General features: G+C 69.2%; 31 protein-coding genes and 2 pseudogenes (1 of these 33 running past the window's edge). 14 read left to right on the forward strand and 19 right to left on the reverse strand.

Translation table 11 applies throughout. The features are described 5' to 3' along the window. A partial coding sequence (locus tag ACIBL4_RS39050) for a transposase (RefSeq protein WP_399416622.1) occupies positions 1–831 on the reverse strand: 831 nt, incomplete at its 3' end. Between the two features lie 386 nt (positions 832–1217). Between ACIBL4_RS39050 and ACIBL4_RS39055 the strand changes: the two genes are divergently transcribed. From ACIBL4_RS39055 to ACIBL4_RS39065, 3 genes are all read left to right on the forward strand, one after another. Then, positions 1218–2084, forward strand: a complete 867-nt coding sequence (locus ACIBL4_RS39055) for a phosphotransferase family protein (protein ID WP_399416582.1) — start codon at positions 1218–1220, stop codon at positions 2082–2084. A gap of 126 nt (positions 2085–2210) precedes the next feature. Continuing rightward, positions 2211–2474 (forward strand): hypothetical protein, encoded by a 264-nt coding sequence (locus ACIBL4_RS39060; RefSeq protein WP_399416583.1) that lies wholly within the window; start codon positions 2211–2213, stop codon positions 2472–2474. Positions 2475–3065: 591 nt separating this feature from the next. After that, positions 3066–3434, forward strand: coding sequence for a hypothetical protein (locus ACIBL4_RS39065; protein ID WP_399416624.1), 369 nt, complete (start codon positions 3066–3068; stop codon positions 3432–3434). Positions 3435–4106: 672 nt separating this feature from the next. On the opposite strand, the gene ACIBL4_RS39070 is transcribed toward ACIBL4_RS39065, so the two are convergent. The 5 genes from ACIBL4_RS39070 to ACIBL4_RS39090 form a co-directional block, all read right to left on the reverse strand. Continuing rightward, the gene (locus ACIBL4_RS39070) at positions 4107–6323 is read right to left on the reverse strand and encodes a glycoside hydrolase family 3 N-terminal domain-containing protein (protein ID WP_399416585.1); all 2217 of its coding nucleotides are present in this window, start codon (positions 6321–6323) and stop codon (positions 4107–4109) included. A 356-nt stretch (positions 6324–6679) separates the two neighbouring features. Beyond that, complete coding sequence (locus ACIBL4_RS39075; protein WP_399416587.1) at positions 6680–8992, reverse strand: glycosyl hydrolase family 65 protein; 2313 nt, start codon at positions 8990–8992, stop codon at positions 6680–6682. A 104-nt stretch (positions 8993–9096) separates the two neighbouring features. Next, positions 9097–9984: a carbohydrate ABC transporter permease gene (locus tag ACIBL4_RS39080; protein ID WP_399416588.1), complete on the reverse strand. Its 888-nt coding sequence runs from the start codon at positions 9982–9984 to the stop codon at positions 9097–9099. After that, on the reverse strand, positions 9981–10940 hold the full coding sequence (locus tag ACIBL4_RS39085; RefSeq protein ID WP_399416590.1) for a carbohydrate ABC transporter permease: 960 nt from the start codon (positions 10938–10940) through the stop codon (positions 9981–9983). The genes ACIBL4_RS39080 and ACIBL4_RS39085 overlap by 4 nt, the downstream gene beginning before the upstream one ends. Continuing rightward, positions 10940–12259 carry an ABC transporter substrate-binding protein gene (locus ACIBL4_RS39090; RefSeq protein WP_399416591.1) on the reverse strand — a complete coding sequence of 440 codons (1320 nt, stop codon included), beginning with the start codon at positions 12257–12259 and terminating at the stop codon, positions 10940–10942. Before ACIBL4_RS39090 ends, ACIBL4_RS39085 begins: the two co-directional genes overlap by 1 nt. 540 nt (positions 12260–12799) lie before the next feature. Between ACIBL4_RS39090 and ACIBL4_RS39095 the strand changes: the two genes are divergently transcribed. The 3 genes and pseudogenes from ACIBL4_RS39095 to ACIBL4_RS39105 form a co-directional block, all read left to right on the forward strand. Further along, positions 12800–13804: a LacI family DNA-binding transcriptional regulator gene (locus ACIBL4_RS39095; RefSeq protein WP_399416593.1), complete on the forward strand. Its 1005-nt coding sequence runs from the start codon at positions 12800–12802 to the stop codon at positions 13802–13804. Between the two features lie 333 nt (positions 13805–14137). After that, positions 14138–15058, forward strand: coding sequence for an aminoglycoside phosphotransferase family protein (locus tag ACIBL4_RS39100; protein ID WP_399416595.1), 921 nt, complete (start codon positions 14138–14140; stop codon positions 15056–15058). A 422-nt stretch (positions 15059–15480) separates the two neighbouring features. After that, a pseudogene (locus ACIBL4_RS39105) lies at positions 15481–15974 on the forward strand (transposase); the annotation flags it as partial. Between the two features lie 5 nt (positions 15975–15979). Here ACIBL4_RS39105 and ACIBL4_RS39110 read toward each other — a convergent pair. The 9 genes from ACIBL4_RS39110 to ACIBL4_RS39150 form a co-directional block, all read right to left on the reverse strand. Further along, positions 15980–16762 carry a PIG-L deacetylase family protein gene (locus ACIBL4_RS39110; RefSeq protein WP_399416597.1) on the reverse strand — a complete coding sequence of 261 codons (783 nt, stop codon included), beginning with the start codon at positions 16760–16762 and terminating at the stop codon, positions 15980–15982. Positions 16763–17085: 323 nt separating this feature from the next. Further along, positions 17086–17304 (reverse strand): hypothetical protein, encoded by a 219-nt coding sequence (locus ACIBL4_RS39115; RefSeq protein WP_399416599.1) that lies wholly within the window; start codon positions 17302–17304, stop codon positions 17086–17088. A gap of 239 nt (positions 17305–17543) precedes the next feature. Beyond that, the gene (locus ACIBL4_RS39120; RefSeq protein WP_399416600.1) at positions 17544–18833 is read right to left on the reverse strand and encodes an extracellular solute-binding protein; all 1290 of its coding nucleotides are present in this window, start codon (positions 18831–18833) and stop codon (positions 17544–17546) included. Between the two features lie 630 nt (positions 18834–19463). Continuing rightward, positions 19464–22226 carry a glycosyl hydrolase family 65 protein gene (locus tag ACIBL4_RS39125; protein WP_399416601.1) on the reverse strand — a complete coding sequence of 921 codons (2763 nt, stop codon included), beginning with the start codon at positions 22224–22226 and terminating at the stop codon, positions 19464–19466. A gap of 314 nt (positions 22227–22540) precedes the next feature. Further along, positions 22541–24802, reverse strand: a complete 2262-nt coding sequence (locus ACIBL4_RS39130) for a discoidin domain-containing protein (RefSeq protein WP_399416602.1) — start codon at positions 24800–24802, stop codon at positions 22541–22543. A gap of 107 nt (positions 24803–24909) precedes the next feature. After that, positions 24910–25797: a carbohydrate ABC transporter permease gene (locus ACIBL4_RS39135; RefSeq protein ID WP_399416604.1), complete on the reverse strand. Its 888-nt coding sequence runs from the start codon at positions 25795–25797 to the stop codon at positions 24910–24912. Positions 25798–25802: 5 nt separating this feature from the next. After that, on the reverse strand, positions 25803–26792 hold the full coding sequence (locus ACIBL4_RS39140; RefSeq protein ID WP_399416605.1) for a carbohydrate ABC transporter permease: 990 nt from the start codon (positions 26790–26792) through the stop codon (positions 25803–25805). 28 nt (positions 26793–26820) lie between these two features. Next, the gene (locus ACIBL4_RS39145) at positions 26821–28113 is read right to left on the reverse strand and encodes an extracellular solute-binding protein (protein WP_399416606.1); all 1293 of its coding nucleotides are present in this window, start codon (positions 28111–28113) and stop codon (positions 26821–26823) included. A gap of 78 nt (positions 28114–28191) precedes the next feature. Then, positions 28192–30765 carry a beta-glucosidase gene (locus ACIBL4_RS39150; protein WP_399416607.1) on the reverse strand — a complete coding sequence of 858 codons (2574 nt, stop codon included), beginning with the start codon at positions 30763–30765 and terminating at the stop codon, positions 28192–28194. Positions 30766–30921: 156 nt separating this feature from the next. On the opposite strand from ACIBL4_RS39150, the gene ACIBL4_RS39155 reads away from it, so the two are divergent. From ACIBL4_RS39155 to ACIBL4_RS39170, 4 genes and pseudogenes are all read left to right on the forward strand, one after another. Continuing rightward, the gene (locus ACIBL4_RS39155; protein ID WP_399416608.1) at positions 30922–31557 is read left to right on the forward strand and encodes a TetR family transcriptional regulator; all 636 of its coding nucleotides are present in this window, start codon (positions 30922–30924) and stop codon (positions 31555–31557) included. A gap of 161 nt (positions 31558–31718) precedes the next feature. Then, positions 31719–32515, forward strand: a protein-coding gene (locus ACIBL4_RS39160) for an IS5 family transposase (protein ID WP_399416610.1) whose coding sequence is annotated in 2 segments (ribosomal slippage) — positions 31719–32054 and positions 32057–32515 — 795 coding nt in all. Because the reading frame shifts where the segments join, the coding sequence is not laid out codon by codon here. A gap of 50 nt (positions 32516–32565) precedes the next feature. Then, positions 32566–33383, forward strand: a protein-coding gene (locus ACIBL4_RS39165; protein WP_399416611.1) for an IS5 family transposase whose coding sequence is annotated in 2 segments (ribosomal slippage) — positions 32566–32908 and positions 32908–33383 — 819 coding nt in all. Because the reading frame shifts where the segments join, the coding sequence is not laid out codon by codon here. Between the two features lie 38 nt (positions 33384–33421). Further along, positions 33422–34196: pseudogene (locus ACIBL4_RS39170) on the forward strand (DUF5996 family protein). A 531-nt stretch (positions 34197–34727) separates the two neighbouring features. On the opposite strand, the gene ACIBL4_RS39175 reads toward ACIBL4_RS39170, so the two are convergent. After that, a complete protein-coding gene (locus tag ACIBL4_RS39175) occupies positions 34728–35273 on the reverse strand; it encodes a hypothetical protein (RefSeq protein ID WP_399416612.1) in 546 nt (181 codons plus the stop codon). Between the two features lie 242 nt (positions 35274–35515). Here ACIBL4_RS39175 and ACIBL4_RS39180 point away from each other — a divergent pair, with 242 nt between their 5' ends. Genes ACIBL4_RS39180 through ACIBL4_RS39195 form a run of 4 tightly spaced genes read left to right on the forward strand, consistent with a single transcriptional unit; the run spans position 35516 to position 41323 of the window. Next, complete coding sequence (locus tag ACIBL4_RS39180) at positions 35516–36847, forward strand: integrase (RefSeq protein ID WP_399416613.1); 1332 nt, start codon at positions 35516–35518, stop codon at positions 36845–36847. Next, positions 36844–38643: a hypothetical protein gene (locus ACIBL4_RS39185; protein WP_399416614.1), complete on the forward strand. Its 1800-nt coding sequence runs from the start codon at positions 36844–36846 to the stop codon at positions 38641–38643. The genes ACIBL4_RS39180 and ACIBL4_RS39185 overlap by 4 nt, the downstream gene beginning before the upstream one ends. Continuing rightward, the gene (locus tag ACIBL4_RS39190) at positions 38640–40796 is read left to right on the forward strand and encodes a hypothetical protein (RefSeq protein ID WP_399416615.1); all 2157 of its coding nucleotides are present in this window, start codon (positions 38640–38642) and stop codon (positions 40794–40796) included. Before ACIBL4_RS39185 ends, ACIBL4_RS39190 begins: the two co-directional genes overlap by 4 nt. Continuing rightward, positions 40793–41323: a hypothetical protein gene (locus tag ACIBL4_RS39195; RefSeq protein WP_399416617.1), complete on the forward strand. Its 531-nt coding sequence runs from the start codon at positions 40793–40795 to the stop codon at positions 41321–41323. Before ACIBL4_RS39190 ends, ACIBL4_RS39195 begins: the two co-directional genes overlap by 4 nt. 590 nt (positions 41324–41913) lie before the next feature. Here ACIBL4_RS39195 and ACIBL4_RS39200 read toward each other — a convergent pair. The 3 genes in view from ACIBL4_RS39200 to ACIBL4_RS39210 are tightly spaced (at most 22 nt apart) and all read right to left on the reverse strand, a layout consistent with a single transcriptional unit that may run on beyond the window. Continuing rightward, positions 41914–42270, reverse strand: coding sequence for a nucleotidyltransferase domain-containing protein (locus ACIBL4_RS39200; protein WP_399416618.1), 357 nt, complete (start codon positions 42268–42270; stop codon positions 41914–41916). Between the two features lie 22 nt (positions 42271–42292). After that, on the reverse strand, positions 42293–51895 hold the full coding sequence (locus ACIBL4_RS39205; protein WP_399416619.1) for a neuraminidase-like domain-containing protein: 9603 nt from the start codon (positions 51893–51895) through the stop codon (positions 42293–42295). Next, a protein-coding gene (locus ACIBL4_RS39210; RefSeq protein ID WP_399416620.1) for a SpvB/TcaC N-terminal domain-containing protein crosses the window boundary here: on the reverse strand, positions 51892–57671 show its 3' portion. 1843 nt of this gene lie beyond the right edge of the window; only the last 5780 of its 7623 coding nucleotides appear in the window; its start codon lies off the right edge, out of view; the stop codon is at positions 51892–51894. Before ACIBL4_RS39210 ends, ACIBL4_RS39205 begins: the two co-directional genes overlap by 4 nt.

Raw genomic sequence — 57671 nt, forward strand, 5'->3', positions numbered from 1 at the left:
GGCCTTGCCGTAGTTGGTAGTTGCGGTGACCGTGGTGATCGCGGGCTCGGGCCAGGTCTCCGGCTTGGCGAAGCGGAATTCCGGGCCGTGCTTAGGCGGCCGGCCGCCCTTCGGGTCGTAGACACGAGGCGGCTTCGGCAGTCGCATGACGCGGTCGGAGCGGACCCGGCCGACCAGCTCGACCGGCAGATCGCGCAGGACCCAGGCCAGGCGGGTGACGTCGTAGCCAGCATCGCTGACGATCACGATGTCCGGGTCCCCGGCCCGCCACTGCCCCCCGGCGATGAGCCGTTCAACGACTCCCCGCAGCTGGGCGGCGGTGACCGCGGTGGCGTCATCCACCGGTCCGAGCCGGACCGCGTCCAGGATCGCGGTCCAAGAGGTGGCACCCGGCTCCAGGACGGCGACGAAGGAGTAGGGCCAGCCCGGGGTGAACTGCGACGCCGTCTTCGCCCGGCCATAGACATGGCAGAACAGCCGCTCGGCCGAGCATGGCGCGTCCGAACGAAGCCAGGGCGACACATCGACGGCCAGGACCAGACGCCCGCCGTCGAACCGCGGCAGCGACAGCCCGGCCAGCACCGTCCGCACCTGCTCGACATCGATCCGGCCGTGGTTCAGGCCTCCGTACATCGCTCCGTGCCCACGCCGATGCTCGGGAAGCAGCGTCAGGTCCACCGGGGACTTCACCGCACCGTCCGCACACAGCACCGCATCCGTCAGCTCGAACAACTCGTCGCGCCGAGCGGTCAGACACTCGTAGAACTCGCCCCGGAAGCGTGACGCTTCCGCGAACGCATCCCTCCGCACAACATCAGGCAGCAGACTCACCCTCACGGCCTTCGTCTCGGTCACGTGCACCTTGGTCGGAGCACAGGATCAGACGAAGGCCGCCCCCACGTCCGGCAAACCCCCAGGTGAGCGACTCAGTACGAGACACCGTTCGAGGCCGGAAGAAAAAGAACAAGGTAAGTAGGTGTTTTTGAAGGTAGGTCGACGGCTGTGGCTCCGGATCAAATCGTTCGGCATTGAGCGGCGGCTCGCGTAGGGTGCCCCGGTTGTCGGACTGGAAAGGGCGGGTTGTGGACGTGGCACCCCGGAAAGTAACGCGAGACCAGTTGGCTGTAGCGGCGCGGGCCGCACTGGGGAGCGGGCGACGGCTGGAGTCGGTCGAGCGGCTCGCGGGCGGCAGCAGGAAGGGCGTGTACCGCCTGACGATGGACGACGCTGTGACGGCGATCGCCTATCTGTGGGAGGAGTCGGAGAACTACTGGCCGATGGCCGAGGGTGACGGCGACCTCACGGACCCGTTCTCTCCAGGTGTCGGGCTCGACCTGTTCGAGGCCGCCCACGCGCGGCTGGACGCGCTGGGTCTGCGGGTGCCCGAGGTCTATCTGGTCGACCGCGAGCGCGTCCACTACCCGGCTGACCTCGCGATTTTGGAGGACTTCCCCGGCGAGGACCTGATGGACTTGTTCAACCGCGACCCCCGCGCGGCGGAGCCGACGATGGCGCGTCTTTCCGATGCCCTGGCGGCGATGCGAAGTCATCGGGCGCCGTCTTTCGGCAAAGTAGCCCTGATCGACGCAGGCGGAACGTCGCGAGCGGTCTCGTGCGAGAAAGCCGCGTTCGACTTCGCGATGGGCTGCCTTGCTGAGGCGGCTTCGCGCGACAGGAGGATCGCGGACGCCCGCGGTCGGCTGGAGGAACGGCTGCGAGAGCTGGCCGCAGCGGTTCGGCCGCGTGCCGAGTACTCGGTCGTCCATGGCGAGCTGGGGCTGGACCACGTGCTGGTGGACAGGGCCGGCAACCCCGTTCTGATCGACATCGAGGATCTGATGTACTTCGACGTCGAGTGGGAGCACGTGTTCCTTCAGCTCCGCCATCCCGAGGGCCACTATCGGAGGTTGGCGGTGGAGGGCCTCGACGAGGACAGGCTCGCGCTCTATACGCTCACTCAACGACTGTCGCTGACGGCGGGTCCACTCCGGTTGCTGGAGGGAGACTTTCCCGACCGAGAATTCATGCGGGGGATCGCCGAGCACCACTTGAACGAGGCGCTGGCGCTGGTCGCAGTGGTTTAGGACGTGGAGCCGAAGTTCGCACTAGGCACGGACGCAGAAGGCCGCAAGACGGAGACCGTCGAAGTCGAGCCGTCCGTTCCGCCCGCGCACTGACCCGACGGACACGCCGGAGAAGAAGGGCACCGTATGAGCAGGCTGCTGGAAGCGGTGTGTGCGCTGACCGTGGGCGTCCTCGTCGCGCTCCTTGTATGGGGTGCTAACCCTGGCGCCGTGCGGGTGGCGTGGCGGGAGGGCGAGCTGAGCGGTGTGACGGTCGTGGTCGTGGCGGCGTGTGCGCTGTGGCTGGTGCTGTGGCGCAGGCGTACCAGGCGCGGTCGGCTGGCGTGGCCGCTTGTGGTGCTGCTGTGCGGTGCGGCTCTTGCGCTGGTCGTGGCGGCCATGGCCGGTTGACTGGCGCAGGCAGGCAGGTGGGGCTTCCCGTTTTGTGGGCGGGGAACCCCGCTGGCGTTTTCGGGCTCGGGCTGCTGTTAAGGATCTTGGCAGGAGAGGCAAGGTATCCCGTGCGTCATGGCTGCTGTGTCGTACCCGGGGGCACCAGACGCCGGGCGAACAGAGCTGACAGCTCCGTCTGACTCAATCCAGCGACCCGGCCGACCTTCCAGAACTACCTTCCGCTGGTCGGTGAAAAACAGCTGCACACGACCTCACAGGCATGCGTCACCACTCCGGCAACGTGCAGTCTTCCGGTGCTGGTCGGAGGTGTGCTGGAAGATGCCGCGATGTCACTCGGATGAGACAACTTCAAGTGTCTGGAAAACCGTCCCACGTCGGCTCTGCGGCCCACCCGGGCCGCAGACCGGGATCAGGCACAGGCAAGGTCAGCATCGGCTCGGGCCGCGTCCACGTCACGCACCATGTCTTCCACGCCGGTCGGCCGCTGTTCGAATGCTATGACGCGGCACCGCTTCAGGCGGGCGAGGCGATCTTCCCGTGTGACACTGCTTGCGGGTCCCTTTCGAGCGGAACGGTCGTTGTGTGGTCATGGAGTTGTCGTCGCAGGCCGGGCCCGGGGTGGAGAAGGCAGCCGAGCAGACGGTCGAGAGCGCGTGCCATCTCGCGAACCTCGCAGGCCCGAATGGCTGGAGCACGGTGGCCGCTGAGGACGTCCTCGACGCGATCGACACCCTCACCGAGAGCCTTGGCGGCGCCGACGAGGAACTCGCGCAGGCCCTCGCCGCGGTGACGGCCGCTACCGCCGAGGCGCGCCGGCGCCTGGGCATCGCTGTGAACGGCCAGCCGGCCGGGCGAGACGGCGCGGCGTCGGTGCCCGTGGCGGGTGGCCCGGAGCGTAGGCCGCCCAGGCGTCGTGGGCTCGGTCCGGGCTTCCGGGGCATTCGCACGGACTGCTGAAGGTGCTCGTCAGGAGCGCGTGTTGATGTACCGCACGCCCGGGCCCCACTTCTCCATGGCCGGCGCCATGCACCACTGGCAAAGAGGGTTCTCTGGGGGAAAACTGTGGTGCCACGCGATCCGACGCGGATCAGTGCAGCTCAGCGGCTGTGCAGGAGACGATAGCGCGTGCAACACATGTGGTGCTATCGCTGGATCGGTCGAACTAGAGACGGCATCACCTCGTACGTGGCGCCGCATGACATCAGCTCCGATCCGCAAACGTCCGCGGCGTAAATGGCCGTGGGGAGATCAGAGCGCCGACCGGACGTCCGACTTCTTCCGCCACCAAGCGGTGGAGCTGCGGGCGGAAGTACCCGGGCAGTCGCGCAGGACATGCCGGACGAACGGCCACGGCCCGTCCGAACATATGGGTGGGGACCAAGGCCTGTCCGGTCGGCGGGGAGGAACACCGGACAGGCCTTGGTGGATTCGGGGGTCAGGGCGCATCAGTCCCTGTGCAGCAGGACACAGGCGTCGGGAAGTGGGCTGGTCTGAGTGGTTGACCTCGCGCAGGAGGTTGTTGCCGCGTTTGAAGACGTGCTGGCTGGACGATGTGCGGCGCCACGCCCTGGTCCCCGATCACGGCGACGAGGCACCGCAGCTCGTTGAATCGTGGCAGCGTGGCGGATGTCATGGCTGGCTGAGGGTGAAACGGGCGCGAAGCAGGTCGGCGGCGCGTGAGCTGGGCCCGACGAGCAGGTCGAATGCTCCGGGCTCGACGATCCGGCGCCCTTCGGCGTCGACCAGGGAGCATGCCGCGGCGGGGATCTCCAGCCGGACCCGCACGCTGTCACCGGGTGGGATCGTGACCTGCTGCCAGGCTTTCAGTTCCTGCTGTGCCCACGTGACGCTCGTGATCAGGTCGCTGATGTAGGCCTGCACGGTCTCCAGTACCGGCCGGGTGCCGGTGTTGGAGACGGTTACCTCGGCGCGAACCACGCCGTCCCATGGCACGACTTCATTGAGGACAGCCAGGTCGGTGTACTCGATCGTGCTGTAGGACAGGCCCTCCCCGAAGACGAAGAGTGGTTCCTGGGTCAGGTCGGCGTAACGGTCACCATGCTGGCCGCGCACCTGGTTGTAGTAGACGGGCTGCTGCCCGACATGGCGTGGCACTGACAGGGGCAGGCGTCCCGACGGCTCGATGAGACCGAGGACGAGTTCGGCCACCGCCTGACCGCCTCGCATGCCTGGGTTGAACGCCTCGATCAGCGCTGCCACCGCCAGCGCGGCGTCGGGGAGTACCGAGGGCTTGCTGTGGAGCAGCACCACGACGACTGGTGTGCCGGTGGCGACGAGCGCCTCGAGGAGGGCGACCTGTCCGCCCTGCAGTTCCAGGGTCGCGGTCGAGCAGGTTTCACCCGTCAACGCGACGGTGTCTCCGACGACGGCGATGACGTAATCAGCCGCGCGCGCGAGGCTCACCGCCTCCGCGATCTGAGCATCGTCGACGGGGGCGGGCGCAAGCAGGGGCGGACGTGGCTGTCCGTCGGGGTACACCGGTCCTTGCGGGTCCGGCACGAGGCGTTCGATGTCGGCGCCGCGGGCGTAGGTGACCGTCCATCCATCGGGAACGGCTGCGCGGAACCCATCGAGCACCGTCGTGATGGTCTCTCGTGGGTGGCCGTCCGGCATCCAGTCCACCTGGCCGGATGCGCCGGCCCAGTCGCCGAGCATGGCTTGGGGGTCGTCGCCGTTAGGGCCGATCACGGCGATCGTGCGAGGGCCCCCGGCGGTTACGGTGTGACCCTGACCGTCTACGGTCAGTCCGCCATCGAGCGGCAAGGTGCCGTCGTTGCGCAGCAGTACCAGGGACCTTCTGGCGAGTTCGAGGTTGAGGGCGGTGTGCTCGGCGCACCCGATCACGTCGGCCTGGCGTGCCCGGTCCGGCGCGCGGGGGTTCTCGAACAGGCCCAGTTCTAGTTTCAGTTTCAGGATCCGCCGGACCGCCTCGTCGATCTCCTCCTCACTCAGCCGCCCCTGCGCGACTGCTTCCTGGGCGGCCTCGAAGAAGTCCGGTGTGGTCATCACCAGGTCGTTTCCGGCCTGCACCGCGACCACTGCGGCCTCCACGGCGTCAGCGTAGACCTTCTGCTCCCACACCATCCGGCCCACGTTGTCCCAGTCGGTCACGAGCGTGCCGGTGAACTCCCATTCGCCCTTGAGGACGTCGTTCAGGAGCCACTTGTTCGCCGTGATCGGGACGCCGTCGATGGCCTGGTAGCCGAGCATGAACGTGCGGCAGCCTTCGCGAGCGACCCTCTCGAACGGCGGCAGGAACCATGAGCGCAGCTTGCGCCGGCTCAGGTCCGCCTCGCTCGCGTCGCGTCCGCCCTGCGTTTCGGAGTAGCCCGCGAAGTGCTTGGCGCAGGCCAGAATCGCGGTCGGGTCGTCCAGTCCCGCTCCCTGATATCCGCGGACCATCGCGGCGCCCAGCTCCCCGATGAGCAGTGGGTCCTCCCCGAAGGTCTCGTTCACACGGCCCCATCGCAGGTCGCGGGTGATGCACAGCACCGGCGAGAAGGTCCAGTGGATGCCCGTCGCGGCGACTTCCACCGCGGTGGCCCGGGCCATGCGCTCGACGAGCGCCGTGTCCCAGGTGCAGGCCATCCCCAACTGCGTGGGGAAGATCGTGGCACCAGGCCAGAACGAGTGGCCGTGGATGCAGTCGTCAGCGACGAGCAGCGGGATGCCCAGCCTGGTGGCTGCCGCCAGCTTGACGGCAGCGTGCATGCGCTCGGGCGAGGCATGCAGGATCGACCCGGCCAGCTTCGTGGCCACGACGTCCTCCAAGTCGCCCCGGGCGTCCAGCTGCAGCATCTGTCCGACCTTTTCCGGCAGCGTCATGCGGGCGAGCAGGTCCTCGAGGCGTTCCTCGAGCGGTCTCGAAGGGTCGCGATAGGCCGGCGAGGTCGTGGTGGCTGAGCCCTCGGGGTGGTCTGGGCGAGAGGAAGACTCCGCTCTTGCCCCCTGGCACGCGGTTGCCGGGTTCCGGTGTGCTTCTGAACTCATGAGTTCGATCTCCTGGGAAGCTGTCGAGACGGCGCATCCGGGTGTCGTCGTCCTCGGCCTGATGCGCCGCCACTACGACTTCGGTGATGACCGGGCATGCGGCGAGCAGCAACCGCGACGTGGCTGGTCAGGTGGTGGCCGGATTGCCTGTCGCGGCACCGGTGGACGGGGAGAAGGACCCGAGCTTGCGGTCACGCTCTCCTGGATGCGCCGGCGAGGTCACTGGTGGGCAGCAGGTCGGGCCGGCGGGTTGGCAGGATCAGCGGTGCGCCCTGTCGCAGTGGGTGTGTCGTGCCCGCGACCTCGACTGTCGTCGGGGGACCTTCGGTCAGCGTGATCGTGGTGTGCTCTGGGCCGATCGCGACGTCGAACTCGCGTCCCTGCCACAGGATCCGGCGCAGGGTGAGGCCGTCCAACTGAGGTGGCAAGGTCGGGTCGAGCTTGAGTCGGTCTTCACGCCAGCGCATCCCGGTGAAGCCGTAGAGGAAGACCTGCAGGAAACCGCCCTGTCCGGTGGTGAACGTGAACGCGCCTCCGTGACGTTGCTCGGCGAACTGGTTGAACGGTCCGCGTATGAACGGGTCCACGCTGCGCCGCATGAAGTCGTAGGCCGCGGACCCGGGCGTCCCCAGTGCGGCGTGGGCGATGGCGTGGATGGAGTCGGTCATGGACGGGCCGTCGGGGTCGGTGCGCGGCACGTAGTAGTCGAGATCGTTCCGCGCGACCTCGGCGGGCATGGGGTGCTCCCAGGGGTACTGCAACATCACCACGTCGGCCTGCTTGATGGTTTCGCCGTCGTAGCCGTCGTACTGCGGATGGATGCCCTGATCCTCGTCGTACGGGACCCTCAGGCCGTCGGCGACCCGGTCCCACTCGGGGTCTGCGGTCACGCCCACGAGCTTCGCCGCCCGGGTGGCGATCCGCAGGGTCTTGGCGGCCGCGACGTTGGTGTACACGCTGTTGTCGACCGGGAAGTGGTATTCGTCCGGGCCCATCACCTGGTTGATGTCGTAGCCGCCGTCGTCGTGGGGAACGGCGGAGCTCGCCCAGAACTCGGCGGCACCCTTCAGCACCGGCCAGGCGTTCTCGGCGAGCCAGCCGCGATCGCCGGTGGCGAGGTAGTACTGCCAGTGGGCGAGGGCGATGTCGGCGGTGATGTGGTGCTCGAGGTCACCCATTTCCCAGCCGGGTGGGGTCTGTTCGTCTCCGTGCAGCGCGCTCTCCCAGGGGAACCTCGTACCCTCGAACCCTGTTCGGGTCGCGTACTCCTGGGCCGCGGCCAGACGCTGCTGTCGATAGGTGTTCATACCCGCTGCGATGTCCGGGTGCTGGGCCAGCAGCGCTGGATACATCCAGGTCTCGGTGTCCCAGAAGACGTGCCCGTTGTATCCGTCGCCGGACAGGCCGCACGGGGACAGGCTCCAGTTCACCCCGGCGCGGGTGCTTGCCAGCAGGTAGAACATGCTCGCGCGGACCTGCAGCTGCAGCACCGGATCCCCCAGGACCTCGATGTCGGCGCGCCACAGGTCGTCCCACGCCGCCTTGTGCTCGGCCAGCAGGTCACTGTACCCGGTGTCCGCCGCGGCCGCCGCGACGGCGCGAGCAGCCGGCAGCGGGTTTTCGCAGTCCTGGGAGCTTGCCACGCCGACGTACTTGGTGACCGTGTACGTGCTGCCGGCTTTCACGTCGAAGGTTGCCTGCACACCAGCCGACTGGACCTGGTCAGTCTCGACCTCGGCGACGTGTGCCGCCACCCCGGTGGGCAGTTCCAGTCGCGACGCGAGCGCTGCGGTGATGTCCGTGCCGAGCGTGGTCACCGTCTCGTACGACTCGGCCGCCGTACCGTCGTAGCCCTTGCTCGACTGTTCGGTCAGCCTTGCGCTGGTCCCGTCGAAGACCCCGGACACGCGCGCGCTGCCACTCCAGTGCGGGGTGAAGGTGAGCTGGACCGCGGCCACCCGATGCCGGGCCCGGTGGACCAGTACCTGGTAGGTGAGATCGGTACGGCGGCCCGCCGGTGAGGTCCACGTCGCTTGTGTGGTCAGCAGCCCGGCCCGCAGGTCCAGTGTCTGCCGGTAGTCGCTGACCGTTCCCTGCTCCGGGTCGTCCTCTTCACGTGCCCGTGCCGCCTGGGGCAGCCGGCCGTAGGTGCCCGACTCGTCGGAGAACGCGAGCGTGGACCAGGTCGGGATGTTGGCGTACTTCTCGATCGGGCCGTCCTGGGCGAAGAACCCGGCCAGGTGCGCCTGGGTTTCGATCGGCGTCGTCGCGTATCCCGTCCCCGCCGCGGGGATCCGGCCACCGAAATAGCCGTTGCCGAGGAAGGTCGGCGCGTAGTCGTCGTCGCTTTCGGTGGTGCTGAGCGTCCACCCGGTGTCGGGCCGGGATTCAGCTGTGGCGGTGGTGGTGTGGTCGTCGTGACCGGGAGGGGCGTGCTCGGACCGCGCGGGTGCCGGGTCGTGGGTGGGGTTGTCCTGGTCGGAGAGGTCTCCGTGGGGGGTCATGCGTGCCCTTCTCTGATGGGTTTTGTTGTGGGGTGCGTGGGCTGGGTGCGCTGGGTGGCTGGCGTAGCCCGGGGTTCGATAGCCGGCCTTCTGAATGTGCTTGCTCAGGACTTGGAGCCGGACAGGGCGATGCCTTCGACGATCTGGCGTTGCGCGAACGCGAACACGAGCAGCATCGGTGCAGCCAGCAACGTCGTGGCGGCCATCAGCGCGGGCCAGTCCGAGACGTACTGGCCCTTGAACTGGTTGACCAGCAGCGGCAGCGTGAACTTGTCGGAGCTGTTGAGGAAGATCAGCGGGAAGAAGAAGTTGTTCCACTGGCCGAGGAAGGTGAAGATCCCCAACGCCGTGAGAGGGGTGCGCAGCAGCGGCAGGATGATCGTCACGAACCTGCGGACCCGGCCGGCGCCGTCGAGCTGGGCGGCTTCCTCCAACTCCACGGGGATGCCTTTGATGTACTGACGTAGCAGGAAGACGCCGAAGGCGTTGAACAGTGCGGGTGGCACGATGATCGCGGCATGGGTGTCCACCCAGCCCAGCCAGCCCATGATGATGTACAGCGGGATGATCGTGAGCTGGCCGGGGACCATCATGGTCGCGAGGAAGACCATGAACAGCGGGCGGCGGCCCCAGAAATCGATCCGCGCGAACGCGTAGGCGGCCATCGCCGAGGTGAGCAGGGAGACCGCGGTGACCGTCAGGGCGATGTAGGTGCTGTTCCAGAACCCGCGGACAAAGTCGGCCCCGCCCAGAGCGGTGCGGTAGCCCTGCTCGTTCCAGTCCTGGGGCAAGAGCTTGGGCGGCTGCATGAAGATCTCGCCCAAGGGTTTGAACGAGGAGAACAGCATCCAGGCGAACGGCAGCGCCATGCCGATGGCGCAGACGAGGAGGACGGCGTGCAGCAGCAGTTTGCGACGGACGGGCCGGCCGGAGCCGGAAGCGCCCTTGGCGGTCGTGATCGCGCGGCTGTGGGTGTCCGAGAAAGTACTCATTCTGTGTAGTGCACCCATTTCTTCTGGGCTGCGAGCTGGCAGCCGGTGACTACGAGCAGGGCCAGGAACAGGAGGAGGGCGAGAGCCGATGCCTCTCCGAAGTTGAACTCACCGAAGGCGATCCGGACCACCTCGTAGACGATGGTGCGGGCGGAGTCCGGAGCCCTGTCGTCGAAGAAGACGTAGATGTAGTCGAACACCTGGAACGAGCCGATGATCGAGGTGATGGAGAGGAACAGGATGGTCGGGGACAGCAGCGGAATGGTGACGTGCCGCAGCTTCTGCCACTCCGAACAGCCGTCCAGCACGGCGGCCTCCAGGTACGAGCGGTCGATGCTCTGCAGCCCGGCCATGAACATGACCAGCTGGTAGCCCAGGCCCTGCCAGATCCCGACGATCGCGAAGGCCGGGATGACGAACCGGGCGTCCTGCAGCCAGTTCGGCGCGGGCAGCCCGATCCCGCGCAGTGCGTTGTTGACCGGGCTGATGTCGGGGTTGAAGAGCCACAGCCAGATCGCCGCGACCGCAACCGAAGAGGTGATCACGGGGGCGAAGAACGCCAGCCGGTACACCGGGGTCAGCTTGCCGGCACGCTGCATCAGCACGGCGAAGAACAATCCCGTGAGCATCAGTCCCGGCACCTGCAACACCGTGAACCAGACGGTGTTGACCGCCGAGCGCTGGATGCGCGGGGAGGACATGACCTCCGCGAAGTTGGACAGGCCGGCGAAGGATCGAGTGCCGAACCCGTCCCAGTGGTAGAACGCCAGCACCAGGGCGAACAGCAGCGGGCCGACCATGAACACCAACAGCCCCAGCAACTGGGGCGCCAGGAACAGGTATCCCGCGGCCGTGTCCCCGCCTCGCCGACGCCGGCTCCGGCGGTCCGGGTGGACGTCCGGGTCCGCGGACGTCAGCCGCGCCCGGGCCCGGGAACCGGCGCTGCTGACGGCCATCAGGCGCCCCCGTTGATCAGCTTGACCACCTTGCCGCTGAACGAACGCGGCGTCTCGTTGCCCGCCTTGAGCATCTTGTCCACCAGCACCGGGAGCTCTTGGGCGACCTTCGCGTTGCCCGCGATGGCGCTGGGGACGGCGTAGCCCTTGGCCGCGACGTCGTTGAACAGGCTGCCGTGCGCGGGCACGTGGCCCTCGGTGACGACGTCATCCAGGCCCTTGATCGACGGCACCGCGTTGCCGCCGCCAGCCAGACGGAACCTCTGCCCCTCGGCGTTCAGGAAGTTACCGAGGAACTCCAGCGCCTTGGCCTGGTTCTTGGACTTGGCGTTGACCGACAGCGCCGCCGTGTTGACCGGTACCGGCATGACGTCCTTACCGGACAGGGAGGGCAAGGGGGCGATGTCGAAGCCGAACTTGGCCTTCTTCATGTTCGGCAGGATGACGCGGGGGTAGGTGAGGCAGGCCAGCTGGCCGGCGTAGAACAGCACGTCAGCGCCCTGTCCCTGCGGGAGCGCGCCGGAGTAGGTGATGTTTCCCGACTTCAACTGCTCGAACAGCCACGCCAGCGCCTCCTGGGACTTGGGGTCGGCGTCGAACACCGCCTTACCGGACTCGTCGAAGAGCGTCCCGCCGAAGGTGGACATCCAGCCGAACCAGTCGAACCAGCCGCTGCCATTGAGCACCAGACCCCTCTTCTTGGTGGCGCGGATCTTGTCGAGCAGGTCGGTCAGCGCGTCCTGGGTCCAGGTGCCCGCCTCGAACTGGGCAGCCGGGTCGGTGCTGACGCCCGCCTCGGCTAGGAGGTCCTTGTTGAACCAGAACACCAGCGGACTGCAGTCCACCGGCAGCCCGTACAGCCCGGGGCTGCCGTCCGCGGGCCTGCACCACCGGTACAGCCCCTCGTGGAAGTCATCGAGCTTGACCGCGGCGTGGCCACTGTCCAGGTAGTCGGTGAGGTCGAGCACCTGCTTGGTCTCGATCAGCTTGGCCATGTAGATGTCACCGACGTAGAAGGCGTCGGGAGCGGCGCCGGCCGACAGTTGCGGCAGCAGCTTGGAGAGGTAGTCACCCACGACCTGTTGGTAAGTGACCTTCACGCCCAGTTTCTCGGTCATCTTCTCGGAGAACCGACGGAACACTTCTGACTGGGGCGGCCCGTCCCAACCCGCCCACTTCAGTCCAGGCCCACTCCCCGCGGAGCCACCGCCGCATGCCGCAAGCGCGGGCGCGGCGGCCAGACCGAGACCGGCGAACATGCCCGCCTTGAGGATGTTGCGGCGGTCAACAGTAGAGGCGGCAGCCGCCTCCTTGATCACATTCCTGCTTCTGAACACAGTCGTCCCTTCCGCTGACGGTACGTCGCCGTAGAGCAGCTCTTGATCGTTTCGCCGCGTCACGGCGCCTGGTCGAGCTTGTGGGCGCAGGTTCGCGGACCCTCGGTGTCATCGATATAACTTCTGTGTTACCGATAAAACGGGGACCGTAGGGGCGTTTGCCGCAGCAAGTCAAGAGGTCTGCATGCACGTGATGGCGACCGTCGGAGTGCCGCCCGCGCTGGGGCGTCATCGGGAGGGGTCCGGCATGCCCGCTGACCCATTACTGGTTTTGCACCAGGTCACGGGGTTCTTTGCGGCGCGAGGCATACCCGTTACCCGCCCGGAGGACGCTCGACGACAGCTCGCCACGACCCTGTGGCCTGATCGGCTCGGCGATACGGGCGGGCGGATCGAACATCCTTGACCGTGGCGCTTCCAGCCCACCAGAATGGGCGGATGGGTTTTACCGATCAACCATCGGCTCCGAGGCGCGGCCGGAGACCGGCCACTGAGGGAACGTCCGGGTCGCCAAGGCCGACCATGGCCATGGTGGCGGCGCGGGTGGGAGTCTCCAAGCAGACCGTTCACTACGCCTTGAACTCCCCGGACCGTCTCAGCCCAACAACCTTGCGGCGGGTCCTCAAAGCGGTCGACGAGTTGGGTTACCGACCCAACCAGGCCGCGCGTTCACTGCGCACGCAGTCTCCGCGAGCAGTGGGCTTTCGGCTGTTGCCGACCACCGAAGGTCAGTCGGGCGGGGTATGGGCGAGCTATCTCTACGAACTCTCGGTAGCGGCACACCGAGCCGACCACGCGGTCTACTGCCACCCCGCCGCCACCGACGAGGAAGAGATCCAGGTCATCCAGGAGATCTTCAGCACGAACACCGTCGACTGCTTCGTGATCACTTCCACCCAGGACCACGACCCTCGTATCACCTTCCTGCGCGAACGCGGCATTCCCTTCGTCTCCTTCGGGCGCCCCTGGGGTCATCCCATGTCGGACACGTGGTGGGTCGACGTCGACGGCGCCGCCGGTATGGAGCAGGCCGTGGACCATCTCGCCGAACGCGGTCACCGGCGCATTGCCTACTTGGGCTGGGACGGGCCCAGCGGGTTCGGGGACGACCGGGAGTCGGGCTGGCGCCGCGCCATGCGTTCACACGGCTTCTCGACCCGTGATCTCGCGGCCCGCGGGCCCGACGAAATCAGCACGGGCCGGGAACTCGCCGGCCGACTCCTCGACAGGAAGACGCCGCCGACAGGATTCGTGTGCGTCAGCGACACGATCGCGATCGGTGCGCTCCGAGCGTGCCGCGAGCGGGGACTGGCCGCCGGCCGTGACGTCGGCGTCGTGGGATTCGACGACAGCGTCGGCGCACACTTTGTCGACCCGGGATTGACCAGCCTCGCCCAGCCACTGGAACTGGTCGCACGACACACCATGCGCCTCCTCCTCGACCGGCTCAAGGACCCAGGCGCCAAGGCCGAACAGGTCCTGCTCCGGCCAACCCTCGTGGTCCGGGAAAGCACCGTGCCCCTCTGAGTCCCCAGCCAGGTTCGTGGCTGTAGTGCGCTGCCGTCTCGATGCGCACGGAGCCCTGGAGGCGCTCAGACCGGCCCGAGGGCTAATGCCACCGCGTCATGCTCGACGCCGTGTTCTACGTGGTCGACAACGGCGTTAAGTGGCGGGCGTTGCCGGTGGACCTTCCCGTCTGGGCCCCCATGACACCTGCTGTCCTGTGCGACCGAACCTTGGTCTTTGCCATCGACGGTTGATGATCGATGAGGTCATGCCATCGAGCGTAGGGAAGTTTGAGCGGCACGGAGTGTTGGGCGTCACAAACGGCGGATCACCGTCCGACTACCGTTGCTCCGCATGACACACACCGAGATCGAGATCACTGCTGAGTTGGTCCGGGACCTGCTGCGTGACCAGCACTCTGACCTGGCCGAGCACCCCCTGAAGCTCGGCGCGCGTGGTTGGGCCAACCAGCTGTGGCGGCTCGGCGACGACCTCGCCGTCCGGTTGCCCTGGGCGACACAGTCCGCGGACGCGCTACTGCGCAAGGAGCACGCCTGGCTGCCCACTCTCGCCCCGCACCTTCCGCTGCCGATCCCCGTCCCGCAGCGCCTCGGTGAGCCATCCGAACGGTTTCCGCGGCCCTGGATCGTCACCACCTGGGTACCGGGCGAACCCTCCGACCGCGCCCCCGCCACCCACGCTGCGGAGGCGGCCGACACCTTGGCCACATTCTTGACAGCTCTGCACCAACCCGCCCCCGAGCGGGCACCCGCCGACGACGAGTACGGCCGCGGAGGACCACTGGCCGACCGCGCCGAGCAGTTCGAGAGGCAGCTCGCCTCGGCCACCGAGCTGGGGCTGATCCCCGACCCGGACGCCGTCCGCGCAGTCTGGGAAGACGCCATCGCCGCGCCCGCCTGGGAGGGCCCCGCGCTGTGGCTCCACGGCGACCTGCATCCGGCCAATGTCCTCACCGAAGGCGGCACCTTCTGCGGCGTGATCGATTTCGGAGACCTCTGCACGGGCGATCCGGCCATCGACCTCGCTGCTCCTTGGATACTGCTGCCGGACGGCGCCGCCGACCGCTTTCACGAGGCCTACCGGCCAGCCGCGGACGCCGCAACCCTGCGCCGCGCCCGCGGCTGGGCGGTGCTGCGCGCCCTCAGCGGCATCTGCATCGGAGAGGCCGGCGTCCACGGCCGCCCTGGGGGCAAGGCCACCTGGGGCCCACCTGCTCACACCTCACTGCGACGCCTGATCGCAGCGTCCCGCTGAAGGACCGGGCCGAGCAGGCTCCCGAAGCAAAGCGGCGCGCAGGTCGTCGTCACCTTCCCAGCTTCGTGCTTCCCGGCCAAATCGCGGGATGTCGCACAGCTCAGCTCAACATGCGGAACCCTCCAGCAGCCGGCCATTCGACGGTGCGCTGGACGTGTTGACGGATGCTGACGGAGCCCGCGAGCGACAGCATGATGACCGACTGCGTGGCCTACGCCGAACCTCCCGCGACCGTCCCCAGCACGGTCTCCCATCGGAGGGAAAGGGACCAGCGTCTCATGTCGTTGTTGCAGCCCGACCGCCTCGGGCGAGGTTACTGGGGAGCCGTCGCTCAAGGCGTGGAAGGCCGCGATGACAGCCCGTAGGAACTTCAAGCGCCAGGTGCGTGCCCGCGCCACCAAGACCGGCGAGTCCTACACGTCCGCCCAGCGGTGAAGTACTCCTTCTACCTCTGGCGCGACGAGGGCACCGACCAGGACATTCACGACCAGCTGCGCTGGCATCTACGGGAGAAGCGGAAGCGATTAGCCGACCCGAGCCTGGTGGTCCTGGACACGCAGAGCATCCACGTGGCCGTCGGAGTCCCGGCCACGACGACGGGCCGGGATGCCGCGAAAAGGTGCCGAGCAGGAAGAGATGCCTGGCCGTGGACGTATTGGGGCTCGTCATCGCGGTCGTCGTGCTCGCGGCCTCCGCGCACGAGAACACCGCCGGCATCGCCCTGCTGGACCAGGTCGCCGGGCAGAGCGGCAGCGTGAAGAAGGCCCTGGTCGACCAGGGCTTCAAGAAGAAGGTCGTCGAGCACGGCACGAACGTGGGCATCGACGTCGAGATCGTCGAGCGCAACCCGGACGACAAGGGCTTCGTTCCGCAGGCCAAGCGGTGGATCGTGGAGCAGACGAACGGGAGCCTGATGAGTGGTCAGGGCGTCAGCTGATGCGGATCGCCTGGGACCGGCGTGGGCTCGAGGCGCGTGAAGTGCTCGGTGGAGATGATCTTGAGGCGGGTGTCTTCGGGTATGCGAGCCAGGAGGCCGGGCAGGGGGCGTTCGCGGGCGACTTCGCCACGGTGTGCGGTGATCGCGCGCCATTTCTGATCTACCCAGGGCGTCACGTCGACCGTTGCGGTCACGTACTCGTCCGGGACGGACAGGATGGATTTGCCGACGCCGGTCAGCAGCGGTCCCAGGTCGCCGACTCCGGAGTGTGGGTGGGTGGCGGCGTAGAGGGCGCGGGTCTGCCAGGGCTCACCGGCCTCTGGGTAGAGGTGCGCGAGCCCGGCGGCCTCCACCGCGAGCAGGGTCACCCGGTGGGTGTGGCGGTGGTCGGGGTGGCCGGTCAGCTGGCCGACGGCGTCATGGGTGAGCACGATGTCGGGACGGAACTCCCGCACCTGCGCGACCAGCTGGGCGATACTCTCATCGAAGGGCACGTCGCAGAACCGGGGGCGTCCAGGTGCCGACGAGTCGTTGCGGGCGTCGCCGTAGCCGAGCATCCGAGGTGGGCCAGCGCCGAGGACTTCCAGGGCTTCAGCGAGCTCCGCCGCCCGGTGACTGTCCGGAGCCCAGGTAGCGGTGACGACCGCGGTGCGCGCGCCGTGGGCGGCATGTTGGGCGAGGACTCCGCCCGCGAGAAGACTTTCGTCGTCTGGGTGTGCGAAGACGCCGAGCAGGGATGGCACGGACGGGAGAGTGGATGTCGTCACGGGGTGATGGACCTTTCTCAGGACGGGGTGGGCGCGCAGCTGGCCAATGCCGGTCTGGGTGTCCTGTCGGGGTCAGAAGCCGTAGTTCTATCGATCTTGGTGCGGCTGGATCGAAAGTGGCCGGGGGGCGGGTGATTTCACGGTGGGCATGGATACAGGGCCTCTGTTGCAGTTCGGAGTTGCTGAGACCACGAACGCGCCCGGAGGCCCTGTGGTCCTTGTTGTATGCGGTCGAGAGTGACGACTTCAACTCGGCCGGCACGGTGAGCGATTGTCTCCCTCACCGGTTCGGGAACGCGGCCGACCCCCGACCGGGCCCGGGTCTACAACCCGGCCAGCCCTTCGACGGCCTGGTCGGGGCCGACGGCGAGAACGCCACCGGGCTCGGGGAGCCGAGCGGAAACTGTGGTCGCCACAGTGATCGAGGGTCCGATGCCGACGCGGACGTCGGCTCCGCCCCGGGAGAGGGTGCGCACCAGCAGGATCTCGCCCACGTGGCCGGCGTCGGTGTCGTGGTAGCGCAAGGCGCCCTTGAGCTCCACCAGGGCCGCTAGACGGGAGGGCCTGCACGACCGGGGAGAGCTCCGCCAGCATCTTCAAGATGTGCCGGAAGGTCTCCTCCGGCAGACGGTCCGGGCAGCGCACGTGCATCGCCGTCGACCTCTGGTGTGCCGGTGCCTCTGTAGTCATGACAGCCACCTCCCGTGCCCCACGTTGGGGGGTGCGCCGGTCGACCTCGCGCAGAGGCTGCGCCTGCAGTCTGCCGCCTGGTACCGGCGGTTCAGCGGCCGGTGCCGATGCTGGTGGCCTTGGTCTGAAGGGTCTGCTGCACCTGGGCGACGGTGGCCTTGCCGTAGGCGAGCTTTTCCAGCTGGCTGTCGATGGTGTCGGCGATCTGCTGCCAGGTGGTGATGGCCGGCGGGGCGTGGGTGGCCTGCAGCTGGGTTTGGAAGGCGGTCATCTTGGGGTTCTTGCCCAGCTTGCCCTCGTACCAGGCGGGGGCAACGGCGGGCAGGTTGCCGGTGGCGTCTGCGTACGCGGCGATGTTGTCGACATCGATGAGGAACTTGACGAACTTCCACGCCGTGTCCGGGTTCTTGGCGTCCTTGAAGACTGCCAGGTCGTTGCCACTGGCCAGGCCGGCGGACTGCTTGGCGTGCGGCAGGGGCATGGTCTGCCACTTGTCGTCCAGTTCGGGAGCGTTGAGGTGGAGGTTGCCACCCATGCTGGCGCCCTGCTGCACGGTGGCGATCAGCCCGTTCTGGAAGTCCTGCCCGGAGTCGGGTTTGTCGTTCGGTGACAGGCCGTTCTTGCAGATGCTGCTGTAGTGCTCCAGGGCCTTGGCGACCGCGGGTGAGTCGAAGGTGAACGTCTTGGCGGGGGCGTCGTAGATGTCGCCGCCCTGCTGCCACACCATCGGCAGCCAGAACCGCCAGGAGTTGAGGCCGGTCTGCAGCTGGGTGGCGTGGCGCAGCGTGGGGTTCTTCTTGCCCGCGGTGGCTTGGATGGCCTTCAGTTCCTTCAGGTACCCGGTCCAGTCGTTGGCCGGGGCGCCTTTGATGCCGGCCTTCGCGGTGATGTCGGTGCGGTAGTAGATCACGGAGGTGTCGGCGGTGAACGGAACGCCGTAAGAAGTGCCCTTGTACGTCGTGGTGTCCCACGACCCCGGGAAGAACCGCCACGGTCTGATCGAGGCCGGGGTGGCCTGCAAGCCGTTCATGGCGGCCATCTCCGTCATCCAGCTGGAGTCGACCAGTGACAGGTCGGGGGTGTTGCCCCTGGCGGTCGCGGCGGTCAGCTTCTCGTGGGCGGCGTCCCGCGGGACTGCGGTGATCTGCACTGTCACGCCGGGGTTCTGCTGCTCGAACTTCTTCGCCAGGCTCTCAAGGTTCTTGTCGGCCTTGTCGCCCATGGACCACATGACCAGCTGGCCGTTACCGCTGCCGCTCTTCGCCGGGGCGTCGGCCTTCGTGGAGTCGTCTGTCAGGCCGCAGCTGGCGGCCAGCAGAGCCACGGCGACGGTGGCGCAGGCTATCGGCAGGGTTCTGGTTGTGGGACGGGTGGTGCGCACGGACGGGGCTCCTTGCTGAACGGGCGGTGCGGAACGAGAGAGTGGCGGAAACCAGTGGGGTGGGATCGATGGTGCTGCCGGGTGGGCTCGCTGGGCGGCGGTCCTCGGTGGTCCTTCGGCTGCGGGGAGTTCGGTCGAGCCGCGGGCGGGGTCATGTGCAAGTCCACCAGCCACCCGACCGAGCAGACCGCGATGTCGCGGGGAGGTCGAACGCGGTCTGGCCGTCATCGCGTTCGACGTGGGTCAGGCGGTGGGCAGGTGCGGAGCGGACGCGGCGAGCCGGTTGCCGACGGCTCTCATCGGAGCACGGGTGATCACCTGTCGATCGCCGTACGAAGCTGTCCTCGGTGGTGACCGGTTCGCGGATCAACCGGAGATGCGGCTCCGAGCAGGGCGGTGGCCTGGTGCAGAGACTCGCTCGCGGTCAGGGTCACCGCCGCGTCGGTGAGGGACTGAAAATGGGCGGACACTGCGCTGCGCCTTGGTCAGGCACTGAGTCCTCGGCATCCCCTCGGCCGGAGAGCCCGGATGCCACCGGCCGAGGGGGCGGGCCGGACCGGTCTGCCTGACTTACAGACCGGGCCGGCGGTTACGGCGATTGCGGGTCGGTTGGATCCGCGCTCGCCACGTTTACGAGTCGCATTGCGCCGCGTCGCCTGCCGGGTGCCTGGTGGGCACCTTCAGCGCTGTGCCGGGGTTGACCTTGCGCACGTCGTCGCTGCCGATGCCGACGCGCACGGGAAGCGGCTTGCCGGAGCGCAGGGTCAGCTTCGTCGTCTGCTGGCCGACTGACAGGTCGAAGGTGCGCCCCTGCCATTTCACCCCGGTGATGTCGACGCCCGGCAGTTGCGGCGGCAGGAAGGGGTCGATGGTGACGGCGTCGGTTCCCCAGCGCATCCCGGTGAACCCGTAGAGGAACTCCTGCAGGTAGCCGCCCTGGCCGGTGGTGAAGTTGAACGCTCCGCCGTTGCGGGTCTCGTACCACTGGTTGAACGGTGCGGCCTGGTATGGCTCCACGCTGTTGCGCAGGTAGTCGTAGACCTGGCAGCCCGGCGATCCGAGTGCCGCGCCGTTGATGGCGGCGATCGCGTCCGTCATGGACGGGCCGTTCGGGTCGGTGTGCTCCTTGTAGTAGTCGAGGTCGTTCTGGGCCAGGCTGGGCGACATCGGCACAGCCCACGGATACTGCAGCAGGGTGACGTCGGCCTGCTTGACGATCTGGCCGTTGTAGCCGTCGAACTCGGGGTGGATGTTGAGCTTCGTGTCCACCGGGATCTTCAGGCCGTCGGCGACCTTCTTCCACATCGGGTCGGCGGTCCGGCCCACGAGCCCCGCGGCGCGGATGGCGATGCGCAGTGACGCCTGCGCGCCTGCGTTGGTGGTCACGCTGTTGTCGACGGGATAGTGGTACTCGTCCGGGCCCATGACGTCGTTGATGTCGTAGCCGCCCGAGTCGTTGGGTACGGCGCGGGTGGCCCAGTAGTCGGCGATGCCCTTCAGAACCGGCCAGGCCTTGTCCCGCAACCACGCCTTGTTGCCGCTCGCTTCGTAGTATTGCCACTGCGCCAGGGCGATGTCGGAGTTGATGTGGACCTCGTACGTGCCCCAGGGGTCCGGGGCTGTCTCCTTGCCGGTCAGCGCGCTCTCCCAGGCGAACTTGGCGCCCTTGATCGGCTGCTCCGGTGTGGACAGCTTGGCGGCGTTCGCCTCGGCCGCGGACAGCAGCTTCTGCCGGTAGCTGTTCGCCTCGTTGGCGATGTCGGGGTACTGGGCGAGCAGCGCCGGGTACATCCAGGTCTCCATGTCCCAGAACACGTGACCGCTGTAGCCGTCCGAGGACAGTCCACCCGGGCTGGTGCTCCAGGTGACACCGGGTCGCATGCTGGCGAGCAGGTAGAACATGGACGCGCGGATGCGCGCGGTCATGGCGATGTCACCGGGGATCGAGATGCTCGACTGCCATAGGCGTGACCATGCCTTGTTGTTGCGGGCGATCGCCGTCCGGTAACCGGCTTCGGCGGCGCGGGCCGCGGTGTCCGCGGCGGCCTGCTGCGGGGTCGCGTCCTTCAACGGCCGGTCGGTGTCGACGCTGGAGGCCACGCCCACGTACTTGGTGATCCGGTATGTCTGACCGGCGCGGACCGGGAACTCGGCGCGCTGTGCGGCGCTGCCGTCGGGTACGTCCATCGCCTTGGTCGGTACGGCCTTGTCGTTGACGCGCAGCACGGAGTTGAGCCCGGCGGTGGCGAGTTTTCCGTCGGTGACGACGGTCTGTGAGAGGGTCGCGTTCTTGCTGTCGACCTGCGGGTTGGTGGTGGAGGCGCGGTGCAGGCCCCGGCCGTCGAATTCGTCCACGACGGTGGCTGTTCCGCTCCAGTGTGGTACGGCGCGTACGCTCACCGTGCCCAGGTGGCCCTCGGCGCGGTTGGCGTTGACCTCGTAGGCGAAGCTGGTCGTGTCGCCCTCGGGTGAGGTCCAGTCGAACGACGTGCTCAGCACGCCGGTGCGCAGGTCCAGCGACTGCCGGTACTTGCTGGTGGTGCCGACTGTGATGGGGGCGATGTCGGTGGGAGGCTGTGCGCCGTCCGGGTACGCCGCGAGGTAGTCGACGTTCACCCGCGCCGTGTCACCCTCCTTGACGGTGATCTCGAGTGTGTTCGCTCCTGCGGTCAGCGTCACCGGCACGGTCAGCACCGACCAGTCGTCCCAACTGCCCGTGCTGGGCAAGGTGAGTTGCTGGAGTGTGCCGTTGACGCCGAGGTGGATGGTCTGCGGGTCGCCGCTGCCGTTGGAGTACCGGATGGCCAGCGTAGCCTTGCCGGCCGGCGCGTCGCGGATCGGGATGACGCCGGTGCCGCCGACCGTGGGGGTGTTGTTGCTGTTCAGGCCGGCCAGGTAGCCGCCCACGATCCCGCCCGAATGGGAGTTCTCGACGAACGCGCCGCCGGAGACCTTCCCGTACGCGGCCGGGCACAGCTGGCCGAATGCGCAGGACCAGCTGCCGATGCCGTAGACACCGCCGCTGCCGCTGCCGCCGAAGCCGAGCGTGGTCCAGGCGGGCAGGCTGGCCCTTTCCTCGGCCCCTTCCCAGGGAGCGCCGTAGAAGCCGGCCAGCTGGGACTGGGTGGTGATGGGCGTGCTGCTGTAGCCGTGGCCCGCCGCGGGTACCCGCGCGGCGAGGTAGCCGTTGCCGACGAACGTCGGGGCGTAGTTCTTCGAGGTGTCGGTCGTGCTCAGCACCCAGCCGTCCTCGCCGGTCTTACCCGGTTCGGGCGTGGACGAGGCGGGCACGGCTGCCGTGCCCAGGAGCAGGCCGGCCAGGGCCAGCCCGATGGACGCTGTCCTCCTGGTGGTGCGTGCGCGGGCACGTGGGCGGACGGTCGCCGACGGCATCGTGGACTGTGTGGTCCGGAAGCGGACCCGGGCGCCGGCTCTGGCACGGTCATCCGGGCTGATCGCCACGGATCCCGCTGACGCCACGGATGTCGCCGCGCCCGTGAAACGGGCCCAGACCGACCTGCGGCGCGAGGTACCGAGCCTCATTCGCATGTCGGCCTCGCCGTATTCCTTTTCCTTCATCGAAACTGCCACCTCCTCGGGGTGGTACGCGTGGCTGGGTTACGACGGCCTGCCGATGCGGCTCGCAGAGCGGCGTCGGGGGGATGCCCCAGACCACGAGGGGGAGTTGTGGGGGGTGGGGTTCGGGTTCAGGCCGAACGTGTGGTGAAGATCGCTGCGGCGCCGGCGGGCAGGCGGTAGCTGTACGTCGTGTCGCCCAACGGGACGTCGAACATGGCGGTGCTGCTGCCGGAGTTGTAGACGGTCTCCAGCCGGGTGCCGTCGGGCAGTGCCGCGCTCTTGCGCTGAACGCCCTTGGTCTGGCTTGCACTTGTGGTGGCCTTGCCATCGGGAGCGAGGACGGACAGGTCGTGGATGGACCACCAGTTGCCGGAGCCGGCCTTGTTGACCACTCGGATGTAGCGGGCGGTGGTCGTGGGCAGCTGAATGCGGGTCACGGTGCTGCCAGGGCCGGTGGCGACGGGCTTGCCCCAGGTGGTGCCGTCGTTGGAGGTGTACACCTCGTACTGGCGGACGAAGTCGCCGGAGGAGGCGGTGGTGTCCAGGACGATCTGGTTGAAGGTCTGGGTGGAGCCGAGGTCGACCTGGAACCAGTCGCCGGGCTGCATGCCGTGGCCCAGGCTCCAGCGGGTGGCGGCGTCGCCGTCGATGGCCTTGGACGGCGGGTCGTCCGAGCTGCTCGCGGAGGCTGTCGCCTGCCAGCCGTCGCGGGACAGGGCCACTTCACCGGTGGGCGGGGTGAGCGAGGCGCCGGTGGGCAGGGTGTAGCCGAGCCACTGGTCACCGATGCGGACCTGGGGCTGCTGGGCGAGCAGACTGCTGTCGTAGCTGATCAGGGCCTTGCTGCCGTCGGGGTTCTGGAAGGGGATGTCGACGGAGCCGATGGCGGTGGGGGCGGTGCTGCCGTGCTGGTTGCCCGTCCAGGTGAAGGTCGCGGCGGCTCCCGCGGCCAGGGTGTAGCTGAAGTGGCGGTTGCCCCAGCCGACGGTGAAGGTGCGTGCGGTGGTACCCGAGTTGTAGGTGACCAGTGCGGTGGAGCCGTCGGGGTTGGTGAAGGCGACGTCCTCGATGCTGCCCTTGCCGAGGGTGTTGGAGGCGACCCGGCGCGCGCCGGGCTGGACGAACTTGCTGGCCTGGGCGAGCCCCCAGTAGTCGGCCGTCGGCGTGTATGTCCACGTGCCGTCGGTGTTCGGTGCGACCGTCACCACCGGTCGGCAGCCGCTACATCCGTTGTTTCTGGGGCCGCCGTCGGTGTCCAGGGCGAGGTTCCAGCGGACGATGCTCTGGGCCCAGTTCCGCGGTCCGTTGATGACGTTGTCCATGACGCCGGCGAAGCCGCCCTGCTCGTCGCCCTCCCAGCTGCCACCGGAGCACTCAGTCTGGAAAGCGGGCTTGTTGGGGTAGTCGTTGTGGACGACGGACTGCGCCGTCACGTCCCCGGCATAGCAGTGCCAGGCCGTACCGGCCACGTTTTGGGCGGTCGCCGGATCGGCGTAGAGGGATTCGGGATAGCTGGTGACGTCCCAGTTGTGGTCGTAGCCCAGGATGCCGGTGGACAGGCCCTGCTTCCGCAGCGTCGGAGCGAGGTAGTCGCTGACGAAGGTCTTTGCCTGGTCGGCGGGCAGGGACATGCCCGGATAGGTGGAGGGCTCATACAGCGGTTCGTTCTGCGGGGTGACGTAGCGCACCGGCACGCCAGCCGCCGCGTACTCCTTGAGGAACTTCGCGAAGTAGTCGGCGTACGCCTGGTAGGCGTCCGGCTTGAGCCGACCGGTGACCATCGAATCGCTGGTCTTCATCCATCCCGGCGGGCTCCACGGGGTCGCCATGACGGTCATCTGCGGGTTGATCTTGCGGGCCTGCTTCAGCAGGGGGATGGTGTACGACCGGTCGTGGTCGATCGTGAAGTTGGCCAGCGTGGGGTCGCTTTGGCCGGCGGGCATGTCGTCGTAGGAGTAGTTGCCGCTCGCGGTGAAGTCGGTGGCGGCCATCGGCTGGCGAAGGAAGCTCAGGCCGATGCCGTCGCGGCGGCTGAACAGGTCGCGCATCAGCGCGTCCCGCTGCTCGGAGTCGAGCTTGGTGCCGACCAGCCAGGCGGAGGAGTCGGTGAAGGAGGCTCCGAAGCCGGACATCGGCTGGTACTTACGGGTGGTGTCCACGGTGATCGTCGAGCTGGAGGAGCCGGAGGGTGCGGGTCCGGTCTTCCAGGTCACGGACGGCTGCTTGGCCAGGTGGGTGTTGGTGGACAGATCGGTGAGCCAGACCGACGCCTTGCCGGGCGCGGTGTCGGCCGAGGCGGGTGTGGCTGCCGGAAGGACGGGGAGCGTGGCGAGCAGGGTCGCGGCGGCTGCCAGAGAGGTCCGGCGCCATTGCCGGGTGGTGGGTTTCATGGTGCGGCTCCTTGCGGGCATGGCGGATATGCACGGCGGCGCGCGTGCATGACGGGGGTGGTGCGGAACCGGCGCGTGGGGGCCGGGTAAGGGCGCCGGGGCTGGGGTCACTTCAGACCGGTGGTGGCGATGCCGGCGACGAAGTGGCGCTGGAAGAGCAGGAAGACGATGGTCACCGGGAGCAGGACGATCACGGCTCCGGCGAGCAGGACGCCGAAGCGGGTGAAGTCCTGTCCGCTGCTGGCCAGGGCCAGGCCGACGGGGAGGGTGTACTGGCTCTCGTTCTGGGCCACCACCAGCGGCCACAGGAAGTTATTCCAGGAGCCGAGGAAGGTGATGATCCCGAGAGTGGCGAGGGCCGGCCTGGTCAGCGGCAGGATGATCTTCCAGAAGATGGCCAGCTCGCGGCAGCCGTCGACGCGGGCGGCGTCGATGAGTTCGTCAGGGAGGGTGGAGATGAACTGCCGCATGAGGAACACCCCGAACGGCGTGACCAGGAACGGCAGGATCAACCCGAGCAGGGAGCCGGTCAGCCCCATGTTGGCCACCAGGACGTACAGGGGGACGAACGTGACGAGGCCCGGCACCATCAGGGTGCCCATGACCAGCATGAACACGCCCCTTCGGCCGCGGAATTCCAGCTTGGCCAGGGCGTAGCCGAGCATGGAACAGAAGATCAGGTTCCCGGCCGTGACCGACAGGGCCACGATCACGGAGTTGGCGAACATGCTCGTGAAGTCAAGGTTGCTGAACAGTTCCCGGAAGTTCGCGAGCGTGGGATGGGTGGGGATCAGGACCGGCGGCACCTGGCGGATGTCGGCTTCGGGCTTGAACGCCCCGGACAGCATCCACAGGAACGGCGCGATCATCAGCAGCAGGACACCGGTGAGCGGCAGGTAGAGCCACGGGTGGCCCCACGTCTGGCGTGTGCGGCGGCGGCGCAGGCCCCGGTCGGTGTTCGCGTGCCCGGTGCGAGGGTGGGAGAGGGTGCTCATGGCGATCAGTCCTTGTCTCGCAGCACGCGGAACTGCAGCACGGTGAGAGCGACGATGAGGACGAAGACGACGTAGCCGGCGGCGGCCGCGACGTCGTAGTTGCCGTTGCCGAACTGCTGGTAGGCGTACATCGTGGCCGACAGGGTGGAGTCCAGCGGGCCGCCCTGGGTCATGACGAACGGCTCGTCGAAGAACTGCAGGTAGCCGATGCCGGTGGTCACGGCGGTGAGCAGGAGTGCGGGGCGCAGCAGAGGGAACGTGACGCGCCAGAAGCGCTGCCAGGGCCCGGCCCCGTCGAGTTCGGCCGCCTCCATCAGGGAGTGGGGCACGGACTGCAGTCCGGCCAGCATGATGATCATGACGGTGCCGAGGTTGCGCCACACGGCCATGAGGATCATGACGGGCAGGGCGAAGCGGGTGTCGGCCAGCCACGCGGGGCCGTCGATCCCGAACCAGGCCAGGACGGTGTTCACCAGTCCGGCGCGTGGTTCCAGGAGGGTCTTCCACACCACGGCGACGGCCACGATGCTGGTGATCACCGGCAGGTAGAAGCCGACCCGGAAGATGGCGCGGAAGCGGCGGATGCCGCGGTCGAGGGCGACCGCCGCGGTGAGCCCGGCGGCCAGGGTCAGGGGCAGGCCCACCAGGACGAAGACGGCGGTGTTGCGCAGGGCGGTGATGAACTGCGGGTCTTCGAAGATCCGTACGTAGTTGGCGAAGCCGACGAAGTTGACGTTCAGCGGGGTGCGCAGGTCGGCGCTCTGGGTGTCGGTCAGGCTCATCAGCAGCGACCAGACGACCGGGAGCAGCATGAAGGCGAGGAACAGGGCGAGGAAGGGGGCGGCGAGGATCCAGGCGGCGCGGGCCTGACGGACCCGTGCGGTGCCACGGCGGGCGCGGCGCGGGCGGCCAACCGCCGGCGGGTGGTCGGCGGTGACGCTTTCGTCTCGGGTGCCGCCCTGCCCCGGAAGGGTGTTCGTGGGCATGGTTGTCATCCGTCCGTACGAGGGATGCGGCGGCGATTCAGCGGCCGGTGCCGATGCTGGTGGCCTTGGACTGCAGGGTCTGCTGCACCTCGGCGACGGTGGCCTTGCCGTAGGCGAGCTTTTCCAGCTCGGTGTCGATGGCGTCGGCGATCTGCTGCCAGGTGGTGATGGCCGGCGGGGCCTTGGTGACCTTCAGCTGGGCTTCGAAAGCCGCCATCTTCGGGTTCTGGTCGAGCTTCCCCTCGGACCAGGACTGGACGGCCGCGGGCAGGTTGCCGGTGGCGTCCCCGTACTCGGCCAGGTTCTTCGGGTCGGTGAGGAACTTGACGAACTTCCAGGCCGCGTCGGAGTTCTTGGCGTCCTTGAAGACCGCCAGGTCACTGCCGCCGGCCAGGCCGGCGGACTGCGTGCCCTTCGGCAGCGGCATGGTCTGCCACTTGCTGTCCAGCTGGGGGGCGTTCAGGTGCAGGTTGCCGCCGGTGCTGGCACCCTGCTGCACGGTGCCGATCAACCCGCTCTGGAAGTTCTGGCCGGAGTCGGTCTTGTCGTTCGGCGACAGGCCGTCCTTGAACATGCCACCCCAGTACTGAAGGGCCTTGGCGACCGCGGACGAGTCGAAGGTGAACTTCTTCGTCTTGACGTCGTAGATGTCACCGCCCTGCTGCCACACCATCGGCAGCCAGAACAGCCACGAGTTGAAGCCCGTCAGCAGCTGGGTGGCGTGGCGCAGCTTGGGGTTCTGCTTGCCCGCAGTGGCCTGGATGGCCTTCAGGTCCTTCAGGTAACCGGCCCAGTCGTTTGCCGGGGCGCCCTTGATCCCGGCCTTGGTGGTGATGTCGGTCCGGTAGTAGATCACGGAGGTGTCGGCGACGAACGGGACGCCGTAGGCGGTGTTCTTGTACTTGGTGGTGTCCCACTGTCCGGGGAAGAACACCGACGGCTTGAACGAGGCAGGGGTGGCCTGGAAGCCGTTCATGGCGGCCATCTCGGCCATCCAGGTGGAGCCGATCAGCGACATGTCCGGGGTGTTGCCGGCGGCGATGGCGGTGGTGAGCTTGTCGTGCGCGGCGTCCCACGGCACCGCGGTGATCTGGACCTTCACGTCCGGGTTCTGCTGCTCGAACTTCTTGGCCAGGCTCTGCAGCGCCTTGTCGGGGTCGCCCATGGACCACATGACCAGCTTGCCCTTGGCCTTACCGCTGCTGACCTTGGCCGGGGCGTTGTCGGCGGCCGAGTCGGCGCTGCGGCCGCAGCCGGTGGCCAGAAGGGCCGCGGCGAAGGTGGCGCAGGCGATCTGGAGGGTTCTGGCGGTGGGCCGGAGGGTGCTCATGGTTGCGGCTCCTTGCGGTCGTGCGGAACATGGCGAGAGGGGGTGGGTGGGGCAACGGGGACTGCGCGGCCGGATGGGTCAGCCTGTGGGGTGCAGGCGACCGTCGGCGACGGTCACCTCGGCGGTGAGATGCGGATCTCGGCTGGAGCGTCCGACGTGCAGTCGGTAGCGGCCGGGCGGAGTACGCCAGGTGCGAGCCTCGCTGTCCCAAATCTGGAAGGCGCGGGCGGGCACGTGCACCTCGGCGGTGACCTTTGCGCCCGGTGCCGCCTCGACCGTGGCGAAGCCTGCGAGCAGGCGCACCGGCCGGTCGACGCCGTCCTGCGGCGGCTCCAGGTAGACCTGGACGACCTCACGGCCGGTCCGGGGACCGGTGTTGGTCAGTGCCACGGTCAGGTCGAGCCCGTCTCCGCCCGCGGGGCAGGGCAGATCGGCGGAGACGGACGAGGGTGGGACGGCCAGGGGCCCGTACGGCCCACTGACTGTCAGGGACTCGTACGACCATCGGCTCCAGCCGAGCCCGTGGCCGAACGGGAATGCCGGGGCGCGTCCGCCCTTGTCCCAGGCCCGATGGCCGATGTGGACGCCCTCGCTGTAGTGCACGATGCCGTCGCGGGGGCGGGCGTCGGGGACAGGGACGTCCTCGGCCCGGGCGGGCAGCGTCCAGGGCAGCCGGCCCGACGGCTCGATCCGGCCCAGCAGGACGTCGGCCAGGGCGTGCCCGGCCTCCTGGCCCGGCAACCACGCCCACAGAAGGGCGGGTGCCTCGCCAGCCCAGGGCAGCAGCACGGGCGCACCGGCGTTGACGACCACGATGGTGCGCGGGTTGGCGGCGATCACCTTGCGGACCAGGTCGTTCTGGTGGCCGGGCAGGTCGAGGCCGGTGCGGTCCCAGCCCTCGGACTCGACCTCCTCGTTGGTGCCCACCACGACGACGGCCACATCGGCGGCAGCTGCCGCGGCGGCGGCTTCGGCGATCTCCTCGTACGGCGCCGGACCAGGCGGGGCGTGGCGCAGCTGGGCGGTGACGAAGCGGTCGTAGCCGCCCGGCTCCACAACGGTCAGGTCGACGGCCAGGGCGATCCGGCGGGGCTGTGGCCCCACCTCCAGGTCGATGCCCCGCAGCGGCGGGTTGCTGTGCGTGGAGTCGAGGATCAGCTCCACGCCCCGGTCGTCGTCCCCGGAGAGGACCTCCTCGCCGTCCACGCTCACCTTGTAGCGGCCCACGCACCCGAACTCCAGGCGGTGCGTCCCCGGCTCGGTGAGGGTCAGCACGGTGTGCAGCACCACGCGCTGCGTTTCCGGCCCGAAGTCGCCGTATCCGCTCCAGTTGCCGGAGGGGCGTATCTCGCCTCCGGCGCGGGCGCCGTCGGCGGTGAGGTGATCGGCGCGCACGCCGGCGGCGCCGGTCTGGGGATCGGTGAGCAGTGCGGCGGACAGGTACGGCGGGCGTAGGCGGGAGTCGCCGCCGCGGTGCACGGACAGGTGCACGTCCTCCGGGAGTGCGGCGCGCAGCCCTTCTTCGAACGACACGGTGCGCACCGCCGGAACGAAGGCGCTGCCGCCGCCCTGGAGGTACGGCGTCACGGCGTTGGGACCGATCAGCGCGACACTGCGTATGCCTTCCGGCGCCAGCGGCAACAGGTCGGACTGGTTGCGCAGCAGCACCATGCCGCGGGCGGCGACCTCCCGCAGAAGACCGAACTCCTCCTCTCCGGGCCCCGCCGGGGCGGTGGGCGGCGGGGGGATCTGCCCGGGTTCGCCGAGCCGGCCGGCGTGACGGGCCAGGCGCAACAGCCGCAGCACCTTGTCGTCGATGACCCGCTCGTCCACCTGCCCCGCGCGGACGGCCTCCACAAGGGGCTCACCCCACACGGGGTCCGGGCCGGGCATCACCAGGTCGAGGCCGCCGACGGCCGAGGCGACGGTCGAGCGGGTGGCGGCCCAGTCGCTGACCACGGGCCCGGCAAAACCCCACTCGCCCTTCAGCACCTCGCGCAGCAGCCGCGCGTTCTCGGTCATCGGCGCCGACTCGGTGCCGTCGTCGACTCCCGAGTAGGCGGCCATCACACTCCACGGCTCGGCCTCGGCGAGGACCTGCTCGAACGGGGCCAGGTAGACCTCGCGCAGAGTCCGCTCGTCCAGCTGTGAGCGGTAGCGGGTGCGGTCGGTCTCGGAGTCGTTGGCCACGAAGTGCTTCAGGCAGGCGCCCACACCCTGGCTCTGGAGACCGCGGACGAGGGCGGCGGCAAGGGTTCCGGTGAGCAGCGGATCCTCGGAGAAGTACTCGAAGTGCCGCCCGGCGACGGGGGTGCGCTGCAGGTTGACCACCGGCGCCAGGACCACATCGACGCCCTTGCGGCGTGCCTCCGTAGCGAAGAGCGTGCCGAGCCGCTCGGCGAGCCCGCTGTCCCAGGTCGCCGCCAGTGCGCTGGGCGCGGGGGCCAGCAGACCGGTGGCGGCGGGGTCCTCACCGGTTCCGCGTACTCCCTGCGGGCCGTCGGACATGGTCACTGCCGACAGTCCGAGGCGGGGCTCGGCCGGGAGTCTCCACAGGCTCGCACCCGTCAGCAGCCGGACCTTGGACTCGAGATCCAGGGCTCGGGTGCGGTCGGCGAGCTCGGTGTCATCAGGGAGGGCAGGGCGGCTCATGCTCGTCCTTCCAGGCCGCGATGCGGCACGAAGCGGGCGGAACGGGAAGCAGGAAAGCACACTCACTAAGCACTTAGTAAGTACTTGTGCGGAAGTTCTTTCAGCGGTTGGATCGGTGTCGTGACCACTGACCGACAGAGCCGTAGAGTCAGCCCGATGACCGGAAGCAAGCCAGGCGTGGGGAAGGAGCCCCGCACGGGGAGGAGCCTGAAAGCCCAGCAGCGGCGGCAGGAGATCCTGCAGATCGCCATGGACACGTTCGCCGCGCGCGGCTACAACAACGCCTCCCTGCAGGAGATCGCCGACCGTGCTGGAGTCACCCAGGCCGGTGTCCTGCACTACTTCCGCTCCAAGGCCCAGCTGCTCACCAGCGTCCTCGAGTTGCGCGACGCGACGGACATCGAGCAACTTGGCCCCGAACGCCCCCGAGGCATGGCCTTCCTGCGTCACCTGGTCGACACCGTTCGCCGCAATGCCGAACGGGAAGGCATCGTCCGGCTGTACGCCGTCCTGTCAGCGGAGAGTGTCACCGAAGGCCACCCCGCCCAGGACTACTTCCGCGACCGCTACACGGGACTGCGCGCCATGGTCACCGAGGCCCTCGCCGAAGCAAGCGAACTCGGCGAGATCCGGGCGGATGCGAACCTCGAAGACGCGGCCAACGCGATCATCGCCGTCATGGACGGCCTCCAGGTCCAGTGGCTGCTCGCCCCCGACTCCGTCGACATGACCGCCTCCACGGACCGCGTGATCACCGCACTCCTGGCAGAGCTCAGCACCAGCCGAACCTGAGCAGCCTCAAGCGGCCGAGCACCCCGGCCCTGCGGTACGCGACAGCGCACCGAAGGGCCGGTGAATACATGTTCAGACAGGGTCTACCGGGCGGCATCCGACCCCCACCCCACTAAGACGTCGTCTCATTTGGAGTGCTGGGTAGTCTGCACTGTGTGGTGATGGTCGAGCGCATAGTGCCGGATGAGTTGTGGGAGCTGTTCCAGCGGGTGGTCCCACCCGCTCCATCACGGCCACAGGGCGGCGGCCGGCGCCGGTACGGGGATCGCGAGGTGCTGGCCGCGATCATCTTCGTGGCCGTGACGGGCTGCACCTGGCGGCAGTTGCCGCCGGTCTTCGGCCCCTCGGGGCCGACCGCGCACCGGCGTTTCACCGAGTGGACCGCCGCCCGGGTCTGGGCGAAGCTGCACCGGCTCATCCTTGACGAGCTGGGTTCGCGTGGCGAGCTGGACTGGTCGCGGTGCGCGATCGACTCGGTGAACATGCGGGCCCTGAAAGGGGGGAACTGACAGGTCCGAATCCTGTCGACCGGGGCAAGAAAGGCTCGAAGATCCACTTGATCACCGAGCGGACCGGTTTACCCCTCTCGATCGGGATCTCCGGCGCGAACCTGCACGACAGCCAGGCACTCGAACCGCTCGTGCGCGGCATCCCGCCGATCCGCTCCCGCCGCGGCCCGCGCAGGCGACGACCCACCAAGCTGCACGCGGACAAGGGCTACGACTACGACCACCTGCGCCGATGGCTACGCAAGCGAGGCATCCACCACCGCATCGCCCGCAAGGGCATCGAGTCCTCCACCCGCCTGGGCCGCCACCGCTGGACGATCGAGCGCACGATGTCCTGGCTGGGCGGCTGCCGCAGGCTGCACCGCCGCTACGAACGCAAGGCCGAGCACTTCCTGGCCTTCACCGCCATCGCCTGCAGCCTCATCTGCTACCGCAGGCTCACCAAATGAGACGATGTCTAAGACCGTGTCCTACGTGGCGGGGCGTCGTTGATCTCTGTATGGGGCGGGGTACGTGGAGTTGGATTGTTCCGGACGGGCTGTGGGAGATCGCGAAGCCGCTGATCCCGCCCTCGAGGGTGCGGCCGCAGGGCGGCGGAACGCAGGACACCCCTGATGAGACGCTGTTCGCCGCCATCGTCTACGTCTTGGTCAGCGGCTGCGCCTGGCGCCAACTGCCGCCCTGCTTCGGCATATCGAAGTCGACCGCCCACCGCCGGTTCTTGATCTGGTCGAGAGCCGGCCTCTGGGGGCGGCTGCACGAGGCCGTGCTGCACCGGCTCGACGACGCCGGCCTCATCGACGTCACCCGCGTCGTCCTGGACACCGCCCACGTCAGGGCTAAAAAGGGGGCGAACACACAGGTCCGAGCCCCGTGGACCGGGGCAAGCCGGGTTCCAGGATGCACGTCCTGTCGGACGCGACCGGACTGCCCCTCCTTGTCGGCGTCTCCGCCGGCAACACCCACGACAGCGAAGGGCTGAAGCCCATGGTCGAGGGTCACCAAACGAGACACGACCCACACCGCGGCCGCCACTTCAAGCCCCAGCGCCTCCACGCGGACAAAGCCTACGACCGCGCCGATCTGCGGAAATGGTTACGTGGCAAACACATCGGAGTACGGATCGCGCGCAAAGGCATCGAGTCCAGCGAACGATTGGGCCGTCGCCGCTGGGTCATCGAGCGCACCATGTCGTGGCTGTCCGGCTACCGCAGACTCAGCCCCCGCTACGAGCGCGATCCCCGCAACTACCTGGCCTTTCTCGGCCTCGCCGCCGCCCTCTGCTGCTACAAACGACTTCTCCGCCTCACCACGTAGGACACGGTCTTAGCCGGAGCCTCCGAGGAAGGACAACCATGGAGCTCTTCCCGCCGATTCCGCTCGCCGAATGGCGGGACTGCAAGGAGGCGCTGCACCGGTTCGCGCAGGTCGTCGGCAAGATTCGGCTCGCCGCCAGCGTTCGGTGCAACCACTGGTGGAATGTGCCCTTCCACCTCACCGGGCGTGGCATCACCACGCGTCCGATGGGGCAAGCCGATCCCCAGCCCCTTCGACCTGCCGGACGCATCCAGGCCGTTCGCCGAGGACACCGAACACGCTGCCTACGATCCCGTGCAGGCCAACCGCTATTGGCGAGTCCTCAGCCACGTGGCGCTGATACTGGAGGAATTCGCGGCTGAATTCTCGGGGAAAGCCAGCCCTGTGCATCACTTCTGGCACACCTTCGACATTGCCTACAGCAGGTTCTCCGGGCGGCACGCCGAACAGCCGGCCGAAGCGGACCCCGTCACCCGCGAGGCGTACTCCCGTGAGGTGATCAGCTTCGGCTTCTGGTTCGGGGACGACACGTTCCCCGAACCCGCCTTCTACTCCTACACCTCACCCGAACCCCCAGGGCTGGCGGAGGAGCCGCTCGCACCAGGATCCGCCCGATGGGTGGCGCGCAACGGCAGTCACCTGGCCGTCCTCCGTTACGACGATGCCCGCGCCGAAGCGGACCCCCGCGCCGCCGTGCTCGCCTTCTACGACAGCACCTACCGGGCCGGAGCCGGACGCGCCAACTGGGACACGACCAGGCTGGCCTGCCCTGGAGGAATCACGGACCAGCACCTGGAAGCCCCGCCCACCTGATCCCGACCCGGCGCGTGCCCGCCCGCCGTTAACCCACCACAACTCGCGTACCGACCAGTTCGACGTTCTCGTTCGCCTGTGGGACTTTCAGTGCATGTGCCGCCGGCCCATGGGGAGCGCGCCCACCACCGGGCCTGCATGGGATCGGGCCATGTCCACCCCGGCGGGGGGTTGTAGTCGTAAGCATCGTCCGGGCCGAACGCGGCCTCCTTGACTAGGTCCTCCGCTGCTTGGCCGGCATCGACTCCAGATGGGCCCAGTCGACGATCAGGACCTCCATGCATACGCCCATGCGGTCAACATACGAACCGGCTGGCCACCGGCTTGGAGGTGTCTCGAGGAGCGCCGCCGGTCTTCCCCTCACGGCGGCCCTGCAGGAAGAGTGCCGGCAGGGCCGCACACGGGCAGAGCTGCGGGCACGGGGCTCTCCTAGGGTTACTTGAGCACGAGGGAACCCGTGCGCTTTCCAGACGGGAACCTCGTGGGGGAGGTGTCGGGCGAGTACGTGCAGATCCTGGGCGGCGTTCGTGTTCAGCCGGTACGCCGGTCGATTTCCTTTTGCACGGTTCCGATGGCTGCCTGGGCGCTGGCGATGGCGGCTCCCTGCTGGCGTGACAGGTTCAGCAGCTCGTCTAGGAGGGTCCGCTTGACGGTGACTTTGCGGCGGAAGTCGTCTGGCAGGGTGGTCTTTCTGTAGGCGTCGAGGTGGGCGACGACGGTGCCGAGCGGGAGCTCGGGGAAGCGGCGTTCGGCCTGTTTGATGCGGCTGTGGAGCTCGCCGAGCTTGATCAGGTCTGTCTTCTGTGCTGCGGTGCTGGCCAGCTTGTCGAGGAGGACGACGGTCTCGTTGAGCAGCTCATAGTCGGATTGGAAGCGCTTGGCCTGCTTGGCGCGATGGCTCTTGCGAACCTGGTCGACGGAGAAGTACGTGCTGATGATCAGGGCGGCGAGGCCGATGACGGCTGCCCACGTCCAGGAGCTGGTGAAGGCGTCGTGGGAAACGTCGCCTCCCAGTAACAGGCGAGCACATGATTGGGAGGAGTTCTCCGTCAGCTGGGGTGCTGAGCAGTGCGTCATCGGGCATGTCCTTGTGCTGAGAGGTTCTGTGGAGGTGGCGTGCGGGGTGTCCCGTATGGGGCCATGACCGAGACAGGGCACCAGTCATCTTGGAGTAGGTAGCGGTGTTCTGTGGACATACGCTGTGTTGCCTCATGTCGTGTTGCGGCTGAGGGAGTCAAGTGGCGTACGAATGGCGGTTGTTCTGGGTTGGTGTCGGGGGTAATCCCGCAGGAAGCCGACCCGTCCCCGGCTGGGAGGACTTGGAGGAGCGCGAGCGGGCGCTTGGGCTGCGCGAGCGGCAGCCGATCCTGGTCTCGCCGGATGGCCGGGTGGATCCTCGACTGAGTGAGTGCCTGCGACGCTCGGCGTTCTCGGCCAAGGCGCAGGGCACGCAGGTCACGTACGCCCCGCTCTACCGGCTGTTCTTCACGTTCCTGTGGCAGCGCGGACTGGACTGGGATGAGGCGTCCGAGCACGACGTCGAGGACTGGGAGGACTGGCGCCGACGAGGGGCGACGAACCCGGCGCCGGTCGACGGCGGCACGTGGGCGAAGGAGCATGCCGCGTTGAAGCTGCTGTACGGCATCGCGGCCAAGCGCGGACTCGTGGCGTCGAACCCGGTGACGCTCGCCTCGCCGTCGGACGTGAAGACCTCGGACGTGAAGTGGCTGTCGCCTCGGGCCTTTCGGCTGTGGCGCAATGTCGGGCTCGGCGGCATGCTGCCGGGCGGCCTGGAGGACGAGGCGTGGCGCGGCCGTTCGGCCGGCCGTGACACGGCGTACGCCGACCTGATGTACTCCAGCGGCCTGCGGCGCCGCGAGGGCGGCACTCTGCTGCTCTGCGAACTCCCGGCGCTCGGGCGACGGAACTACTACGCGGGCAGGGTGGGCCAGGCCGTGGCCAAGCGGGCCAGCTACACCTTCTACGTCGGCCATCCGGCGCTGCAGCGCGTCGAGGGCTACCGGATGAGCACGCGCGCTTCGGCGGTGGCTCGCGCGCGCCGGCGCGGCGTCTACGACCGGCTGCCCGGCCTGCGCATCATCCAGAGGATCAGCCGGGCGGGCCGCGTGCAGTGGAGGAGTCGGGACGGGCGTACGGGCGAGAGCGTGCTCGGGAGGTTGACGGCTGCCGAGCGGATGCGGCTGTTCGTCGATGGCGTAGACGGCCTGGAGCCGGCGATGCTGTGGCTGACCGAGAGCGGGCTGCCGCTGCGGTACACGGGCTGGACGAAGGTCTTCGAGCGTGCGAGCGACCGGTGCGCCGCCGCGGGGCTCGACGTCTTCGCGACGCCGAAGATGCTGCGGCACTCCATGGCCCTGCGGACGCTGATTGCGCTGCACAACTCGCTGGACCGCCGGCTCGGGCTGACGCCCGCCGAGCGCCTGCACTACGAGGAGGTGTACGGGCAGGTCTGGCTGATGGTCAAGGACATGCTCGGGCACCGCAGCGAGCAGGTGACGCGGGACGTGTACCTGGAGCCGGTGCGCGGGCTGCAGCTGGAGTCGCTGCTTGGCGACGACGACAACCCCGTGAACGCGGAGAAGATCGCGGAGCTGGCGGCGCGTACGGGCCTGATCCTGGACGCGGCGTGAGCGGGCGGGGGCGCCGGGCGGCGCTGCCGCCGACGGACTACCGCAAGGCGCCGGTGCTGGACGCGGACGGCCTGGTCATCCGCCCGGTCAGCGGCGCCGGGAAGCCGCTGGGCGTGTGGGACTTCCGTGACAGCCCCGGGCCCGTCGACTTCCGTCGGGCGTTGGTGGCCGGACTGGCCGCGCAGGGCCGGGGCTGGGGCAGTGAGGACACCTACCAGACGAACGCCAGCACGCTGAGGCTGTTGTTCAGGGATGCCGCGGCAGCCGAGCCGCCCGTCACCGCGACGGGGCAGATCACGGTGGAGTGGTGGAAGCAGTGGAGCGGCGACATCCACGTACGCCGGGTCCTGGCCGCGGTCGTCCGGCGGGCGCCCGGGGTGCCGGAGGCGACCCGGGTGTTCCTCCAGACACCGCGGCGTCGGCCACCGGCCCGGCGCGGACGCCCGCGCAAACAGGCCCACACCCGGGAGGAACTGCGCCGGATCCGGGACGCGGCCGCCGCGACGGTGCGCGCCGGGAGGCTGCGGATCGCGACGAACATCGCGGTCCTTCAGCGGTGGAGGGCAGGTGCGATCGAGCGCGGGGACGGCGACTGGCCCCTCGGTGAGGTGCTGGACGTGCTGGCCCGCACCGGGGACCTGCCGCGCTACCCCAACAGCGCCGACCACGCGGTGACCGCGTACGCGGAGCGCGCGTTCGGCTTCGAGGGCAACGCCGCCTCGCTGAGCCGGCTCTTCCCGACGCCGGTGGAGATCGGGGCGGCGGCCGTGCTGCTGATCGTGCACGAGGCGTGGAACTTGTCGGTGCTCAAGAAGATGGACGTGCCCACCTGGTGGCCGAACGCGGACCGCGAGGACCCCGCCGTGCACCAGGTCGACACGGACAAGGCCCGGCGTGGACGCCGTCGGCACGCGAGCAACACGCTCGTCGACGTCGGCGAGGGCTCCAGCGGACGGGCCCTGCGGCACGTGCTGGAGCTGACCGCGCAGGCCAGGACCACCCTGGAGGCGTTGGGCCATCCCTCGACGAAGCTGCTGGTCGGCCACCGCGGCCTCGGCGGAAGCGAGAATCTACGGGACCATGCGCTCGGCAAAGCCCTGGACGGGGCGATCCGGCGCTGGCAGCAGCAGGTCCGCGTCGGCGGCGTCGACCTGCCCGCCCGGGTTAACTCCCAGGCGCTGCGCCACAGGGCGCAGGCGCACCACGGCCGGGCTCGCAACAACACCCAGGCCACCCACGAGCGGGAGTACCAGCTGAAGGACGAGGGCGTCCGCGCTGCCTCGTGCGGCGCGGTGGAGCTTGGGCTGGCCCAGGCTCTGGCCTCCGCCCGGCAGACGGTCGCCATGCGCCTGGTCGAGGAGGTCGACGCCGAGGGCGAGGTGAGTGCCGAGCTCGTGGCCAAGGAGGCCGGGATCGACGTGGAGGTGGCGCGCCGGATCGTGGCTGGCCGGCTGCGCACCCCCGTCGCCTCGTGCGCAAACTTCCTCAACTCCGACCACGGCACGGCCGGGATGCCGTGCGCGGTGTCGTTCCTGCTGTGCTTCGCCTGCCGTAACGCGGTGGCCACCGGTCGAGACCTGCCCCGCATCGCCTACCTGCACCAGGCGCTGAAGTCTCTGCGGTCGGCCGTGACCCCGGCGGTGTGGGCCGCGGACTGGGCGACGCACCACGCGCGGATCGGCGACTTCCTCACCACCTACACCACCACCGACGCGCGGCCCCAGCTGGTCGCCGCCGTGACCGACAGCGAGCGGGAGCTGATCCACGCGATGCTGGAACGGAGGCTCGACCCGTGAGTGCGTCCTCGCCCGCCCCCGCCGGCTTGGAAGTCGTCGACCCGGCCCCGGACACCTTCGTCCTCCCGTTCAACCGACTGCGGCCCGGCTTCGACCCCGAACAGCTGCCGCGCTTCCGCGACCTGGCCTGGCGCCTGGCGCTGATCAGCCCCAGGGAGTCGAATCGCTCGCTGGTCATCGACTGGACCCGCTGCCCCGCCGGGCTGCGGCCCGGCTTGATGCGCGCGGCCTTCGCCGAACTGAACATCCCGACCCCGGCCGTGCTGCTCCAACAGCGCGCCTCGCGATCCACCACCCAACCGGGCACCCTGCGCCACAACTTCCAGATCTGGACCCGCTTCGCCACCTGGCTCGACGGTTGCGGCATCACCGAGCTCTCCCAGGTCACCACCGGCGACCTGGAGGCATACGCCGAGTACCTGCGCCCGCTCGGCCGCCGGTGGCGCACCGACGCCAAGGCCCTGTGGGTGATCTCGCGGCTGTGGGCCTACGCCCCCTACCTGCCAGAGAGCGACCGGCTGATCATGCCGCCGTGGGAGGATCCGGCCGCGGTCATGTCCGACTTCCTCGGCACCAACGACGACACCCCAGACGGCGAGAACAGCGTCGCGATTGTGCACCCGGCCGTCATGGCCCCGCTGCTGGTGTGGGCGCTGCGCACAGTCCTGGACCTGTCCCCGGACATCCTGGCCGCCGCCCGCGAGCACCGCCAGCTGCTCGACGCCATTCCCGACCGTGCCCCGCTCGGCGGCACCGAGACCACGGTGGCCCATCTGCGCGGCCTGCTCGCGGCCGGCGAGAAGTTGCCCTCCAGCGGTGCTCCGGGCGCCAGCGCCGTGCGCGCCCGCTATCACGGGGTGCTGCCGCCGATGGCCAACACCTTCCTGGCCGGCACCCTCGGCGTCACCACCTCCCAGGTCGCCCGCGCTCGCGGCCTCCTGTCCGACGAGCTCACCCCGGCGGACTTCGGCCCCGCCCCGGTCCTCGACGTTCCGCTCGCCGCCCGGATCGGCGCCGCCCCGTGGAGGCAGCCGATCGGCTTCGACGACGTGGACACCCTGATGCTGCATCTGTCCACCGCCGCCCTGATCTGCTGCGCCTACCTTTCCGGCATGCGGCCCGAGGAGGTCCTGGCCCTGCGTCGCGGCTGCTGCACCCGCGTGGAGTGTGAGGACGGCACCGTACGCTTCGAGGTCCGCGGCCGGCACTTCAAGGGGGTGCTGGACGAGGACGGCAACGCGATCGGCGAAGGCGAACAGCGAGCGGACCCGTGGATCGTGTTGGAGGAACTCGAAGACGGCGAGCAGCTGTTCACCCGCACCCTCTACCGGTACGCCAAGGGCACCTGCCTGCCCCGCACCGGGCTGTCCTCCGACACCGCCGTGGAACGGATCCGCGCCTTCACCGCCTGGGCCAACCAGCTCGCCGCCGCCCACGACCGGCCCCACGAGCTGATCCCGTCCGATCCCGACGGTGCCGTCGCCCTGCGCCGCTTCCGCCGCACCGTCGCCTGGTTCATCTACCGCCAGCCCGGCGGCCGGATCGCGCTCGCGGTGCAGTACGGGCACGCGGCCACCACCATGTCGGAGTCCTACGCCGGCCGCTCCCAGGCCGACATGCTCGAGGTCCTGGACCAGGAGAAGGGCCTTGCCCTGGCCGAGACCCTCACCGAGGCCGGCGAACGCCTCGCCGCTGGCGAGAAGGTCAGCGGCCCGGCCGCCGACCGCTACCGCGCCGCGGCCGCCGAGTTCTCCAACCGTTACGCCGGGACCTACCTCGGCAAACGCGAACTGCGCGCGCTGGTTGCCAATCCCCGCCTCCAGGTCTACGAGGACCCGAAGGCGTTCCTGACCTGCAACCACGACGCGTTCACCGCGCTGTGCAACCCCGACCGTGACCGGGCGGGCGACGGCGCCCGTCACACCCCCGACCACTCCCGTTGCCACCGGGCGTGCGCGAACATCAGCCGCACCGACAGCCAGATCACCGCCCTGCGGGCCGAGGTCGCGCGGATCGACGCGGACGCCGACGCTGGCCTCGACCCCTACCCCATCGCCGCCCGGGAACAGCAGCGCAAGGCCCACCTCACCGCCATCATCCGACGCCACGAGGCCCAGCAGCCGGCCGACACCCAAGTCGAGGAGCGACGATGAACACCCCCGCCGCGGCCGCCCCCGGCCCGCGCCACGGCGCGGCGCTGGCCCAGCTCGTCGGCGAGGCCCTCACCCACGCCCAAGGCCACGCCGACACTGAGGACGCTGCGGAGATCAGGGCCATCACCGACGCCATGGTGCGCCTGTTGATCGGCGCCCCGCTGCACTCTGACGGCAAGCTGACCGTCGTATCCCTGGCCACCGAAGCCGGACTGCGCCGCAACAAGCTCACCCACAAGCACACTGGCCTCAAGGATCTGTTCTACGCCCTGATCAAGGCCCGCAATCACGTCCCCGAAGCGGTGCCCGACTCGGCACGGGCCCGCGCGGACAAGCAGCAGCAGGACCTGGCCCGCGTCCGCGCCGAACGCGACGATCTGCGCGGACAGGCGCAGCTCCTGGCCCGGATCGTCCACGTCCTGGAGATCGAGAACAGCAAGCTCAAGGAGGCCAACGCGGCCTTGGAGCAGCAGGTGGTCGCCCATGCCTCGGTTTCCGACCTCACCCGCCGGAGGCGCCAGCTCTGACCCTGGCGTCAACGCCGAGCGGCAGCAGGCCGAGGTACGGGATGGCTTTCTCCTGGCCGATGATGCCGAGATTGAAGCCCGCACCGCCCGGGCAGAGGCGCAGGGCGAGGTGGATGGCCGGCCGCAGATGCTGCGGCCGGCCGGGTCGTGATGGCCATGCAGTCGGTGCGGGAGTCACATTCCGCGGTCTGGGCTTGCCGGTGGCGTCGGTGATCTGGCTAGGGCCCAGCAATGGTGCCGGTCTTCGCGAGTTGGGGTCGGCCGTGTGCGGGACCTGTGCGCGCACCTGCCGTGCTGCGGTCATCGCGGTGACCACGAAGAGGTCGTTCCCGGGCGGCCGCCTCTTCGGCCGGGTAACCGTGTCCCATGCCGGCCTGATGACCTTCCCGGCAGCTCTCTCCCGGTCGAGCGGGCCGGTGGAGCAGCCTTCAGAGGGCCCGGAAAAGCGAAAGAGCCCCGCTCAAGACGAGGTCTCTTTCTGTAACCGACAGCTTTTTATGATGGCGCGATTTCTGCTTCCAGACCATTCAACCCTTAATGCAACACCTTTAAGTCCTGCCGGAAGCCTGATACTAACTCTCACTCTCTGCTCAGTCAATAACGCTACGCACTCGAATGACTTCGTTGAGTACTGATTTTGTGCCGGGCCGCACATACAACGGCTGGGCTGAGCGGATCGCCCCGCCGATGAAGCCGTATTCATCCCGTGCCAGTGCCACGAGTTCCTCCCGGGCCAACAGAAGCGTGTCCACTGGGACTGCACCGCGCGTGCAGCCCGCCGCGGCGTGCTCCAGCGCCACGGACGGCGGTCGGCGCAGCACCACCAGGAAATCCACGTCGCTGGCCCGGCCGGCGGTCCCCTTGGCGTACGAACCGAACAGCAGGACCTCGTCCGGGTCGCACGCCCGGACCAGCCGTTCGGCCAGCCGCGCAACGAACTGCGGCACGGGCGAATCCGCCGTCACGGATTCACGTCCCGAACCGGAGTAGCAGCCAGGCGTGCGTGATCAGCCCTTCCGGCAGCGACTGCCAGCCGGCGTCACCGCTGCGCCGCACGGAGATCCGCCAGTCGCCGAACAGTGCCGCGGCCGTCGGCAACGCGGACGTCGCATGGTGCATGCCGCCGAAGGCCTCGTCGGCGGTGGCGCCCACAGGTTCGCCGAACGTGCCGCCCGGCGGGGAGATGCGCACCTCGAACGCCTCCGGATGGTCTGACATCAGGACGAGTTCGGTCCGGGTCGGGCGCACCGCCATGTGCCGGAATCGGTATGGGAGGTCGCCACTGCCTACCGGAATCGTCAGCACCTGCTCCGCGCCCGCGTCGGGCCGTAGGAACTGGAGCCACGCTGCCGGGTACGCGGTGTCCAGGCCGAACAGCCGCGCCCCGTGCGTCGGCAGCGCGTCGCGGACCGCCGTGCGGGCGAGGTCCACCAGTTGCGGTCCGCCTTGCCGGCCCTCGTAGTCGAGCGTCAGGACGAAGTCGGTCACGGTGGAGAGATCGAACGCGTTGTCCCGAGGGTCCAGCGTGATCGTCCACCTGCTGATCGCGCCGGCGCCCTCGAAGGCCAGGTAGCGGTCGTCGATCAGGCCGTCGTTCACCGGTGCGCCGCGGTCGAAACTGCCGTGGCTTGTCGCGATCGAGGTCACCGGCGGCATGGCGGCGGCGAACCGCGCGTCGGGGGCGTTGAGCGCGTCGCCGAACCCGTCGGCCGGCGTGTCGTTGAGCCGCACCACCGCCGCGGTCATCGTCAGCGTCGCGTGCACGCCGACGAACGGGCCCGTGGTGCACGGGACCGTGACCGCCACCGAGCGCAGCCGCTGGTCGAACCAGCCCGGATGTTCGGTGGCGAACACCCACTCGGGCACGTCGATCGACGTCGTCCCGCTCGTCTTCAGCTCAAGCAGGTTGCCCGGCATCAGCGTGGCCAGCGACACATGCGTTGTCGCCTGCAGCTTGCGCCGGTTGTGGTCCAGGAAGGCGGTCTTGAGACGGCGCAGGTCGTTAGCCAACCGGTCGCCGGCCAGCAGCCCCTTCTTGAGGCTGTCCCAGTAGCCGAACTGGACGAGGGGCGGGCTGTTCTTGTCTCCGAGTTCGAATCGGTACGCCGCCTCGGCCTTGCGCGCCAGATCGAAGGCGAGTTGGTATGCCTGGAAGTACACCGTGGACAGCTGGCCGAGCGTCCAGTCGAACAGCTCCAGCTCGGTGTACTTGGCGTGCAGGTATTCGCCGATCGCGGCGGCGTTGTCGGCTGCCTGCCGTTGCGCGGTCAGCTCGTGCTCGGCGACCTTCTCGCGCAGACGGGCGGCGATGATCTGCTTTTCCAGCTGGCCGAGTTCGGCACGGGCGGCATCGGCCTCGAACCGGTTGGCGTCGAACTGTCGCAGGCGTAGGCCCTGGCTGTCCAGCATGGACGCCAGGTCGGTGTCGATGGCGGCCAGTGTCTGGGCGCCCGCGGCGAAGCTGGCTGCCGAGCTGGCCATGTTGCTGCCTCCGTAGGAGGCGGTGACCTGCGGCGATCCGCCGAACCCGGAGATGCCGAAGGAGAACGTGGGTACCAGGTTCATCAGGCCGGCCCCGGCGTGAAGCACCGCTGCCGTGGTCTGCTTGACGCGAGCGCGACTGTGCAGGGTGATGGCTTCCTGCTCGGGGGCGTTGACCAGCGGTTGTGCCGAGTAGTGGTTGATCCGCTTCTGCAGGGCGTCGCGTCCCGTCTCCAATGCCTCCCGGGCCGCGGTCGCCTCGGCGACCTGCGCGACGCGCACGTCCGTGATCCGTTGTTGGAGGACGGCTTCGTTCGTCGCTTGGAGCCGGGCGAGTTCCTCGGCGTCACGGCGTTCCAGTACTGCCAGGACACGCTCGCCCAGGGCTCGTACTTCTGCGGTCAGTTCCAGGGCCTGGGCGACGAGGGTGGTGTACCGGTACGGGGATGCGGCGGCCGGCGTGTCGGTCAGCACGCTGTCCAGGTCGATGCCGGCGGCCGCCGCTCGGATCAGCAGCGCCGGATCGATGGGAGGTTCGAACAGTGGCAGTGTGCGCTTGCTCCCGGCGAGGTTCATGCAGTTCCGGATCTTGAACAACCGGTCGGCCACGGTGTCCCAGTACGCCAGCAAGTTGCCGTTGGCGGGCAGGCCGAAGTACGTCAGGTCGAGGATCGGCAGCGCATTGCCCTGGGGATCGGTGACCACGACGGTGGGCCGGTCGATGAAGTTCTCCATCTGCACTTCGACCTGGGCGTTGCCGAAGATGTCCAACGCCTTGTCGGTGACGAGGTCCTCGTAGGACCTCGCCGGGCGCGGCAGCGCCGGGACATGCTCGGGGCGTCGGCCGAGCAGCTCGCCGGCCAGCACGTACAGCAGCGTGGCCTCGTTGATCGTCTCGATCGTGTCGCCGCGGAACAGCTGGTCGCCCCAGGCGATCAGGTTGTCGATGTAGCGCATCACGACGGCTTTTTGATATGTGACTGGGCGGTAGCGGGCAATCAGATCTGGCACGAACGGGTTGTTCTTCCATGCGCGTACTTCCTCGGCGTTGGCGCCGATGTTGGCGAGGATGTCCTGGATGCGCCGGGCCCGGTCGGACGCGTCGTTCTGCTCGAAGAACGGCCGGGTGATCCAGAACCGCTGCGGGGTGTCGACCGCCTCGACGTTGGTCGGGTCGAAGATCCGGTGGAACCAGTCCAGCGCCTCGGCGAAGCGCTGGTTGGCCATCAGCTTGCAGGCGACCATGAATGGGGCGTGGAAGAACAGCTCCCAGTTGTACGCCGCCGTTGCCCCGGACCGGGAGAAGTCCAGGGTGTCGTGTTTTGCGGTGGGGTCGGCAACTGCGGTCGGCGCGATCGGCTGGTACGCCGTGTCGAAATCGAACGTGTTCGCCGGGAAATATTGCTCCGGGAAACGCTGGATCTTGCGGTTCAGCAGCCCATCGACGCCGCTGCGGTTCAACTCCCGCATGAACAGCTGGGTGTACGGGTGCTGGAACGGCAGGAACGTGTACTGCAAGCGCTGTACGGTTGTCGTGGAGTCGACGGCGACGGTATGGAATGCCGAGCGCACGAAATAGGTGCGGCCTGTGTCGGAATAGAAGAACGGGCTCCGGTCCCACCATGCGGTGTCGAACTGGTGGTGGACCGCCGAATAGGTGACGGCGAACGGCGCGCGTGCCCCGGCTAGAAGCGCCACGGTCTCGCCGCCCTCCAGCACCGACAGCCGGCCGGTGTTCGGCGTCCAGGTGTTGTTCACCAGTCGGCCGGACTCGAGGTGCATGCCCGTCGGCAGTGCCTGGCGCGGCGCCCGGTTGGTGGAGACCAATGGCTTGATGGTGCGTCCGCTCGGGTCGCTGAGGCTGCGCACATACGTGTAGGAGTCGGTGGCGACCAGCGCTTCCGACGGCACTCCGGCCCCGTCGAGCACGTGGTACTGGCCGGCGATCGGCTTCAGCATGAGGTCGGTCACCTGACCGTTGAACACGAACGACGAGGAGTGCCAGGGCCACGCGGACTCGTCGAACCGGCGGGCGGTGGCGAAGCTGTAGCCACCGGTGTAGGGATCCCAGAATTGGGTGTTGTTGAACTCCAGGCTCATCGAGATGTACACATCGAGCCACAGTGTGTTGTCCGACACGCGGTACCGCGGCTTGAGTGTGTACGACGACATCGGCCGCTGCCACGGGTGCACGAGCACCTGCCGGGCCACCCGCTTCGGCTGCCAGCCCTTATCGCGGCGTACTGTCCAGGCGAGCCGGATCTCCATCTGCTTCGGCGGCTCGGGGGCGCGCTGGGTGCCGGTTGTCTGCTGCGCGGCCGGCTGCCGGCTGGTCTTGGCCTGCTTTTCGCCGATCTGCAGCCAGAACAGGTGGAGCAACCGGTTGTAGACGACCGGTACGACCTGGTCCGCGGCGATGTCGACCTCGATACGTTCCCACGGCGACCAGGTACCCACCGTCAGGTCGAAGGTACGGTAGAAGTACGCGGGCGGGTCGTGGCGGGTGCGGCCCACGACATGCAGGACGTTCGTCGTCGGCGGGAGGTTGTCCCACGGGTTGTCGTCCTCCACCTCGTGGTGGATGCCGACGACCTCCAGGTTCCCGACCTCGTGGACCTTCTCCAGATAGTGCCGCAGCGCGGTCTCTGCGCGATCCGCGGTGACCTCGCCGCCGTTCAGGTCGGCCTCGAATTCGGTGAAGAACGGCGTTTTGTCGTCGCGCAGTTCGGGAGTGATCCAGTTCTCCGGGTACAGGAATACCTTGCGGTTCGCCTGCCACACCCGGAAGTTCTTCATCCACTTCCACTGTCGCCACGAGTCCAGTGACGCGGTGTCGGCGCGTTCGTCGGCGGTGATGAGGACGTCGGGGCGCTCCAGGTTGAGCAACGCTCGCTGGACGAACATCTGCACCGAGCCGATGGCCTGCTTGATCCGTGAGGTTTGCGCGCAGGCAGACATCTCGACGTCGACCAAGAAGTAGCGCAACAGGTCGTCGGCGTTCGACCAGCGGCGCGGATTGGCCCACGGCTTGCCGGCGACCACGATGCTTTCCGGTTCGGTGCGGGCCGAGTGCTCCAGCAGATGGGCCACAAGGGCGTCCCGCCGGCGCTCGCGGAGCGTGTCGGACAGTGGCGTCACCACTGCGAGCCATCCTGACGAGTCGTACTTGGCCTTCGCCGCCGACCGCACCTGCGCGGCGATCTCCGCCTCGGTCGGCGCACCCCGCTCGCGCACCGCCCACCCGAACGCGACATCCGCGCCGACCCCGAGCCGGCGAACCTGCCCGGCGAGGTCGTCCAGTCGCAGCAGGAACGCGGGATCGCAGTACCGGTCCGCGGCGTTGGCGTCCAGGGAGGTGAGGGTGCCCTCGTCTAGCCCGGTGAGCGACCCCGCCATGGCGCGCACCACAGCGGGTGACTGTCTGGAGGCCACCGCGGCGATCAGGCCGACCGCCGTCACGGCGGGCGTGGCCGGGCCGCTGCCGGGCGCCGCCGCCAGTGAGGCGGCCCGCCCGTCCAGCGCCTTGCGTGCCCAGGACCAGCGCAGCAACGCCAGCCACCCGGTGACCAGCGGAGCCTGGGGCGCCGCGTCCACCGGCAGGTCGGCCAGGCGCAGCGCGCCGATCCGGGTGTCGTTGGCCAGCAGCCATTCGAGACCATCGACGTCCAGATCGGCCAGCTCGACGACGCGGGCCGCCTTGGCAAGCTGCCGGGCGGCCGTGAACAGCCGTGGGAACGCGGCCGGTGTAATCGGCGTGGTGTACGTGCCCGCCGCGTTTCGGGCGGTGAACGCCGGGTCGGCGAACGCGTCGGCCATCGGTCCGGCACCGTCGTTCATGGCGAGCAGAAGGTTGACCGCCGCGGGGGGTAGGCGAAGGGTCCCGGACAGGTAGCCGGCCACCTGGCCGGCGTGTTGGCCGGCTGGGCTGCTGCGCAGTGACTCCCGCAGCGCGGCGAGCGTCCCCGCCACCGCGTCGTCACCCAGTGCGAGGGGCGACTCGGGCCGGGCGTTGAGCAGGTGGTCGAGTTCGGCGCCTCCGGCACTGCCGCGGCGTAGTTGGTCGACGGCTTCCAAGAAGGAGAGCATCGCCGCCGGATTTGCGAACGGGTCGGCCACGACGGGACCGAGCAGGTCGGCCAGGAGCAGTAGTTCAGTGATGCTGATCCCCAGCGCGCGGGCGAGGCCGGTCCACGACGACAGCGCGCTCAGAGTGGTCAGGTCCAGCGTGGTTCCGGTGCGGTCCAGCAGCGCGTCGAGCTCGGCTTCGGTGACGGCCAGCGCGGCCAGAGCGGTACGCCGGTGATCGGTGAGACTCCCGCCGTCCGGCGGCGTGAATTCCGTGTCGGGCGGGTCGACCACCGACCGGTTCGTCCACGCCTGGGCGTAGGCGGAAGGGGCGTTGCGCGTGGCGTCGGTGGGGTCGTCGGCGGCCGGGTGCCCGGTGGTCGGAAGAGTGCCAAACCAGGTGGCCAGCGTCTCCGCGCCGACCTGCAACCAGTCGCGCAGTCGCGCCGCGGCGTGGAGCGCGGTCAGCGCGGCCGCGTCGAGCGTGCCCGCGGCGATCCGCGGTGCCCGGAGCAGCAGGTCCAGTTCCCAGAAGTCCCACGGCAGGGTCCGGTGCAGCCGGACCAGCCGGTGGATGCGGTCCAGCGCTGCGGGCGTGAGGTTGCGCAGCGTCTGCTTCCCGAGGTCCGCCACGTCGGCGGGGCGGGCCAGGACGACCCGCTGCGTCGGGTTCGGACTGATCCAGTCCGCCTGGAGCATCAGGAGAAGTTCGGGGTAGCGCAGCCGGCTGTGCGTCAGGATCTCCGGGACGGCGATCTCCGCGCGGCTGCTGTCGAAGCCCCAGAACGCGTTCTGGGGGGCGGCGTCCGGCTGTGCTGTAACGATCAGTGTGGTCTCGTGGCTGGAGATGCCGAAGTACTCCGCTGCGACGTCCACGGCGGGGGCGGCGCCGACGGACTGCATGAGCTGCCAGCGCGGGACCCCGAGGTGGGCGGTGAACACCCGGGTCTGTTCCTGCCACAGGTCGAACGCGGAGGACATGGGCGCGTCGGCAGTGCGCAATGTGTCGTAGGCACCGGTGTCGATGTGCTCGGGTGCGGCGCGCAGTTCGTCCGCCGATCGTGTGGTCTGGCGGTCGGTGTTGCCCGCCGCCCCCGGCACCGCGGCCTCCAGGATCTCGTTGACCAGGTCGATGTAGGGCAGCGGCGTTTCGGTGTTGGCGCAGTCCAGGTGGACCTTGCCGAGGTCGGGTCGGCGCTGGGCGAGCACCGCGCGCACCGAACGGCCTCCGGTCTCAGCCGGGTACGCGTCCAGGAACCGCAGCAGGTCGGCGAGGTAGGCCGCCGGACCGTACACTGACGCGCATTCCGGGCAGTCGCACACGTCGACCGGCCCGAAGAGCATCTCCAGGTCGGGGACGTCGCCCAGCAGCTCCGTCCGCTGCAAGCTGGTCAGTACCTGCGGGCCGAGCGCAGTGGGGGTGGCCGCCTGCAATTCTGAGCGGAACTCGGCCAGTCGGCCCAGTACCTGGGCGTACTGCATTTCGGCGTACCCGAACACCGTCAGCGCGGTCCGCTGGTCTACTCCGGACGCGTCCAGACGGCGTACCAGTTCTCCCTCGCCGAGCGCCACGATCTGCTGGGAACTGTGCAGGCCCTGCTCCAGCAGCGCGCGGGCCGTCGCCGCCGTCCCGGCGAGCCGGTGCACGCGCTGCAGCACCCTCAGCTCGGTGCGTGTCTGATCGTCGACCGTGAGGTTGTTGGACGCGAGGAACGCGTCGACGTTGACGCTCCGCAGCTCCAGTGTGGGCGCCGCGTCGACCAGGGCGCCGATCTCGGCCGTCCGGCTCAGGCGGGTGCTCGTGCTGCGCCCCACCTCGGCGGTCAACGCCACTGTGGGAAACACGCGTTCGCTCTGCGCCGCCATGGTGCGGGCGTATGTGGTGATGAGATCCGCGGCCATGGTCCCGTCGGTGCCGGGCGGGGTGGGGATGTTGTTGTCGCTGATCAGTCCCTCCCACTGCGGCACGGTCAGCCGGGCCATGTCCCGCGTGGTGCGCAGCTCGGTATCGGCCGGATCTGCGATGCGCCGGCGCAGCAGCTGCACCATCGGAAGGTGGTTCTTCGCCACCGTGCCGATCTCGACGCCCGCCTGAAGGTCGTCGATCGCCGCGTCACCGCCGTACAGCACCGGGGTGTCCCGAAGCGCGGTGAAGAACCGGTCGCCGAGGCCGCCGGCAGTGACGAACGCGTCGGCGATGTCCGGGTGGAACGCCTGCGGGACCGTGGATGCCTCCAAGAGGCCACGCAGGGTGCCGTTGCCGGCGAGCAGCGGCTGGTCCAGGGCGAAGCGGCGGCGGGCGTCGCCGAACGCGGCCCGGATTTCGTCTCTGCGAGCGGCAACGGTGACCGGCACCAGGTTCTGCTGGAGCGCGGTGTCGAGCACGGAGTCGGCGAGGGCGGTGTCGGCGAGGGCGATTCCCGCCGCCGTCCGGTCCGTGAGCTGGTCGATGAGCGTCCAGTCGTGGGTCTCGGCGAGCAGATCGGGCGGCAGTGTTGACGGCAGGCTTTGGGCGAGGAACCCGAAGCACACGTCCGCATCGAGCTGCCCGCCGAGTTCGGCGGCCGCACGCCGGGCCAGGATCAACCGCATGACGTCGTCCTGGGTGATCCCGGCGAGCTGGGCGACGCGGGTCACGTCGTGCCGGTCGGCGGTCTCGATCAGGGTGAGGACGTCATCGACACCTGCTTTCGCGACGGCGGCGAGATGCTGGGTGTGCAGGCTTGGACCGGCGTACGGATAGGGCCCTTGCGTGTAGTTGGCCCACGCGATGGCCGTCGGGTCGATCAGGTCCTTGGTGCCGATCGGCTCACCGTCCGGTGCGGTGAAGGTGACCCGCAGCGCGAGCGGCTTCACTGGCCGGCCGGCCGCGTCCTTCGGCGGCGTGTACGGCAGGTCGTAGAAGCCGTTGGCCAGGGTGGTACGGGTGCCGAGTTCGACGCCTGTGCCGGTGGGCGGGTTGGTACGCAGGGTCACCGTGGCTTTGGGGATGCCTTTCCAGGCGGTGTCGCGCACGCTGCCGCGGATGCGGGCGGGCAGGGCGGTCATGGGTGCGGCCTCGGCTACGGCCGCGTTCAGTTCCCGCAGCGTCGCCCGGTCCACTGCGCCGGTGCGGGTCAGTCCCCGGGAGGCTTGGAAGGCGAGGACCGCTCCTCGGGTGGACCGGCCGAACGTGCCCGCCTTGGACTCGCGCTCCGCCGGCTGGTGGCCCAACAGCGCCAGGGCCTTGTGCAGGGCGGACACGTCCGCATTGGTCATGTTCAGCCGCACTTGGCGCCGCACGAGTCCAACGTCCGAGGGGTCCGGACGGCCCATGACCGGCGCCGGGCCAGCCTTGCTCGCCGCGATTGCGGAGATCCGGTCGTAGGTCTCCGCGTCGACGGTGCCCGTCACCGACAGCCGAAGGCTCTCCTGGAGGGCCTGGACAGCGGAGAGGGTGGACGGGCCGAGCTGCCGTGTGCGCATTTCCTCCGCGTCGATGTGCAGCTGCATCCCGCGGACCCGGGCGGCCCGCAGCAGCGTCTTCTGCAACTTGGCGATCTGCCTCTTGGATCCGAGCCTGCGGGTCACCGCGCGGTCGCGCAGCGCCGTGATGGTCGCGGGTTCGGCCAGGCCGGACTCGGGTAGGCCGGCGGCGGACTGGAAGCGGGACAGGGCAGCGATGGTGGACGGGCCCGCGGAGCGGCCCTGCATCTCGGCCGCGTCCGGTGCGTACCCGGCGTCGGACAGCAACTGGTGGAGTTTCCCGGTGCGATACCGGGTCGCGATGGCGGCCGCCGAGGCAATCTCGTCGCGCATCCGTGTCAGTGTGGCGGGATCGGCGGTGCCGGTCGCCGGCAGCCCGGCCCGCTGCTGGAACTCGCGCAGGGCCGCGGCGGCGGCAGGCACCCGGCTGGCGCGCGTGGGGGTCTCGGGCGTATTGATCCCCACTCGGCTCAGCGCCTGCAGCACGGTCACGACAGCAGGCTTGGGCACCGCGAGCCGGTCCACAAGCTGGGACAGAGAGAAGTCACGTGCAGTGCTCATCGTGACGCAAGCCACCTTCCGATGTTGAAGCCCGACGCGAAGGCGACCAAGCCGAGGCCGAGCAGACCGACCCAGCCGACGGGGGTGAACAGAGAAGCGATGAGCAGAAGTCCGCCGACCGCGCCGAGACCGTTGACGAGGGCGCCGACCGTGTCGCCTTGCTCGGCAGCGCGCACCGACGCGGCGCCGAACCCGATCGCCGCCCCGGCACCACCGAAGAACGTGGCTCCTGCGGCACCGATGGTCATCGCCCCGGTCGCGCCGACGAGCGCGCCGCTGGCATAGATGATGCCGCTGGTCGTCTCGCCCACGCCGGCGAGCACCGAGCCGATCGCGACCCCGGCGTTGGGGTCCTGGCCGCCGACAAGGGCCTGGAACATTCCGGTGCCGATGGACAATCCGCCGGACAAGCCGCCGCCGAACCGACGGGCCGGCCATTCCCGGGTGACCTGGATCGAGGTTGGCGCCGGATCGCCGTGCGCCTCGACGGGATGGCCAGCGAAGGCGCCCCTGCCGACGACCGATGCCGAAGGGTCGCCCCAGATCCGGTCCATCTCCTCAGGCGGGAGCATGCCGCCTGGGGCACTGGCCTTGGCATGGGCGAATTCAACCTCCGCCTTGGCGTGTTCCGGTGTGGGAACCCCCGGGCGTACGCCGGGTTCCTCGCTGATGTCGCCCATCATCCAGCCGGACTTGTCACGGGCGATGGCAGCCTTCGCCTCGGCTTTGCCGGCAGGGCCGGACCACAGGTGCAGTGTGCCGCGCGGCCGGGTCCCGGTGACACTGGTCGGCCGGGCGATCTCCTGCGCGGCCTGCCGGAGCTCTTCGGGGGCCGGGCCGAGTGCGGCGCGATCGGTGCCGGCGCCCGTGCCCTCGTCCGCGGCACCGGCGCCCTGTCCGGTGCCGATATCTCCGGCCCCGGCACCACCCGTCTCGTTGTCGCCGATATGGCCTGCCCCCGTGCCCGGCAGGCCACCGGAGCTGTCGCTCCCGGCATCCGGGCCCGCGCCGCCGCCCGCGCCTGCGTCTGGCGGCTTATCGGTTGCGCGGGGATCGCCCGGGGGTCCGATCGGGCCGCCGGCTCCCGCCGCGACCCTTGTCCAGGTCTCCACGTGCCAGTCCCCGGCCTTGTTCTGGACGGGCGTACCGGTGTACGCGATGCCGGCCTGCCGCGCCCACGCGGCAAACTCGGCGGGGGCGGTGATCGTCGCCGGCACGATCCTCTCGGTGTGCGGCGCCATACCGCCCGGATCGGCCAGCGTGGCGGGGTTGTTGCGTGCATACCGGTAAAGGTTCGGCCCGTCGACCTGGCCGGCCGGGTCGGGACTCGCCCAGCGCCCCAGCCAGGGGGAGTAGTTGCGGGTGCCGAGGGTTTGCAGCCCGGTCTCCTCGTCGCGTTCCCGGCCCAGGAAGCGGTACCGGCGCAGGCTCACGCCCTCGCCGGCGCGGTGGGACCGGTAGGCGGTGGTGCCGTACGGGTGGTACTCCTCGTATGCGATCGGCGCACCGGACTCGTCGGTCGTCACGGCGACCGAGCCGAGCAGGTCTCCGTGCACCCACCGGACGACCGGATCGACGGTCACGGGCGCGCCGCTTTGCACGGTTTGCCGGTCGATCTGCGCCAGTCGGCCGTTGTCTCCGGGCACGTGCACGGCCCGCCGTTCGGCGTCCAGCGTGCCGTTGAGCCACTCCCGGACGACCTCCACGCCGCCCAGGTACAGCGTCTCCACGACCAGGCCGCCGCGGTCGACGACCTTCCGTACCCGGTTCCCGCCGGTGCCGTACCCGTAGGCGGCGGTTCCGCCGCCGCCGAGGTCTGCGCCGGCGAGCCGGCCGAGCGGGTCCCAGTCCAGGCGGCTCACCTGCGGCAGTGTGCGCAGGTTGCCCAGTGGATCGTAGGTGTAGGTCTGCGAGAAGATCCCGTCCGGATCCCCCGGCGCACTGGTGGCGGCAAGCCGGTTGGTGCGGTCAGCCGGGTCAAGGTCCACTGCGTACTGGAACCGCCGTCGCCAGCCGTTCCCTCCGGCGATGTGCTGAATCTCGGTGATGTTGCCCAGGTCGTCGAGGCTGTACCGCTGCTCGTATCGGCGTACCGCCGCCGTGTCGTTGACGTGCGGCAACGGACGCACCGGGGTGTCGCCGCCGTCGGGCATGCCGAGCGCGGCCAGCTCCCGGCCGGTCGCGGCCACCAACTGGTTCAACGCGTCATAGCGGTACGTACGCTCGGCCGTGACGACGGCATTGGCGAAGAACCGCGTCTGCTGCGCGCCGTCGGTGATGCCGGTGACGTTGCCGAAGGGGTCGTAGGCGATGCCGACGTCCTGCACCGGGGAACCAGCCGCATCCGCGGTGAGCACGCCGGTGACTCGGCCGCTATCCGGGGCGTAGCGGTAGGCGGTGCGCAGTCCGTTGCCCAGCAGCACGCTCAGAGGCCGCCCGGCGGCGTCGTGGTCCTGCCCGGCCAGTAGCGTGACGACAGGGCCGGTGCCGCCTGTCTGGACGTTGAGGGTGGCGAGCTGGTTGCCGATGTCGAAGGTCGGCGTGACGACGGTTCCGTCCGCGAGTGTCACGCTGACCGGGCGGCCGAGGGCGTCCTGGCGGGCGGACGTGTGCCAGTGGTCCGGCTGGAGCAGCGGTTCCGCGGCAGCGGCCGGATTGGCGGCGGCGTCGACTTCAGTCCAGTCCGGCAGGCCGCTGAGCCGTGCGGTGTACCGGCGGGTGGCGCCGGTGGCCGCGCCGGTGAAGGCGTACCCGTCGACGTCCACGCGGCCGGATTCGTCGTACACGGTGACGACGCGCCCGACGGCGTTGCGTGCGGCAGCTCCGGGTGCTTCGTCGCCGTACACGGTCCGCGACAGCAGGGTTGCCGCGGCGCCGCCGTCCGACGCGAAGGCGCGCACCGCGCGGTGGAGTGCGTCGCGTGTGACGCGCAGCACGCGGCCGCTCGCGTCGAGGCTGCACACCGGCTGGCCCAGCACGTCGAATGCCACGACGGTGCGCCCGCGTTCGGCGCAGTCCGTGACCAGCACGCGGCCGAGGAGATCGGCATCGGAGGCGGCGACCAGCCTGTCCCGGTTGTCGAAGATCTGCGTGCGCAGCCCAGTGAGGTCGGTGGCGAACCGGGTGGTGCGCAGCTCGCCGCCACCGCAGTCCTGGACTTCCAGCACCACACGGCCGAGCGGGTCGAAGTGGGTGCGCGACGGCGTTTCCGCGTGTGCGGCGGCGAGCCACGCCGCCCGGGTCTGTGGGTCGGCGGGCTCCGGGTCGGATGGGTCGGGGCTGCCGCGTTCGGCGTACCACCGGCTGTCCGCCACCGTGTCGATCTCGTCGAAGGCGCGGATCTGCCACGCGCCGCGTTCGAGGCGCGCGAGGCTGCCGTCGGCGCGCTCGACCCTTTCCGGGCGGCCCAGCGGATCGTAGAAGAGCGTGTCGGCGACGCCTGCCGCCACCATGGCGTCTGCGGACTCGAACTCGCCGGTGTCGGAGAAGAACGGCTCGTACCGCCGGATCGGCAGGCCCTTGTTGTTGAGGAGGGTGCGGCCGGAGCCGATCCAGCGCGGAGCCGGGGTGGTGTCGACGGTGGTGAGCGTGCCAGCCGACTTGTCCCAATGTCCTGCCGGGCCAGGGCGGGCCTGTGCCTTGGTCATGACCGGCGCGCCGGCGCCGTCGAAGTAGATGCGGCGTTCCTGGAACCGCGGGTTTGCCGTGCCGAACTGCTCGCGCGCCAGCTCCCGGACGACCGCTGGGAGCCCTTGGGCGCGCCAGCGGTGCAGGTCGTAGCTGTACGCCACGGTCGGGTCGTCCAGTGTGTCGCCCTCGCCGGCGCCCGCCTTGCCCATGATCGCGGTGGCTGTGACGGCGCCAAGCGGGTCGAAACGGGCCGCCGTACGGTTGCCGTTGACGTCGGTGAGCTGCCGAATTCGCAGGGTGCGGAAGTCGTAGTCGGCTTCGATGCGGTGGCCGAGGGCGTTCACGGCCGCGGTGATCACCAGGTGGTGGCGGCGTTCCAGTGTGGTGGGTACGCCGAGCGCGTCGCGGAAGCTGGCGGGCAGCAGGAAGTGGTCGGCCGCATCCGGCGGGTAGACGGCCCGGCCCGACGGGGCCCACCAGTTGTCGTCCCCATCGAGGTGGACGTAACCCGCCGCCTCCAGGTCGGCATCGGACATCAGTGTGCCGATCCGGTCGGCGGCCATCGCCCGGGTCAGCGTCAGCCGGTACCCGCGGTCGGTTAGTCCGTGTGCGGCCTGCTGCCCGGCCTGTAGCGGGCCGCTCAAGTCGCCGGCCAGGAATCGCGCCTCTACGTGGCCGACCAGCCGCCGCGCCAACCCGGTGGCCAGCGGGGCGTCGTCGGGCCCGATGTCCGTGGCGGACGTGAATGCGGTGTGGAGGTCGTCCGCGACGGGGGCGGTGCCGTCTGGCACCGTCACCCCCGTCAGCTCGAAGGTCCGTGTGCGGAAGGCGGTACGAAGCCGGTGCACATCTGCGCCGGGCACGTCGGCGGTGTGGTCGACCGCTGTGCACGTGACGGTCAGCTTGCGTTGCGCGGTGACGACTTCGGCCGGAATCCCGGACTGGGTGACTCGGCGGGGGTGGATCACCGTAGCGCTGAGGGTGACGCAGCCGAGGTCGTCGGTGGCGAGCACCATCTGTTGCGTGACCCTCGGGTCGTCGGCGTCCCGTTCCGTCGCATAGTGCGTCTCGGCGGCGGGCAGCACCTGGAAGACCGGTGCCTCGCCGGAGGCCGCGGGTTGCAGCAGCCGCAGCCGGGCGGACGTCTCGGACGCGGCGTACAGCACGGCCATAGTCCCCGGCCCGTCCAGCGAGAACGTCTCGGCGCGCAACTCCAGGCCGGCGAGTGCCCGGGCGGCGTGCCTCACCTCGCTGGGGCGCAGGCCCGCCGGAGGATCGGCCTCGGGGGTCACCGGCGCGGACACGTCCGTGTATTCGTGACGGTTCGTGTGCAGGCTCCCGGCACCCGCGGGTGCGGTCGCCCCAGTGGAGAACCAGCGACGCACCAGAATCGGGGGGATGTCGGCCGGGCCGTCGGTGAGACCGGTGATGTCGCGGGTGTCGACCCGTCCGAAACCCATGAACTGCCGCTCAACGCCGTCGTAATGGCCGAGGTGGTAGTCGCGTTCGGTGGTGAAGGTGGTGCCCCTTACGGCGTCGGACACCACGGTGCGGCTCGCACAGTGCACCGGGAATGGCAGTCGGGTCGGCCATGGTCGGCCCGCCAGCCGGTCGGACAGCGCGAAGAACGTCGACGGCGTGAACTCGCAACTGACGGACGTGCCGAACCCGTTGTCGTAGCCGCTGAGCAGATACGGTTTGCCGGCCGCGGCCAGGTTGAGGAAGTGCATGGCCCGGCCGTCCGGCTGGGGGGCGCCGCTGGACCAGACCAACGCGCCGGTGCCGCGGCCCAGGAGGTCGACCACCGCGGCGGTGGTCAATCCGTCGGTGCCGGGGGTGCCGGGCAGCGGTACAGGGGTGCTCCACGAATTCCCGCACCGGTTGCGATACATCGTGGCGCCGTCGCCGCCGAGGTAGATGAGGCCGACGGCACCGGCGCCGTCGATATCGGCGAGGAGGACGCGCGCCGTGTCGAAACCGTCGGCGGTGTCCAGAGCGGGGGCGGCGTCCATCACCACCGGCGGGCCGAACGTCCCGTGGCCCAGGTTCGGCAGGTATCGCACCGCGGTGCGCGTCACCTCGACCAAGTCGACGAGCCCGTCGCCGACCATGTCAGCCAGCAGCACGGCCCGATGTCGGTCAGCGT

Source organism: Streptomyces sp. NPDC050416, assembly GCF_044458845.1.
Taxonomy (GTDB): Bacteria; Actinomycetota; Actinomycetes; order Streptomycetales; family Streptomycetaceae; genus Streptomyces.

Excerpts from the sequence above, each read along its gene's own strand:
- ACIBL4_RS39055 (WP_399416582.1), top strand. The coding sequence starts at position 1,218 with ATGGACGACGCTGTGACGGCGATCGCCTATCTGTGGGAGGAGTCGGAG.
- ACIBL4_RS39060 (WP_399416583.1), top strand. The coding sequence starts at position 2,211 with ATGAGCAGGCTGCTGGAAGCGGTGTGTGCGCTGACCGTGGGCGTCCTC.
- ACIBL4_RS39065 (WP_399416624.1), top strand. The coding sequence starts at position 3,066 with ATGGAGTTGTCGTCGCAGGCCGGGCCCGGGGTGGAGAAGGCAGCCGAG.
- ACIBL4_RS39070 (WP_399416585.1), bottom strand. The coding sequence starts at position 6,323 with ATGACGCTGCCGGAAAAGGTCGGACAGATGCTGCAGCTGGACGCCCGG.
- ACIBL4_RS39075 (WP_399416587.1), bottom strand. The coding sequence starts at position 8,992 with ATGACCCCCCACGGAGACCTCTCCGACCAGGACAACCCCACCCACGAC.
- ACIBL4_RS39080 (WP_399416588.1), bottom strand. The coding sequence starts at position 9,984 with ATGAGTACTTTCTCGGACACCCACAGCCGCGCGATCACGACCGCCAAG.
- ACIBL4_RS39085 (WP_399416590.1), bottom strand. The coding sequence starts at position 10,940 with ATGGCCGTCAGCAGCGCCGGTTCCCGGGCCCGGGCGCGGCTGACGTCC.
- ACIBL4_RS39095 (WP_399416593.1), top strand. The coding sequence starts at position 12,800 with ATGGCCATGGTGGCGGCGCGGGTGGGAGTCTCCAAGCAGACCGTTCAC.
- ACIBL4_RS39100 (WP_399416595.1), top strand. The coding sequence starts at position 14,138 with ATGACACACACCGAGATCGAGATCACTGCTGAGTTGGTCCGGGACCTG.
- ACIBL4_RS39125 (WP_399416601.1), bottom strand. The coding sequence starts at position 22,226 with ATGCCGTCGGCGACCGTCCGCCCACGTGCCCGCGCACGCACCACCAGG.
- ACIBL4_RS39130 (WP_399416602.1), bottom strand. The coding sequence starts at position 24,802 with ATGAAACCCACCACCCGGCAATGGCGCCGGACCTCTCTGGCAGCCGCC.
- ACIBL4_RS39135 (WP_399416604.1), bottom strand. The coding sequence starts at position 25,797 with ATGAGCACCCTCTCCCACCCTCGCACCGGGCACGCGAACACCGACCGG.
- ACIBL4_RS39140 (WP_399416605.1), bottom strand. The coding sequence starts at position 26,792 with ATGACAACCATGCCCACGAACACCCTTCCGGGGCAGGGCGGCACCCGA.
- ACIBL4_RS39145 (WP_399416606.1), bottom strand. The coding sequence starts at position 28,113 with ATGAGCACCCTCCGGCCCACCGCCAGAACCCTCCAGATCGCCTGCGCC.
- ACIBL4_RS39150 (WP_399416607.1), bottom strand. The coding sequence starts at position 30,765 with ATGAGCCGCCCTGCCCTCCCTGATGACACCGAGCTCGCCGACCGCACC.
- ACIBL4_RS39155 (WP_399416608.1), top strand. The coding sequence starts at position 30,922 with ATGACCGGAAGCAAGCCAGGCGTGGGGAAGGAGCCCCGCACGGGGAGG.
- ACIBL4_RS39175 (WP_399416612.1), bottom strand. The coding sequence starts at position 35,273 with ATGACGCACTGCTCAGCACCCCAGCTGACGGAGAACTCCTCCCAATCA.
- ACIBL4_RS39195 (WP_399416617.1), top strand. The coding sequence starts at position 40,793 with ATGAACACCCCCGCCGCGGCCGCCCCCGGCCCGCGCCACGGCGCGGCG.
- ACIBL4_RS39205 (WP_399416619.1), bottom strand. The coding sequence starts at position 51,895 with ATGAGCACTGCACGTGACTTCTCTCTGTCCCAGCTTGTGGACCGGCTC.